The 57,671-nt window shown below is 56.8% G+C and carries 39 protein-coding genes and 1 tRNA gene (2 of these 40 cut by a window edge); 17 read left to right on the top strand and 23 right to left on the bottom strand.

Annotation, left to right across the window (positions count from 1 at the left end):
- The 6 genes from SH421x_RS26145 to SH421x_RS26120 all read right to left on the bottom strand — a co-directional run.
- Positions 1-340, bottom strand: partial view of a hypothetical protein gene (locus SH421x_RS26145; protein ID WP_488852969.1) — the 5' end (the start) only. It extends 617 nt beyond the left edge of the window; the window shows 340 of its 957 coding nt (coding positions 1-340); it begins with the start codon at positions 338-340; its stop codon lies beyond the left edge, outside the window.
- A gap of 79 nt (positions 341-419) precedes the next feature.
- On the bottom strand, positions 420-545 hold the full coding sequence (locus SH421x_RS26140) for a hypothetical protein (RefSeq protein WP_488852968.1): 126 nt from the start codon (positions 543-545) through the stop codon (positions 420-422).
- Between the two features lie 40 nt (positions 546-585).
- Positions 586-708, bottom strand: coding sequence for a hypothetical protein (locus SH421x_RS26135; RefSeq protein ID WP_488852967.1), 123 nt, complete (start codon positions 706-708; stop codon positions 586-588).
- Between the two features lie 27 nt (positions 709-735).
- Complete coding sequence (locus SH421x_RS26130) at positions 736-2,769, bottom strand: serine/threonine-protein kinase (RefSeq protein WP_488852966.1); 2,034 nt, start codon at positions 2,767-2,769, stop codon at positions 736-738.
- A gap of 64 nt (positions 2,770-2,833) precedes the next feature.
- Positions 2,834-3,463 (bottom strand): FHA domain-containing protein, encoded by a 630-nt coding sequence (locus SH421x_RS26125; protein WP_488852965.1) that lies wholly within the window; start codon positions 3,461-3,463, stop codon positions 2,834-2,836.
- Between the two features lie 358 nt (positions 3,464-3,821).
- Entirely contained in the window at positions 3,822-4,670 is an 849-nt protein-coding gene (locus tag SH421x_RS26120) for a hypothetical protein (protein ID WP_488852964.1), read from the bottom strand.
- 545 nt (positions 4,671-5,215) lie between these two features.
- Here SH421x_RS26120 and SH421x_RS26115 point away from each other — a divergent pair.
- Positions 5,216-5,416 (top strand): hypothetical protein, encoded by a 201-nt coding sequence (locus SH421x_RS26115; RefSeq protein WP_488852963.1) that lies wholly within the window; start codon positions 5,216-5,218, stop codon positions 5,414-5,416.
- 312 nt (positions 5,417-5,728) lie between these two features.
- Here SH421x_RS26115 and SH421x_RS26110 read toward each other — a convergent pair whose 3' ends face one another.
- A complete protein-coding gene (locus tag SH421x_RS26110) occupies positions 5,729-6,724 on the bottom strand; it encodes a DUF481 domain-containing protein (protein WP_488852962.1) in 996 nt (331 codons plus the stop codon).
- A 264-nt stretch (positions 6,725-6,988) separates the two neighbouring features.
- Between SH421x_RS26110 and SH421x_RS26105 the strand changes: the two genes are divergently transcribed.
- The 3 genes from SH421x_RS26105 to SH421x_RS26095 all read left to right on the top strand — a co-directional run bounded on the left by SH421x_RS26105 (position 6,989) and on the right by SH421x_RS26095 (position 15,970).
- Positions 6,989-9,610 carry an amidohydrolase family protein gene (locus tag SH421x_RS26105; protein ID WP_488852961.1) on the top strand — a complete coding sequence of 874 codons (2,622 nt, stop codon included), beginning with the start codon at positions 6,989-6,991 and terminating at the stop codon, positions 9,608-9,610.
- 1,145 nt (positions 9,611-10,755) lie between these two features.
- On the top strand, positions 10,756-12,357 hold the full coding sequence (locus tag SH421x_RS26100) for an AAA family ATPase (protein WP_488852960.1): 1,602 nt from the start codon (positions 10,756-10,758) through the stop codon (positions 12,355-12,357).
- Positions 12,358-13,456: 1,099 nt separating this feature from the next.
- Entirely contained in the window at positions 13,457-15,970 is a 2,514-nt protein-coding gene (locus SH421x_RS26095) for a heavy metal translocating P-type ATPase (protein ID WP_488852959.1), read from the top strand.
- Between the two features lie 526 nt (positions 15,971-16,496).
- Here SH421x_RS26095 and SH421x_RS26090 read toward each other — a convergent pair.
- Positions 16,497-17,180: an FHA domain-containing protein gene (locus tag SH421x_RS26090; RefSeq protein ID WP_488852957.1), complete on the bottom strand. Its 684-nt coding sequence runs from the start codon at positions 17,178-17,180 to the stop codon at positions 16,497-16,499.
- A 207-nt stretch (positions 17,181-17,387) separates the two neighbouring features.
- On the opposite strand from SH421x_RS26090, the gene SH421x_RS26085 reads away from it, so the two are divergent.
- Positions 17,388-17,461 (top strand) — tRNA-Arg (locus SH421x_RS26085).
- 239 nt (positions 17,462-17,700) lie between these two features.
- Here the strand turns inward: SH421x_RS26085 and SH421x_RS26080 are convergent.
- Complete coding sequence (locus SH421x_RS26080) at positions 17,701-19,251, bottom strand: GH3 family acyl-acid amido synthetase (RefSeq protein WP_488852956.1); 1,551 nt, start codon at positions 19,249-19,251, stop codon at positions 17,701-17,703.
- Positions 19,252-19,472: 221 nt separating this feature from the next.
- Here SH421x_RS26080 and SH421x_RS26075 point away from each other — a divergent pair, with 221 nt between their 5' ends.
- Positions 19,473-20,987 carry a cytochrome P450 gene (locus tag SH421x_RS26075; protein ID WP_488852954.1) on the top strand — a complete coding sequence of 505 codons (1,515 nt, stop codon included), beginning with the start codon at positions 19,473-19,475 and terminating at the stop codon, positions 20,985-20,987.
- A gap of 20 nt (positions 20,988-21,007) precedes the next feature.
- Here the strand turns inward: SH421x_RS26075 and SH421x_RS26070 are convergent, their stop codons facing one another.
- From SH421x_RS26070 to SH421x_RS26050, 5 genes are read right to left on the bottom strand one after another with little or no spacing between them, the layout of a single operon-like run.
- Positions 21,008-21,805 carry an SAM-dependent methyltransferase gene (locus SH421x_RS26070; RefSeq protein WP_488852953.1) on the bottom strand — a complete coding sequence of 266 codons (798 nt, stop codon included), beginning with the start codon at positions 21,803-21,805 and terminating at the stop codon, positions 21,008-21,010.
- On the bottom strand, positions 21,789-22,436 hold the full coding sequence (locus tag SH421x_RS26065; RefSeq protein ID WP_488852952.1) for a response regulator transcription factor: 648 nt from the start codon (positions 22,434-22,436) through the stop codon (positions 21,789-21,791). The genes SH421x_RS26070 and SH421x_RS26065 overlap by 17 nt, the downstream gene beginning before the upstream one ends.
- Positions 22,405-24,321, bottom strand: coding sequence for a PAS domain S-box protein (locus SH421x_RS26060; RefSeq protein WP_488852951.1), 1,917 nt, complete (start codon positions 24,319-24,321; stop codon positions 22,405-22,407). Before SH421x_RS26060 ends, SH421x_RS26065 begins: the two co-directional genes overlap by 32 nt.
- A 30-nt stretch (positions 24,322-24,351) precedes the next feature.
- Positions 24,352-24,792 (bottom strand): response regulator, encoded by a 441-nt coding sequence (locus SH421x_RS26055; protein WP_488852950.1) that lies wholly within the window; start codon positions 24,790-24,792, stop codon positions 24,352-24,354.
- A 7-nt stretch (positions 24,793-24,799) separates the two neighbouring features.
- The gene (locus SH421x_RS26050; RefSeq protein ID WP_488852949.1) at positions 24,800-28,069 is read right to left on the bottom strand and encodes a PAS domain S-box protein; all 3,270 of its coding nucleotides are present in this window, start codon (positions 28,067-28,069) and stop codon (positions 24,800-24,802) included.
- Between the two features lie 388 nt (positions 28,070-28,457).
- On the opposite strand from SH421x_RS26050, the gene SH421x_RS26045 reads away from it, so the two are divergent.
- Both SH421x_RS26045 and SH421x_RS26040 read left to right on the top strand, forming a co-directional pair.
- Positions 28,458-28,880 carry a DoxX family protein gene (locus SH421x_RS26045; protein ID WP_488852948.1) on the top strand — a complete coding sequence of 141 codons (423 nt, stop codon included), beginning with the start codon at positions 28,458-28,460 and terminating at the stop codon, positions 28,878-28,880.
- Positions 28,881-28,963: 83 nt separating this feature from the next.
- Entirely contained in the window at positions 28,964-30,655 is a 1,692-nt protein-coding gene (locus SH421x_RS26040; RefSeq protein WP_488852947.1) for an adenylate/guanylate cyclase domain-containing protein, read from the top strand.
- A 115-nt stretch (positions 30,656-30,770) separates the two neighbouring features.
- Here the strand turns inward: SH421x_RS26040 and SH421x_RS26035 are convergent, their stop codons facing one another.
- Positions 30,771-31,928 (bottom strand): hypothetical protein, encoded by a 1,158-nt coding sequence (locus SH421x_RS26035; RefSeq protein WP_488852946.1) that lies wholly within the window; start codon positions 31,926-31,928, stop codon positions 30,771-30,773.
- Positions 31,929-32,135: 207 nt separating this feature from the next.
- Between SH421x_RS26035 and SH421x_RS26030 the strand changes: the two genes are divergently transcribed.
- Together SH421x_RS26030 and SH421x_RS26025 are read left to right on the top strand one after the other, a co-directional pair.
- Positions 32,136-33,758 (top strand): phytoene desaturase family protein, encoded by a 1,623-nt coding sequence (locus SH421x_RS26030; RefSeq protein ID WP_488852945.1) that lies wholly within the window; start codon positions 32,136-32,138, stop codon positions 33,756-33,758.
- A 116-nt stretch (positions 33,759-33,874) separates the two neighbouring features.
- Entirely contained in the window at positions 33,875-35,551 is a 1,677-nt protein-coding gene (locus SH421x_RS26025) for a sulfatase-like hydrolase/transferase (RefSeq protein WP_488852944.1), read from the top strand.
- A 9-nt stretch (positions 35,552-35,560) separates the two neighbouring features.
- On the opposite strand, the gene SH421x_RS26020 is transcribed toward SH421x_RS26025, so the two are convergent.
- On the bottom strand, positions 35,561-36,352 hold the full coding sequence (locus SH421x_RS26020) for a PhzF family phenazine biosynthesis protein (protein WP_488852942.1): 792 nt from the start codon (positions 36,350-36,352) through the stop codon (positions 35,561-35,563).
- Positions 36,353-36,504: 152 nt separating this feature from the next.
- Here SH421x_RS26020 and pdxA point away from each other — a divergent pair, with 152 nt between their 5' ends.
- The 4 genes from pdxA to ppk2 all read left to right on the top strand — a co-directional run bounded on the left by pdxA (position 36,505) and on the right by ppk2 (position 40,854).
- Positions 36,505-37,524 carry a 4-hydroxythreonine-4-phosphate dehydrogenase PdxA gene (gene pdxA / locus SH421x_RS26015; protein WP_488852941.1) on the top strand — a complete coding sequence of 340 codons (1,020 nt, stop codon included), beginning with the start codon at positions 36,505-36,507 and terminating at the stop codon, positions 37,522-37,524.
- A gap of 111 nt (positions 37,525-37,635) precedes the next feature.
- Positions 37,636-38,850: a PQQ-dependent sugar dehydrogenase gene (locus tag SH421x_RS26010; RefSeq protein WP_488852940.1), complete on the top strand. Its 1,215-nt coding sequence runs from the start codon at positions 37,636-37,638 to the stop codon at positions 38,848-38,850.
- A 25-nt stretch (positions 38,851-38,875) separates the two neighbouring features.
- Positions 38,876-39,856 carry an NAD(P)/FAD-dependent oxidoreductase gene (locus SH421x_RS26005; RefSeq protein WP_488852939.1) on the top strand — a complete coding sequence of 327 codons (981 nt, stop codon included), beginning with the start codon at positions 38,876-38,878 and terminating at the stop codon, positions 39,854-39,856.
- A 143-nt stretch (positions 39,857-39,999) separates the two neighbouring features.
- Positions 40,000-40,854 carry a polyphosphate kinase 2 gene (gene ppk2, locus SH421x_RS26000; protein WP_488852938.1) on the top strand — a complete coding sequence of 285 codons (855 nt, stop codon included), beginning with the start codon at positions 40,000-40,002 and terminating at the stop codon, positions 40,852-40,854.
- On the opposite strand, the gene SH421x_RS25995 is transcribed toward ppk2, so the two are convergent.
- On the bottom strand, positions 40,851-41,069 hold the full coding sequence (locus SH421x_RS25995; RefSeq protein ID WP_488852937.1) for a hypothetical protein: 219 nt from the start codon (positions 41,067-41,069) through the stop codon (positions 40,851-40,853). The genes ppk2 and SH421x_RS25995 overlap by 4 nt on opposite strands.
- A 116-nt stretch (positions 41,070-41,185) precedes the next feature.
- Between SH421x_RS25995 and SH421x_RS25990 the strand changes: the two genes are divergently transcribed.
- On the top strand, positions 41,186-42,322 hold the full coding sequence (locus SH421x_RS25990; protein ID WP_488852936.1) for a glycoside hydrolase family 16 protein: 1,137 nt from the start codon (positions 41,186-41,188) through the stop codon (positions 42,320-42,322).
- 6 nt (positions 42,323-42,328) lie between these two features.
- On the opposite strand, the gene SH421x_RS25985 is transcribed toward SH421x_RS25990, so the two are convergent.
- The 3 genes from SH421x_RS25985 to SH421x_RS25975 are packed head-to-tail and all read right to left on the bottom strand — an operon-like array spanning position 42,329 to position 45,443.
- A complete protein-coding gene (locus tag SH421x_RS25985; RefSeq protein ID WP_488852935.1) occupies positions 42,329-43,153 on the bottom strand; it encodes a carbohydrate ABC transporter permease in 825 nt (274 codons plus the stop codon).
- The gene (locus tag SH421x_RS25980) at positions 43,150-44,508 is read right to left on the bottom strand and encodes an ABC transporter substrate-binding protein (protein ID WP_488852933.1); all 1,359 of its coding nucleotides are present in this window, start codon (positions 44,506-44,508) and stop codon (positions 43,150-43,152) included. Before SH421x_RS25980 ends, SH421x_RS25985 begins: the two co-directional genes overlap by 4 nt.
- A 2-nt stretch (positions 44,509-44,510) precedes the next feature.
- Positions 44,511-45,443 carry a carbohydrate ABC transporter permease gene (locus SH421x_RS25975; protein WP_488852932.1) on the bottom strand — a complete coding sequence of 311 codons (933 nt, stop codon included), beginning with the start codon at positions 45,441-45,443 and terminating at the stop codon, positions 44,511-44,513.
- Positions 45,444-45,624: 181 nt separating this feature from the next.
- Here SH421x_RS25975 and SH421x_RS25970 point away from each other — a divergent pair, with 181 nt between their 5' ends.
- A complete protein-coding gene (locus tag SH421x_RS25970; protein WP_488852931.1) occupies positions 45,625-47,826 on the top strand; it encodes a penicillin acylase family protein in 2,202 nt (733 codons plus the stop codon).
- Positions 47,827-48,399: 573 nt separating this feature from the next.
- Here SH421x_RS25970 and SH421x_RS25965 read toward each other — a convergent pair.
- The 3 genes from SH421x_RS25965 to SH421x_RS25955 form a co-directional block, all read right to left on the bottom strand.
- The gene (locus SH421x_RS25965; RefSeq protein WP_488852930.1) at positions 48,400-56,085 is read right to left on the bottom strand and encodes an aminotransferase class I/II-fold pyridoxal phosphate-dependent enzyme; all 7,686 of its coding nucleotides are present in this window, start codon (positions 56,083-56,085) and stop codon (positions 48,400-48,402) included.
- Positions 56,086-56,261: 176 nt separating this feature from the next.
- A complete protein-coding gene (locus tag SH421x_RS25960) occupies positions 56,262-56,531 on the bottom strand; it encodes an acyl carrier protein (RefSeq protein WP_488852929.1) in 270 nt (89 codons plus the stop codon).
- Between the two features lie 33 nt (positions 56,532-56,564).
- Complete coding sequence (locus SH421x_RS25955; protein ID WP_488852928.1) at positions 56,565-57,296, bottom strand: 4'-phosphopantetheinyl transferase family protein; 732 nt, start codon at positions 57,294-57,296, stop codon at positions 56,565-56,567.
- Between the two features lie 297 nt (positions 57,297-57,593).
- Here SH421x_RS25955 and mnmA point away from each other — a divergent pair, with 297 nt between their 5' ends.
- A protein-coding gene (gene mnmA, locus SH421x_RS25950) for a tRNA 2-thiouridine(34) synthase MnmA (protein WP_488852927.1) crosses the window boundary here: on the top strand, positions 57,594-57,671 show its 5' end (the start). 1,035 nt of this gene lie beyond the right edge of the window; the window shows 78 of its 1,113 coding nt (coding positions 1-78); its start codon is at positions 57,594-57,596; the stop codon falls past the right edge of the window.

The raw sequence follows: 57,671 nt of genomic DNA, 5'->3' as shown, positions 1-57,671 counted from the left end.
CAACCACTTTTAGGACGGTTGTCGGTTTTGTGGTCTGCGTTGCTGGCGAGCCGGGCAGTTCGATCGGTGGAGCCGGCAACGTTTTACGAGACGCTTCGATGGCGAGCTCAGAGTGGCTGGCGACTGAAAACCCCGTTCGACCTAAGTGGGACTCTTCGGCCCAGGGACGATGTTCGACCCGAACCGCAACAAAGCTGAGCAGCGCCAGCGCGATCAGCCCAAAGACACCGCAAAACATCATCGCCGCCAGTGCTTTCCAGCGGCCAAAGATCGCCGCTAGCAGCATCAGCACAAAGCCAATCGACACAACGCCTAAAAATAATAAAAGTGCCGGCGACATGATCCCATCCCATCCAAGAATATTGCGTCTCTAGCAAGTCTTCGTCACCTCGCGACAAATCTTGGAGTCGAGCGCAATTTTACTTCTCTTTTTTTTGTCCCGCTTTGACCGCTAGAAACACTATGGCGAACATAACGACGGCGCCCATCGCTAGGCCGGTCAGAATAAAGCCGATGATTAGTAGCTCTTGCCAGCCAATTCCCATGATTGCTTCCATGAATGTTTAGTTCATTGCATGCCTTATGCTACTGCCGACGTCGCGATACTGCGGCGATCAGCACCACGGCAATAATCGCGCCGACGGATAGCGCTCCGCCGACTGCTAGTAGTAAGAAGATGCTCATCGCCCAGTTTGGTTCTGCTACCATAGTTGGAGATTCTTGGTTGGGTTCGCTTTACGCCGAAGCCGACGTCTCGGCGTGGATCTGTTGTGCGTGACGTAATTCGTCGCGTTGTTGTGGGCTATACCAGGGCGCCGAGATCTGCACGACCAGCGAGATCGCGCCCGCCAAGATCATTCCCCACGGCTGAATGAACGGGCAAAAGTAATTGACCACGGCGGCGGTCAACACGGCAAAGCCTACCGTCCACAGGCTAAGTCGCGTCTTGCGTAGCGGATCGGCCTGCTTCCACCAACGGAGCAGTCCAAACTGCGACGCGAACACAATCGCAAACGTGCTGGCCGAGGGAGACTCTTTCAGCGATTGCAGCCAACCGCGTAAACTCAAGTTCTCGTGCCAGCCGCTGATCGCTACCGTGCCGGCGCGTTCAATTGGCATTTCTAGCAGCAGTGCGTTGCACGCCGTAAAACCAATCATCCCCAGCAACAGCCCCACGCCGACCAGTGCGAAGCGTCTTAACAACGGATCACCACTACTTGGTTCCCACAGTTTGCCCAGCAGCAGCACGCTCCACGAGCCGCAAATGGTCATGATGGTTAGCCAACCAAACAGCGGCGCCCAAGTCGAGGGCGGGCCTTCGATCGAGATCCCGCCCAGCACCAAGGCCAGCAGTGAGATCACCGCCGCCGAAATTGCGCTGACCAAAAACGAACCAATCAAGCTTTTCATGCGCAGGTCAAGCGGAATCGCCGCGAGCGCCTGACGCTCGCGATCGCGGCGGCTGTTTTTTTGGTGTCGCTTTTCACGCACACGTTCTTTGCGCGTCATCACGACCGGATGATAGGGGGAGTAGTCCGAGACCGGCGTCTTGGTCGGTGCGTCGCTCATATGCTGGAAAATGGTTCTTCCCAGCAGATAGACCATATAAACAGCGGCGGCCAGAAATCCAAGCGGCACCAACCAGCCCAGGTTGGTGACCAGCGCGATCGAGCAGCCGACTAGCAGCAGTACTTTCGGCAGTAGGCTGATGTTGTCGTTGTTCCACCAGTTGGAGAGCGAGCTGATCCCGCGCGAGATCGCACGAGCCACCGGCTCTTCCTGTTCATCCATTCCAACCGGCGTGACCAACAGATCAGCGTCTTGAGGTCGTCGTTGTGGTTGGAGCGGGATGTCAGCATGCAGCGAGTCGACCACCGATTCGTTTTTTGACAGACCAAGATTGGCCAGCATCTCTTCGACCGAGCCGGTTCGCTTGGTTGGGTCTTTGTGCAGCGCCTTGGCGATTGTGCTGCGGAACGGCTCTGGCACGCCGCGCAAATCAGGCTCGGCGGTCAGATGCTTCATAATGATCTCTTGACTGCTCTCCCCTTCAAAGGGAACGCGGCCCGTTAAGATCTCATGCAGCATGATGCCGAGCGCGTAGATGTCGATCTCTTTGCCGTAGACCCCTTTGCCGATCTCCGGCGCCATATAGTGGAAGGTGCCGACGCTTTCGGTCTGTCCGCTGCGGCGGCTGACCGAGATGAACTTCGAGAGTCCATAGTCGCCAATCTTGATCGTGCCGGCGTCGTTGAAAATATTACCCGGCTTCAAGTCGCGATGGACGATGCCGTGATCGTGCAGATAACCGACCGCCGACGCGATCGGACGAAACCAGCGAATCGCTTCTTCCGGCGGTAGCCCGCTGGGACGACGATCAAGGATCTCTTTCAGGTTTTCGCCGCGGACGTATTCCATCACGACCCAGCCTTCGCCGGCGCTGTCGTAGCGGATATCGAACAGCGCGACCAAGTGCGGGTGCTTCAGATTCAAGCAATGCTTGACGCCGCGCATCTCGATATCAAGATTGCGCTGGATATGTTTCAGCGCAACTTCTTTGCCAGAGTCCGAGAGCGCAAAGAAGACTTCTCCAAAGCCGCCGGCGCCGACGCCTCGTTTGATGGTGAACCCGTCTAACGGCTTCGATCCGCTGGCATACGTAAATTTCATCGTTCCCCCTCGCGGGCGATGCTTGGCCGAAGCAGAGTTGGGCGGCGTCTCGGGCTGCTCTTCCTCTTCCGACTCTAACGTCGCGGCTTGATCACGCATCGAATGTTTCCCCCCCGCTATCTGACCGTCAGAGATATTCCCCAACATCTCGCAGCGCTCTCGGTTAAGCGCTGGCGGTCAATCGTTCCAAATAAAACGAAAAATCTTCTCCCTGTACCGAGCAGTCGGCGCTCAGCGGCGATTTGTTTTTCACCGCGCGGCCGTTCACTTGAAAGGTGCTCGGAGAGCGGACGTGAAGCCCCTCTCCTTGCTTGTACAATACCACATCCTGTTTCCAACCGCCGCAAACCACATGGTTGCAGCTGCGGGGGCCCAGGATGCAGGTTTCGGCCATCAGCAAGATCGCATCGGTCGAAGGTTCGGTCCGCTGCGAGCTTTCGAGCCGCAGCACGGCGCTGGCGCTCAGCGGATGGCGTTTTTGGAAACTCAGCACCACGCTGCGCCCCAGTTGCACCAAGTCTCCATCTGATAAGACGGTTGGCTGCTCGATCAGTTTTCCGCGACGTCGCACTTCGGCCAACGGCTCGATCACATACTCGGAACCTCGCCGCCGGATCCAGGCATGCCGCCGGCTGACGTCAGCCAAGATCGGTACGTCCACACCGCTTTGCGGCGTCGCCTGGCCAATCAGGACGTCAGGCGAAGTCAGCAGCATAAAGCCCCCGACTCCGTCGACCCACAATTGTCGCCGTGACGGCGTTTCGGCCGATGGCTCTGCCGATGATCGATTCATGACCCATTCCCGTGCAGTCGGATCGCCGACCTGCGTCTCGAGGACAGCTGACGCGTAAGAGACGTCGCTCGTCGACAACCAAACTTGCCCGGGCCGCGTGCTTCGCGCGTCCGGGTGAGGCAAGTTGTGACCAGTGCGTCTCATTCTAATCTAGTTCTCTAATTAGGCCCCCAAACATCTGCTTTTCGCCGTCGATCCCCCTCGACAGCAGCAGACTTGCGTCCAACCATTTTCCCATGGTCAGATGCGACGCCGCGAAGCTGGCTTTCACCCTCCTCGCGGCGCGATCCCATCTTCATTGTTGTTCGCCGGCGACGGCCGTTGCTTGCTGTCGCCCGCAAAATCGTTCGCCTCGAACTTAGTTCAGGCTCGGTTCGGCTGACTTTTTGCTGGTCAGTTCGATGGCCGGAACACGTTGCTCGACCGCAATCTCTTGCTCTTGTCCAGGCGAGAAATAAGCGGCGACTTCATCCGAAACGTCCTTCACTTCGGCTTCATCCAACTGAATTTCGTCGGCAAAGTAGCCCTCTGACGAGACAAGCTTCTCGGCGACTTCGATTCGGGTTTGGATATCTTCCAGCAATTTCTCGGTGCGCGACAGTTGGCTGTCGTCAAACTTGAAACTGCTGGTCGTCTGGGCGACTTCAACCATCTTCAGCCGAGCTTCCAGATTCTCGACATCAACTTCTAGTTGGCGTTTGGCGACCAACATGCCGTCCAGCTTGGCCCGGGCGGCGTCCAGTCCCTTTTGACGCGCTCGCAAGATTCCTTCCAGCTTTTCACGGGTCGCATCTTGCGTTTTAAAGCGTTCAAAGCGACCGGCCAGGTCGGTCTTCACCTGATCGCGACTATACCGATGGCTGGCGTACTGATAGGTTTGCGACCCATCGTCCAGATCGGCCTTCAGCCGCAGAACTTCTCGCTTGTCTTGGGCGAGACCTTCGTTCAGTTGAGCGACCTGACGCTCTAGTTTGTCGACATCGACCTCTTCCTTGGCGATCAGATGCATATTGCTGCGAATTTCCGGAGTCAGATCCGTGATCATCCGGTGAGCGCGATCAAGTTCAAACTCAATCGGCACGTTTTGTTTCACTTGGTCGTGCAACCGACCATAGCTGGTGGTCACATAGCTCATCGCGTCGCGACCAAACAATAGCCCTAGCGCCATCGCAGAGCCGGCGCCCACAAGAATCATTTTCTTCAACATCGAAATACCCTTCCAGTGACTGCGTAGCTGCCGGCAGCAATCCTGCAAGCAAGCGTGGTTAATGGTTTCGCTCAATCCCTGCTCCGGAATAGAAACGCCCGACATAAAGAACTCTTCGCAGCGCTTGAGAAGATATTGGAAGAAACAAGCAGATCGGCAAAAAAATCTTCAAACTCACCCCGTTCCCGCCCTTTCCCCTCTGCGGGGTGTGATGGCGTCTGATTCACCCCCTATCTCCCTCGAATGGTAGAAATTGACCGTAGAACGATCACGCTGACGCCGAACTCGCCGCAAAACGCAGCGTTCGATGTTGACCAAAATGGCACATTGTTGTCTTTTAGGCACGGCGGATCCGCCACAGGATTCGTTGTCCCGCTTTCTTGAAAATGCAGAAGTGCTTATATATTCAAGAGTTGCAGTCCATTACTGGTCGCTTGCGGAAAATACCCGCGAACATGGCCCACCGGTTGCATTGTCAAAACCAGTGCTCTCAAAGAACAATGATCTAGCACCCATCGCGAATACCTATTCAGGAGGCCAGCGCCATGAAATCGTTCAGCAAGATCTATCCTGAAGTTCGCAATTCGACCACTTCGCTGGTCGCCGAAACCAAAATCGTCGCCGCACCTGCTACCATCCAACAGATCGATTTGTGGATGGATCAGCAGTTGACCGATTTAGAGGTGCAATTCGCCTCGTACGTAACCAAAAACTCGCTCGGCAAAGCGATGCGTCAGCAGCGCTAAACCGCCGGCTGTTTTCCGTCATCCAATCCCCGCGTCGACATATTCTTTTGTCTGCGCCCTCGTTCTAAGCTTGCTTTAAGCGCGTTCTACGTTTCGCCAGTTCGGGTTTGCTAGACAACCCAACAAGCGCTCTCTGGACTACTCCCACTCGTCGCGCATTTTGCGGCTGCGGCCAGAATGCCGCCCACCGAGGGAGTCTTACCAAAGCCCAAAAATTGGGCGCCAGATTAGTCTTAGCAGTCGGCAAAGCTTCGCCGATCCGCATGACGCCGAGTATCGGCAAGGTAAGGTGAAGCAGCTTCGTGCGCCAGCTTACAACTTCCAGATGATCAGAATCGAATAGTTGGTGTCGTTTTTCTGCTTGTTGATACCCGGCGTGCTATCAAAGCGATTGATCACCCCAAACTTCAGGCTGAGATTCGCATTGTCGTCGAGCAAAATCTTATACCCAAAGTCGGAAATACTGCGGTATTCGCCGAACGCAGACCAGTCGGGATAGTATTCGTACTTCCCTTCCAGCGAGTGCCGTTGGTTGAACGCATGGTCAATAAAGACAGTCATCGCACCTTCCGGCTTGTACTCGTCATCCGGGCTTCCCACCTCTTTCGAGAAACCAGAACCAAGCTCGACCGTCAGATCAGTGTCCGCGGTTTTCACCACCTCGTAACCCATACCGGCGCTGACCCACAGTCGCAGATCGAAGTCTTTAAACTCGTCATATTCCAAACCATTCTTCGCATACACGTGCCAGCGCTGATTGCTAAACGGCCACTCCACCTTCGCGTTCGACAATGCATTGTTTTGCGTTCGCTTGCCGTCATTGCTGGTTCGCGCGTACATGATGTCAAACAGCATCGTGGTCATTTCGCCTTCGCGTTTGATCTTGCCGCCAGACCGCACGCTCAGCGACTCGGTATTGCCGGTCTGGCCGTTGATCCCCAACTCGAACGAGCTATCCCACTTCGCCGGACCAAACCAGTAGTCGACATGCACATATTGCCCGCCGGGGACATAGCCCAAATAGCCATAGTCAGGATCGCCGATCGCTTCCGCTTCGATCATTCCATCCTCGGGGTCAATTGCCGGCATATCGGGAAGCGGAATCGGCTCATACTCAAAGTTGCAAAGCGATGCTGGCGCAAAATCGCCGTCGACAAACATCGCGTTCACGTCAACTTCTTCCGACTCAGCCGCAGCCGGCGAATCGGCAGCTTCGACATAGGCGTAGGACGCGTCCTGGGCAACCGCATAGGTCGCAATGCAGGTCAGGACAAGCCAGATCGAGATTTGCAAAAAACGAAAAATCATGGGTGTCAAATATCTCTGCCGGGGGTTCGCGTAGTAAAAGCAGAGAACTCAGGGGCCTACGGGCTAAGTGGACTTTGGGTCGCGATTTACAGCATTTCGCCGCATCTCGGCCGCCGCGCAAGGACGGCGGGGCGTCGGCTTATACAAAATTGCCGCAAACCCGACAACGTCGATGCATGTCCCCAATCGTCTGGGAGGCGCCGCGAGATAGCGTGAACTACAATTGACGGTTGCACTTAAGAATTACCATCGGGAGAGTAGATCATGCGGAATTGGGGCGTGATGCTGGCGCTAGCGTTGATGGCCGGAAACCTCTACGGCGGCGATTCGCCTGCGATTGTCTATCGCGGAGCCAAAATCGTGACCGCCGCCGGCCAAACCTACGATCCCGGCGCAATGGTCATTTCCAGCGGCAAGATCGTCGCCGTGGGTGATTCCAAGCAGATAAAAACTCCCCAGGACGCCACCGAGATCGATCTGAGCGGTCAGGTGATCATCCCCGGCCTGGTCGACTCGCATTCGCATATCGGCCTGTTTGGGCGTCCCGGCGGCGGCAATGACGCCAACGAAGTCAGCGGCCCCGTTCAGTCGATCGTTCGCGCCCTTGATTCGCTCAATCCGTTTGACCCCAGCATTCGGATCGCCCAATCGGGTGGAGTCACCACCGCCAACGTCATGCCTGGCAGCGCCAACGTGATCGGCGGCCAAACGATCTATCTCAAACTAAGCGGCCACAGTCCTACGGCGATGTCGCTCGCAACTCCCGAAAATCTCGGCGGCCTCAAAATGGCAAACGGCGACAATCCCAAAGGCGTGTACGGCGGTCGCGGACAATCGCCGGCGACCCGTATGAAAATCGCCGCAATGCAGCGCAGCGAATTTTTGAAAGCGCAACAATACCGAGACAAATGGACCGAGTACCGTAAAAAGCTGGCCGCCGGCGAGACCCCCGATCCGCCGAGCGTCGATCTGGCGATGGAACCGCTGGTAGAAGTGCTAGATGGCCGCCGCACCGTTCATTTTCATACGCATCGCGCCGATGACATTTTGGCGACGCTCCGCTTGAAAGCAGAATTTGGGTTTGAGCTTGTCATTCAGCACGGAACCGAAGCGTTCAAGGTTCTCGATCAGATCGCCAAGTCGGGCGCGATCGTGTCGCACACCATTGTCGATAGCCCCGGCGGCAAGCCCGAAACCGTCCAGTGGTATGACGAGACCGCCGCGCTGCTCAACGAAGCTGGCGTCAAAGTGGTGATCAATACCGACGATCCCGTGACCGACAGCCGGTTCTTGCTTCGCACCGCCGCCACCGCGGTTCGCGGTGGATTGCCTGAAGAAACCGCGCTGCGCGCTGTTACGCTGCACGCCGCCCAAGCGATGCACTTGGACAAGCAGATCGGCTCGCTAGAAGTGGGCAAAGACGCCGACTTCGTCGTGCTCAGCGGCGAACCGTTCAGCATTTATACCCGCGTGCTGCAAACCTATATCAACGGCGAGCGCGTCTTTGATCTGCAAAACGCAGAGCAACAGCGTTATCAGATCGGCGGTTTCGCCTTGCCGAGCTCAACCACGGTTCCCTTCTTCGAGCCAATCGCTCCGCCGCTGGCTGCGCAGCCAGCCTCCAAGTTGCCAAAAGGCGCCCAGCGACCAGATAACCAGGCCACCGAGTATGTGGTGGTCGCCGGCTTGGTCCATACCGTCTCTGGCGAGCCAATCAAAAATGGGGTGGTCCACGTCAAGGATGGCAAGCTGCAGCATGTCGGTCCTCGCAAGGGATTCAAATTTCCAAAAGATGTTGCGGTCATCGAAGCCGCGGCGATCACGCCAGGTTTGATTGACGCGTACAGTTCGGTGCCGTTGTCAGGCATGTACAACATCGACGCCGATCAAGAGGCCAACGAAAAAGGGGGAGCATCCCATCCCGATCTCCGCGCGACCGACGGCTTCAATCCCAGCGAACCGCTGCTGCGGCATCTGCTGGCCAACGGCATCACGCTAGTTCACTCTTGCCCAGGCCGCCGCAATGTGATCGCCGGCCAGTCAGGGCTCTTCCGCACGCACGGAACCGATGTCACCGAGATGACCGTCCGATTTCCTCAGGCAATGGTCTTTAATCTGGGCAACGACGCCAAAGGTCACGGAGGGGGCGATACTCGCATGGGCGTCACCGCCGGATTGCGCAAAACATTGTCAGACGCCGGCAACTATCGTCGCGAGCGACAAAAGAAGCTGGATAACAAAGAAGAAGTCGTGCCGGACATGTCCAAAGATCCACTGGCCGACGTGCTCGACAAAAAACTGCCGGCGCTATTTGTCGCCGATCGGGCCGACGATCTGCAAACGGCGCTGCGACTGGCCGATGAGTTTCATTTTGATCTGCAATTAGGCTTAGCGACCGAAGCATATCGCGTCGCCGCTGCCATCAAAGAAGCCGGCGTACCGATTTTAGTCCATCCCACGCAGCAAAAAAGCGGCGATCTCAGCACGATTAACACGTTGACCACCAACGCCGCGTATCTCGTCGAACAAGGAATTCCGGTGGCGATGGGAAGTGGTTTCGAAGGGTATGTCCCCAAGACATTCGTCGTGCGACTCGAAGCAGGACTCGCCGCTGCGCATGGTCTCGGCTTTGAGCGAGCCCTGCAAGCGTTAACGCTTGACGCCGCTAAAATCTTAAAAATCGACGATCGCTTCGGCAGCCTAGAAGCCGGCAAAGTGGCCGACATCGTGCTGTATGACGGCGATCCGTTGGAACAAACAACGCACGTAATCGCCGTGATCGTCGACGGCAAAGTGGTCTACGATCGCACTACCGCCCTCCAGATCCCACTAGCCGAACGCTTCTACGAAACCCTCATCTCACCCCCATGCTGCCTGTCGTTCTAAAGCAGAAAGCGGGGCGGCCACAACTCTCACGGCGTCTACGCCGAATGAGCCTACTCTTCAACGCGGTCAAAAAAAATTCCAGCGTAGGGTGGGTGAAGCAAAAACCGAAACCAACGCAACCATCCTTCAACCGCCTTGCCGGTTTGCGCAACCCACCGTTGCCACGGTTGAGCGCGCCCACAAAATCACTCGCCAAATCCAGGCCCAACGGGCCGACATAAAATAGCCCAGGGCGCTCGTCGTGCAGCGACGCAGCCCTGGGTGTGCGTCTTCACGTTGACGTTGGATCCAATCGCGGCAACCGCCCTCTCTCTCGCCGGCGCCGCATCCTGCCAGATTGCCCCAACTCTGCGTCTCGCTTCATGATGCGGCGATTCTAACGCGGCCACGTAGGATCTCGCTCCGGCAGGAAAAAGTGCAAAAACAAGCCTTGACAAAGTCTAAGACTTTATGTATTATGTATTCACGCAATCGGTGCTGGCGCCGGCACGGTTGGATGTATCCAAACAAAAATCCCTTCAATTCGCGCCAGGTAACGCGTCAAACAAACGTTGCAGAATAATCGATCACCGTAAACCATCACAACTCCCTTTTACCCACGGTATTTTCCGTGTTTTTCCGTCCTTCATCCGCGGTCTCCGTGTTCCATTTCTTACGAACCTGTTAAACAACGCAACTTCAAAAAGTACGAGCGAGTGAATCTGTCTGGTTGGTTCGATCCGGATTGGAATCGCCAAGCGTTTTCCCTCGCTGGCGCTGCGGGCTAGTGTGAACGTTTTTGACTTATTTCCTACCGCGTTTTCCGTTCTTCATCCGCGGTATCCGTGTTCCATTTCTTACGAACCTGTTAAACAGCGCAACTTCAAAAAGCACGAGCGAGTGAATCTGTCTGGTTAGTTCGAACCGGATTGGAATCGCCAAGCGTTTTCCCTCGCTGGCGCTGCGGGCTAGTGTCACGTTTTTGACTTAATTCCTACCGCGTTTTCCGTTCTTCATCCGCGGTCTCCGTGTTCTATTTCTTTTCCTCTCCCACAACTCAAAAAGCGCTGGAGGTTGCGCACTAATTTTGGATCGACTAGCTCCAAGATCGATTTGGCTGTTGTTAAGACTTTGACTTCACTCACCTTTTCACGGAGAAAAACTCGATGAACATCGAGAGTCTTCGGGGGCAGATCCAGCGGTTGCGGGCAGATCCGTTGGCGCTGCCGTTCGGCCCTCAAACTCGCGATCTTACGCGCGACGAAATCGTCGAAGCGCAGTGGCTCACCTCGGTTTTGATTCGGCCTGACTTGTTTTCCAAGACCAAGCTGAACCTTGAATATTTCCAATTTCAACACCACCAAGATATCTATGCCGCGATGCTCAAACTGCAACAGCGCGGGATTTGCTGTAGCGAACTTGCCTCGTTGATCGACCAAATGTGGCCCCTGGGTTATATGGAAAGTGGCGCGATCTCGGTGTTGGACAACGTCTTACAGTGCGGGGGCCAAGTCAAAAAATTTGAGCAGTACACCACAATCCTGGAGAAGCGATACGCCAAACGCCCCACGGCGACCGAACTGTTGTCGCACAACGGCGAAATCACGCCGATTGACTGCAGCGGCAGTCATCGTTTTCAATCACTAACGACGGAAGAATTGATCCAGCAGCAAGAGCCGCTGCGCTGGTTGGCGCCGCAGATGTTTGTGCAAAACGAACCGGCGGTCATCGTCGGCCCCAGCAAAAGTATGAAGTCTTCGATCGCCGTCGATCTCTGCGCGGCGCTGGCGAGCGGCGGCAAAATTTTGGGCCAATTCGCCGTTGAACGCGCGTTTCGCGCTGGCTTTGTCAGCAGCGGCGATGAGCGGCAAGCACTGATCAATCTGTCGCAGCGGTGGAGCGCTGCAAGCAACGTAGAACCCCGTAATTTGTCGAATATGATGTGGTCGTTGTCGATCGACGACGCCGCCGATCCGAAGAATATTAAGCCGATCGTCGATTGGATTCGAAGCAATCAATTGGAAGTTGTTGTGATTGATGCGATTCGTTTAAGCTCGACCGGCAAACGAAAACAAGGCGAGCAACTGCGCGCGCTGGCCCGCTGTTGCATCCAGGCCGGCGCAACGCCGATTTTGTGTTGTCAGTCGCGCAAAGCGATCCCGCGCGGGTGCAGCGCGGCGACCGATGTTGCCGAGAGTTTGGATTTTGCGCGGCAATGGATGTTGATTCAGCGGCGCGAAAATTATGAACCCGGCAGCGGCTTGCATCAGTTGCAACTGACCCTCAGCGGAACTGCCGGCCAAGGAGGAGTTTGGGGCGTTGATATCGAAGAAGGGCGCCTGCAAGATCCGGACGGCCGAAGTTGGCGCGTCACGCTGCGCGATCTCGATTCGTTGAAAGATGAAGCAGCGGCCTCGGCGGCGGAAGCTAGTGAACAACGGCGCGTAGAAAAAATTCAGGCCGCGATCCAGCGCGCCGCACCAGGCCAAGCAACCAAAACATACATCCGCAAGCAATGCGGGATGAACGGCACCCAACTCGCAGCCACCTGGGATCGACTACTCAAAGAGGGCTCCGTTCAGAAGAACGAACAAACCAAAAATCGTATCGCCACCTACCGCTGGAACGATCGCATCGACCCACCAGAAAAAAATGGAACCGTCCAGTCCGCTCCGGCGCAAATCCCGGCGCCTCGGCTCTTACGGCGTCTTCGCCGAATGAGGATGTCTTCAACGCGGCAGGAAAAACAATTCCCCCGTTGCAACTAGCGCCCCCAAATCCAGGCCCAACGGGCCGACATAAAATAGCCTAGGGTAAGTCGCTTCCGAGCGACGCAGCCCTAGGGCGACGTAATCCAATAAAATGCTGACGTTTGAGTCGGTAGTTTCGAAGATCATGTCCAACGTCAACGTCACATGAGGTGACAAAAACCCAGGGCTCCGTCGCTGCCGCGACGAGCGCCCAGGGCTATTTTATGTCGGCCCGTTGGGCCTGGAACGATCGAAACGACCAACAAGGTTGAAGCAACCGACCGATTCCAGCGCCAGGCGGCAAAAAAATCCGACGGTCCAGTCCGGCGCAAATCCCGGTGTCATGCTCTTACTTCGCCAAATGAGCATGTCTTCAATGCGGCAAGAAAAACAATTCCCCCGTTGCAACTAGCGACCCAAATCCAGGCCCAACGGGCCGACATAAAATAGCCTAGGGTAAGTCGCTTCCGAGCGACGCAGCCCTAGGGCGACGTAATCCAATAAAATGCTGACGTTTGAGTCGGTAGTTTCGAAGATCATGTCCAACGTCAACGTCACCTGAGGTGACAAAAACCCAGGGCTCCGTCGCTGCCGCGACGAGCGCCCAGGGCTATTTTATGTCGGCCCGTTGGGCCTGGAACGATCGAAACGACCAACAAGGTTGAAGCAACCGACCGATTCCAGCGCCAGGCGGCAAAAAAATCCGACGGTCCAGTCCGCCGCAAATCCCGGCGCCTCGGCTCTTACGGCGTCTTCGCCGAATGAGCATGTCTTCAACGCAGCAAGAAAAAAATTCGACGTAGGGTCCGCTATACAAACCACCGGTTTGCGCAATCCACCGTTGGGATGAATGTCTCAGAAGGAGGAAGTTAAAAAACATTGCGACCGCATGGCGCGGCATCTTGTTGCTGACGCAACCCAGCCAGGCTTGAACAGCCTGGCTGGGCCACCCAATTTTGTGATTTGTTGTGCGATAAAAAAAATGTGGCGGTCTGGTCCGGTCCGCGGACCCTCTTCCGCTGCTTGCATGCACACTTCCCTTGTTTGCGGCATCGGAAACAATAGATGCAGCAAACAAGCATTGATGTAGAGCAGTATTGCCGTAGGAGTTGCGAAAATGGCGAAAGATCCGATCTGTGGAATGGATGTCGATCCCGACAAGGCGCTTCGTCTCGAGCGGGATGGAGAGACTTTCTACTTTTGCTGCGAACACTGTCAAACCAAGTTTGCTGCGCAACACGCGAAGTCGGCTCCTGCGGCCGAAACGGCTGGCCACTCTTGTTGCCATGGGGCTGGCCAAGATGCAGCTGCCAGCAAACGGCCTGATGGTCATGCTGTAGAGCTGACGCAACTGTCGACCGCGGCTCCAAATAAATCACCGCAATCGGCGTCGACTGCGGCGTACATTTGTCCGATGTGCCCTGGCGTCGAAAGTGACAAGCCGGGGAGTTGTCCTAAGTGCGGGATGGCGCTAGAGCCGAATCGCTCGGCGGCCAAGGCCAAGCAGAAACCGATCTACACTTGTCCGATGCACCCCGAGATCGAGCAGGATCATCCCGGGTCGTGTCCGAAGTGCGGCATGGATCTCGAGAAAAAGCAGGTCGCCGTACAAGAGGAGGATCACGAAGACGATGAACTGAACGACATGACGTTGCGATTTTGGATCGCAACGGCCTTGGCGTTGCCGGTGTTTGTGCTGGCGATGGGGCCGATGGTCGGCGTCCCGTTTGATGCTTGGCTAGGATCGGGTTACGCCTGGGTGCAATTGGCGCTCAGCACGCCGGTGGTGTTATGGGCAGGCTGGCCGTTCTTCGTTCGCGGCGGGCGTTCTTTGGTGACCGGCCATTTGAACATGTTTACGCTGATCGCCGTCGGTACCGGCGCCGCTTATCTCTATAGTTTAATCGCGGTGTTGGCGCCTGATGTGATCCCTGCTGCTTTCAAACACGCTGGCCAAGTCGAAGTTTATTTTGAAGCGGCGGCGGTGATCACCGCGCTGGTGCTGTTGGGGCAAGTGTTGGAACTGAGGGCTCGCAAGAAAACAAGCGGCGCGATTCGCGCTTTGATCTCGCTGGCTCCGCCGACGGCGCATCGCGTGCGGGACGGCAAAGAAACGGACGTCGATCTAGACGAAGTGCAAACCGGCGATTTGCTGCGCGTACGCCCCGGCGAAAAGATCCCGGTCGACGGGCGCGTGACCGAAGGGGAGAGTAACGTGGACGAGTCGATGCTGACCGGCGAGCCCAGTCCAGTAAAGAAATCGGCCGGAGAGGAAGTAATCGGCGGCACGGTCAATGGAACCGGATCCTTTTTGATGGAAGCAGAAAAAGTGGGCGAGGAGACGATGTTGTCGCACATTGTCGACATGGTCGCCAACGCTCAGCGGAGCCGAGCGCCGATTCAGCGCGTCGCCGATCAGGTCGCCGGGTACTTTGTGCCGGCGGTCTTGGCGGTTGCGGTGATCACGTTTGTGGCGTGGACCATTTTGGGACCGCCTGAGGAAGCGTTGGCCTGGGCGTTGGTTAACGCGGTGGCGGTGCTAATTATCGCGTGCCCTTGTGCGCTGGGCCTGGCGACGCCGATGTCCATCATGGTCGGTGTCGGCCGGGGAGCGTCAGAAGGGGTGCTGGTAAAGGATGCCGAAGTTTTGGAGCGGATGGAAAAAGTCAATACGATCGTTGTTGATAAAACCGGCACCTTAACCGCCGGCAAGCCGCAGCTGACCGAGTTTGAGTCGCTCGAAAAGGTCTCGCCCAGCGGCATGCTGCGGATGGCGGCCGCCGTAGAGCAGCATAGTGAACATCCGCTGGCTCGCTCGATTGTCACCGGCGCGCAACAGCAAGGGATCGAACTGCCGAGCGTCGCCAACTTTGACTCTATTCCCGGCGGCGGCGTCAGCGGCGAAGTCGAACAGCGGCAAGTGCTGATCGGCAATGCGGCCTTGTTCGAAGAAAGAACCATCGAAAATGCTGCCGCATTGAACGAGCGAGCGGCTGAGCTGCAAACCCAGGGGCGGACGGTGATGTTTGTCGCGGTCGATGGAAAATTGGCCGGCTTGGTTGCGGTCGCCGATCCGATCAAAGAGTCGACGCCGGACGCAATTCGCCAACTGCATGACTTGGGTCTGAAGGTGATCATGCTGACCGGCGATAATCAGCGGACTGCGGCAGCAGTCGCCCAACAACTGGGCATCGACGACTATACGGCCGAGGTTCGACCTGCGGAGAAACAAGAACGAATCGCGAAGCTAAAAGCCGAAGGGGGGATCGTCGCGATGGCCGGTGACGGCGTGAACGATGCGCCGGCGCTGGCGGCGGCCGACGTGGGGATTGCGATGGGCGCCGGATCGGATGTGGCGATCCAATCGGCAGGAGTAACGCTGGTGCAAGGAGATTTGCGAGGCATCGTGCGCAGCGTGCAACTAAGTCGCCGCACGATGCAGAACATTCGCCAAAATCTGTTTTTTGCGTTCGCCTACAACGTGATCGGCATCCCGATCGCCGCTGGCGTCTTGTATCCGATATCAGAACATTTGCTGCTCAATCCGATGATCGCCGCCGCGGCGATGAGCTTTAGCTCGGTCTCGGTGATTGGCAACGCGCTGCGACTGCGGAGCGTTAAATTGGAATAAGAATGCGGTGCACGTTGGGCGAAGAGAGCATTGGTCAGCTTGCTGGGGGTTGCCATGTTGCGTTTGAGCCCACATGGAAAAATAGTAGCCCGCGGCGCAAGCCAAGGGAAAGCGGCTGGCAATTCGAACACGGCTAGAAGTAGCCAAACGTTTTCCCTCGAAAGCGCGCCTTTTAAGTTGCGCTATTCGCCCCAGCAAGAATGGAACGCGGCAAAGCCACGGATGAAGAACGGAAAAACGCGGTAGGAACGAAGTCGAAAACGTTCCCACTAGCCCGCAGCGCCAGCGAGGGAATCCGCTTGGCGACGCCAACTCGGCCTGAAGTAGCGACCGGATTCCCTCGCTGGCGCTGGCGGGCTAGTGTCCTAACGGTTCGAAATAGCGCAACCTCAAAAGGCGCGAGCCAAGGGGAAGCGGCTGGTAATTCGGACACGGCTAGAAGTAGCCAACCGCATTCCCTCGAAAGCGCGCCTCGGGCTACTATTTTCAGGGTTGGAGTCAGGATTCAAAGTGGCGCGAAGCGCAGTTACTCGCCGGGATCGCCGATGCGACGAAGCAGCACCGAGATGCGGGCTTGCAGGTCGAGCAGGTTTTGCCATTCGCGGGTATCGAGCGCGACTTTTTCGGCCGCGTCGTTAATTTCGACCGATAGCAGCAGATGACGAATCCGAATGTGAACGTACTCGAGCAGTTCGGCCAGTTGAGCGGCTTGGGCCGGGCTGAGGCGCTCGGGGAGTTCAGGTGGCTCAAGCGAGTAGATTGCGGCTTGGAGGTCTTCTTCGTGGTTGTTCCAGTTGAGCTCAAATTCAAGCGACGAGGCGCTGTCGCCGGGGCCCATTGGTCCTTGCGTCGGATCTTCTTCGCCCCGTTCTTTTTGTCGCTGGACGCGCAGCTGGGCAAGTCGATCTGCGATTTCGTCTTCAGAACCATACAGAATGACCGAGCGACCGACATGGATCATGTCACCATAGCGCAAGATGCGCAGATGGATATCCTCGCCGTTGACGCGCGTGCCGTTGGTGCTTTCGAGGTCGGCCAGGACAATTTTGCCATGATCTTCCTGGATTTTGATATGAAACCGGCTGACTCGCTCGTCTTTGAGTTGAAGGGTATTCCCCTCTTCGCGGCCAATGGTTACCGGAGTTTCAAGATGATCAAACACCGAGCCGCGATCTGCGCCGTCGATGATGCGTAATGTAACCAGCGCCATGATAAGAATTTGCTGCGCGCGTGAACCCAATTGCAGGAAAGTCTTCTATTATTGCGCAAGCCGGCCGTCAAGGCGAGTATAGCGCTGATTCGGGCATTTCGTGGTGTTGGCGCCATTTGCTGCGAGCGAACAAGATGGTATTATTTGCGGTTCTGTCGAGCGGGATCTCTCGCCTAGGCAGCGTTATGTGGGCGAGAAGCCCAATTTGCGGATGTAGCTCAATTGGATAGAGCATCGGTCTTCGAAACCGAGGGTTGGGGGTTCGAGCCCCTCCATCCGCACTGCGATGAAGCCGTTAGCTTGTAAGAGCTTGCGGCTTTTCTTTGGACGCTGATGAGACTTCCGTAAACATACAAAATGCAACGGATTGGTCAGATCGGATCCCGTGAGTGCACACCGTCCGCACTCACTTTTAGCGATAAATTGCAGAAATCGCAGCGGTGGAAATCGATCGACCTGGTAGCTGCCGTCGCCGATGGTGGTCTTCTGGGTGATGTTTCCTGCCGTGTTCTGACCGCGGCTAGTCGACGAAGCTGGGAAGCAACAATTTGGGTTTGGCCTGGGCGTGAGTTGGCTGGTCCCAGATTTCGTGCTCGGCAGGAATCATTTCCAGAACCGGCGGCTTCATCCAGTCCACTTGGCGGTCATGGTTGTAGACCGGCAGCAGGTCGCGAAGTTTTTGGTCAAGCCGACCCAACAGCTGCTTTAGGCTCTCCGCCTGCGAAGTTGCCGTGTCGTGCGTCCGTCCTTCCCCTGCTCCCTTCACGATCAAACGCAAGCCGTCTCCTGTCCGGTTACTGACCACGCACCAAGTTGGTGCAGGCTCTTGCCCGAGTTCAGCTAGGACCGTCGTCAAATCGCTCTCGGCAATTCCCACTTGCCCTAAGCGCAGCGTAAATGCCGTCTTGTGGCGGAACTCAAGAACCGGAGAACGCTCGACAAATCCGGTGCAGCGAACCACATCGTGAACGCGATAGCGGATCAACCCCATGCTGGTCGTCAGTAGTAGTTCATAGTCCTGATTTTCTGTGAGATCCCATGGCTGGAGAATGTCACGCACCTCGTTTGAGCCGACCGGCAGCATTTCTACGATGTTGGCGTCTGTGTGCAGCGGACCTCCAATGCGATCATCCCACAGTGGAACCGTCAGCCAGGCTTCGGTGCACGCCAGCGGTGCGTCGCGGAGCGGCACATCGCCCACCCAAGGCTTGATCGTCGGAATCTGCAAGCCGCTTACTCCGGCACGCCAACAACTGATATTTCGCAGCGCCGGCCAAATTTCAGCGAAGGCGAATTGAGGCTGGTTGAGCACCTGATTCAGCAAGCGCCGACGGCGTGCATTGACTTGAAGCGGCGGAAGTCCCTTTGGTAAGGATTTGCCGTTGAGGTAGTCGCTCCAAGGATCAAGTCGTTGCTGGATGTGCTCGACAAACGCGCGAAGCTTGGCCGCATTTACCGCCGCAATTTGTCCAAGGTCACGGGATAATGCGTAAAGGGGACCCCATTCTTGATACAGCTCGTCGTCGGCAAGTACTGCGGTCGGGATCGGAGAGATCCTGCGCCCCACAGCGCCTTGCAAGTGCAACGCATACCAGCTCGCATAGCCAATCGGGATCCCATGGGGAGAGAGCTCTTGAGGCGCCGAGCTCGTTAAAGTCAGGCTTCCGGCTAGTTGCAGGTCGCGTACTCGCCGCAGCACGCTCCAAGCGTAACTCGATCCTACCGCTTTCATCTGTCGCGCATACGAACGTGTATAAGGGAACCGCTTCGGACGTTTCGACGTGGTGGCGCCGGTCGTCGCATAGTAGAGCACCGGCAGAGTAGAAAGCTGGCTCGTGCCTGATTCGAAGCCTATTTCGATGCTCGGCTGAAACTCCTCATATTCGCGAATGGGAAAATCATCCAAGTTGTCAGAGTGACCATGCTGACGCCAGAAAGGGCTGGCGCCAACCTCACTCCAGATCGAACGCCAGAGGGTGCTTTTGGCTTGCTCTGGATTGCGAATTGCGTGCTGAAACTGACGCCCGGCAGGCGCCAACGCCCATCGCATCACGTGGTCGAGAACTGTCATGGCAAGTGCGAATAAGAGGCGTATTAGGAAGCGGATGCCAAAATTACCACATACATTCTAGCTCAAATCGAGGTCGAATCCGCGTTCATTGATTAGCCAGCATCATTAAACGACAATAGGTCCTCGGATGCGGATTGGCGATTGGGTTCCGTTTCTCCTCATGTGTTGGCGAAACGGTGTGCGTCATCTCTTGATTCAGCTTGTTATTGCGGAAGTTATCTATGGGCAAAAATCCTTTCGGCGGCGACTGCCAACCAAGCCGCGTTCCACTTCTTTGGCACGCAGGGCGACCCACCCTGCCCTTCCCGCATCCTGGAAATTATCAGCGTCCCATCGAGATTCTCGAAACCTTCTTTTGGCGTGCTGACGAAGAAACGGGATCTGGGCGACACAATCGATATCTCCAAGTACCGGGCTGGGATCCGGTGCTCGTGACCCGCGATCCAGGGATTATTAGGGCGATTCTTACCGCCACCGGCGACCGCGAAGGAGAGTTCGATCGTGACACGCTGCCATCAACGGGAATTGCTCGAGCGACGGGAGAGGATACGCTGCTGTTTGGCAACGGCGTGATGTGGCGGCGTCAGCGCAAAGTATCCGCAGCACCTTTCGGCAAGACGGCGTTATTTCAGGTTGAGATTTTCCAAGACTTCTCAGAGACGCTTCGGCAAACGGCGCAACAGCGGCTCGTACTGCTGAGGAAGCGACTGAAAGAAACAGGCTCCCAGCAGCTGCAGCTTGCCATCGAACCAGAGATCAAGGCGCTCATGCTTGAGATGCTGGTGAAGTGCTTCTTTGGCGCTTCGTTCGACTACCAGGAGTTGCGAGAGCACTATGTGCCTGCACTGGAACGAGTGATCGATCATATCGTGCGAGACACGGTGACAAACCGCTTGGGATTGTCGCGAAAGCTGCTCGCACGCTTCAGCCGTCGCTACGCTCAGGCCGATCGAGATTTTCAGGCGTTTGATGAGTTAACCGATCGTGTCCTAGCCGCTCGCTCAAGCGGTCACGGCTTGTGGAGTAAGCTACGCAGCGAGGCGCCAAACGATGCGCTGCGAAGTAACATCAAGGTATTCTTGGCAGGAGCGTTGGAAGCGACGACTTCTTATGCAACCTGGGCGATCTCTCACTTGGCGAGGAACGAAGTATGGCAAGAAAAAATATATGCAGAAGTGGCTCCTATCGCCGACTTCTCGCCTGACCAACTCGCGTCGGCGCGTTGCCTTGGCGCCGCGCTTGAAGAAACGCTACGCCTCACTCCGTCGCTCTATTTTCTTCCACGAAAAGCGACCGCGAACACTCGCGTCACAACGGCGGATGGACGAGTGATGGAGATTCCGCAAGGGACACATATCTTGCTGGACGTATGGCATGCCAATCGGCATGCCGATCATTGGGGCGAAGCGGTTACCGGCTATGCAGCGTCCGCTTTTGCCCCAGAGCGATGGGAGAAGCTTGCAGAGGATAAATCACGCTCCAAAGAACGACTGCACTTCGGCTTTGGATACGGATCACGCGTCTGCCCTGGCAAGCATTTAGGTCAATTGGAAGTTGCTTTGCTCGTGGGCGTATTTGTAAAACTGTTTCGTTTCAGCGCCGAAAACGCGGAGAATCCAGTGAAAGCAGGCGTATCCACCAAGCCAGCGAATGGAACGCTAGTCAACCTCCAGTTGCGCCCGCCCTCTGCCGGAATGGCGACGGAAGAAGAGCGGGCGTCAGTCGTGGAAGCTTAGTGCTGCAATCCAACAAGCACCTAACGATCCCGTTTCCGCAGCACGAACACCGCATCGGATAACTGGTTATCGAGCGGGACGGGATCGTCGATGTCGTAGTTGAAATCGAACGTTTCGCACAACTCTAGCTGGGGAACCTTGGCCAGGAGGCTGAGAAACTGGGTGTGCGTATAGAGACGATAGTCGTACTCGGATTGCAGCTTGAGATCGCGTTGACCGCTTTTGACGCGCAGGTTGAAGCGAATGCGCTCGAGACGTTTCCGGCGGTTGAAGTCGATGACGCGGAGGGTCAGCGTCACTTTGGTCTTGCCATGCTTGGCGGTTGAGCGCTCGGTGCAGTCAGGATCAGCGTCGAGCGGAATCAAGTGAAAGCCGAGCAGGAAGATTCCGCCTGGTTTGAGCACGGCGGCCACTTGCTGCAGATGGGCCAGCGCCGTTTGCTCGGTCGTCAGATGGCGAAACGTATTGACCAAATTAACGACGCAATCGACCGGATTGGCCAGCGTGAAATTAGTCATGTCGCCGACAAAGACTTCGCCGGGCAATTTACGACGGCGTAAACGATGTTGCACGTAGCGAACCGATGGCTGACTGAGATCAAACCCAATGACGTGGTGACCCCGGTTGGCAAGTTCGACCATCAAGCGACCTCCGCCACAGCCGGGCTCCAGGACCGAATGCACGGGTATCAGCGCGTACTTCTCGGCTGCCGACTCGACAAAGTCGGCTTCGAACAACGTTTCGTCGCGAAAGGCGAGGTCCCAATACTGGGGAAAGTCGTAGCACTCGACCGAGGATCGACTAGTCGTCTTCTTCATCCTCACCGCTGCTCGGTTCGATGTTTTGCTCAAGGCGGATCGCTGTGCGAACCAGATCCGGAACGTTATCGACTCCCATTTTTTTGAAGACGTTATGGCGACGCGCTTCGACAGTTCGGAGGCTGACGTCTAGTCGGCGCGCGATCACTTTGTTCGCTTTGCCTTGGACCATCAGCTTCATGACGTCCTTTTCCCCTTCGGTGCAGGTCTCGAAGAGTCGCTCAGCTTCTTCTTTGTTGATATCCTCGGCCCGCCATTTGGCGTCCAAACTGATTGCTTCGTTGACGGCGTCAACGATTTCCTGCTCTTTGCAGGGTTTTTCGAGGAAGGTCACGGCGCCGTTGCGCATGGCCCGGACCGTAGTTTGCGTATTGGCGTGTGCCGTGATCAAAATAACAGGAATCCGATAGCCGATCGAAATCAAGCGTTCCTGCAGTTCGACTCCGCTCAGACCGAGCATCCGTACGTCGGTAATGACGCAGCCGCAGTGATCGGCGGAGAAGGTTGCGAGAAACTCTTCGGCTGACGAAAACTGCTCGGTTTTTAGTCCGAGCGAATCGATCAGCATTCCAATCGATTCGCGTGCGGCTGGATCGTCATCAATGATGAACACGGTTGGTGTCGGTGGCATTTTCTATTTCCGTACCTTCAGTTGCGATCGGCAATGTAAAACGGAACTCGGCCCCTGCGTCAGTCGGCTGGCACCAAATCTTACCGCCATGAAGCTCGATGATCGAGCGCGAAATTGCTAAACCCATTCCCATTCCGCCAGTTTTTGTGGTGCGGAATGCTTCAAATATATCAACGCCGGCAGGAAGTCCTGGGCCTAAATCATGCACGCTGAGCTCAACCATCTCTGCTTTTACTTCGGCACTGATCGTGACAATCCGATGACCAGGAACCGATTTCATCGCTTCACATGCATTGGTGATCAGATTGATCAGAACCTGCTGGATCTGAATCGCATCAACGTTGACCTGCGGCAAATGATCGGGCATATCATACCGCACGAATACGTCATTGTCGCGAATCATGGGCGCAATTAATTCGACCGAATCATGAATCAATTCAGGAATTTCACGGATTTCCAGCTTGGGATCGGTGCGACTGGCGAAATTGCGCAACCGCCGAATGATTTCACCGGCGCGCGTCGCCTGGTCGACAATCCGGCCGATGCAGTGCGCGATGTTCTCTTCGCGATCTTCCCGCTGCGATTTCAGCAAGTTGACGCAGGTACTGCCGTAGTTCGAGATCGCATAGAGAGGCTGATTCACTTCATGCGCAATGCCGGCGACGATTTCACCCAGCGTGCTTAAGCGGGCGACATGCGCCAGTTCCATATTGCGTCGTCGTAATTCGTCATCCGCGCGGATTTTCTCAGAGATGTCATTGACGACGCCGACTACATGGGTCGCGTTGCCACGTTCATCGCGCACCGGCGCGATTGAGATTTCGCACCAGCCGAATTCACCAGAACCGCGAGCCAGACGCAGCGTCTCTTGCATCGCGAGTCCCTGCCGGATACCGTTTTGCAACGCTTGCAACTGCTCACTTTCTCGCGGATCGGCACAGAAGAACTCTAGACTCTCCCCTTCCAGCTTTCCGGTCGTAACGCCTAGCATGGCTTCGAGCGCCGGATTGCCGTAGACGATTTTGGGCTGGTCTTCGGTCAGGCCGACGATAAAGACTCCATTGGTCGCCGAAGCAATCGCGCGATCGCGAATTCGCAGCGCAAGTTCGGCACGCTTGCGCTCAGTAATATCAAGAAAGACAATTTGACATGCGGGATTACCATGATAGTCGATAGGAGTTCCGGCGACCGAAACGTCGATGATCCGACCATCGACACGCAGCATGTGCTGTTCCGCCGCTGCGGTCGACTCGCCGGAGTACATCTTCTCAACGCGCTTACGAACTATTTCACGCTCGCCCGGCACGATAAAGTCTTCAATCGACCGGCCAATGAGATCGGTGTCGGAGGCGGCCCCCAGGCATTCGACCGCTTTCTCGTTGGCCATGACGATTTTCTCTAAGGTATGCACCAGGATCGGCACCGGCGAGTTATCAACCAGCGCTCGATAGCGGCGTTCACTGTTGCGCAGGGCCAGCTCGGCGTCTCGTTTGTCGCAGATCAACTGCCATTGGCGAATAGCGCGTTCGGCGATGCGAGGAAGTTCAGAGAAGAAATGGTCCGTCTTCACAACATAATCAATTGCACCGCGCTTCAGCGCTTCGACCGCAGTGCGCTCGTCGCCGTAGCTGGTCATCACAATCATCGGAAACTGCTGGTCCTCTGGGTGGCGATGCGACAGCATCTCGACGCCCCGGCCATCCGGCAGCATATTATCGACCAGCGCTAGATCAGGAGGGTGTTGCGCGATTTCGTTCCGCGCTTCTTCCAGCGAAGCGGCGATAACGACTTCAAATTGCGTCGAGAATGTGTTGAATGCCCGGCTCATCAACACCGCGTGAGAGCGTTCGTCTTCGATGATCAAGATGCGATATTCTTCGGCCACAGGCAACAACCTTTAACAACGAGACTTTGTCTATCGCCGTTTGGGCGCTTCGTTCCAAACTAACCAGTAGAAACCGAGATCGCTCAGCATCTTTGAGAACTCGACAAAATCGATCGGCTTTACCAGGTAACTGTTCACGTGATGACTGTACGCCTGATTCACATCCGCTTCTGCGTCACTGGTCGTCAAGACAACCACCGGAATGCTGGCGGTGGAAGGATTTTTTTTGATCTCATTCAAGACGTGCAGGCCATCATATTTCGGCAGTCGCAAATCGAGCAGCACCAAGTCAGGCGACGTCTCGACGTGTTGATATTGGCCGATTTGAAAGATGTACTCCAGCGCCGATTCGCCGTTATCTACATGGACGATTTCGTTAGCGACGGCATGTTCGCGGAAGCTGCGCATGACAAGTTTCGCGTGAGCCGCGTTGTCTTCCACTAACAAAACTTTTATGGGGCGCCCTTGCATTATTTTCTTAACCTAACGTGGCAGTCGGATTCAGCACAGAACTGGGATCGCAAGGAATGCGGAAGCAAAAACAGGAACCCTTGTCTGGATTGGGCTCCATCCAGATTTCTCCCTGATGAAACTCAATGATTCGTTTGGCGATTGCAAGTCCAATCCCGGTACCATCGGAATGGGGATCGAGTTTTTCAAACAGTCCGAAGATCTTTTCCCGAAACTTGGTTGGCACCCCGGGACCATTGTCTTGGACCCGACAAGTTGCAAACTGTTGATCGGAGGATAACTGAATTGTGACGCGCGGATCCTTTTCATTCGAATACTTTATCGCATTTTCGACAAGATTCTGCAGGACTTCCTGTAGTCGGACCCGATCCCCAAAAAATTGGCAATCATCGCACGAGACTGAAATTTGGACCTGCTTTTCGGCAATTCGGCCGGCCAAAAATGTCAAAACAGCGTCGACGATCATCCGCCCTTCCACATATCCACTAGGATTGCAGACGCGCCCGATCCGCGAAAGTTCCAACAGATCGTCTAATAGGTCTTTCATCTTTTCGGCTGCATCACTGATGATCTGCATATCTTCCTGGATCGCTGGCCGATCGTCTCGATCAATATCTTGACTCAGCGCCCCTAAAAATCCTTTGATCGTTATGAGCGGGGACTTAAGATCGTGCGACACGGTATAGGTAAATCTTTCTAATTCCGTGTTTTTCGCTTCCAAAGTTGCGATTAGCGTTTCGCGTTCTTTGACTGCCAGCCGCGCCTCGGTGACGTCGACCGCCGTTCCTAGCGCCAAGTTGCGTCCGCCGGCGAAGTACGGAACTCCGATCACATCGGCAAAGAAGACGCCCCCTCCCTTGCGCAGCCCGATGGCCGCCGCTTCAAAGCGTTCGCCTTTCGCGATGGTTCGGAAGAATTCCTCGAAAACCGGATGGCTGTCAGGATGAATCAGGTCAAGCGGATTCATCTCCAACATTTCTTCACGCGAGTATCCATGCAGGCGGCAGGCTGTTGGATTGACGTCCACCAATTGGCCATCCAGTGAGTAGATAAAAAAGCCGTTCACCGCGGCTTCAAAGATCGCTCGATAGCGCTCTTCATTTTCGCGTACGAATTGTTCTGTCTGCTTACGCTGCGTGATATCGGTCATCGCTCCGGCCATTCGCACCGCCTGCCCTTGGTCATTCCATTCGCCATCTCCTGACATGCGGAACCAGCGATACTCGCCTGAAGCGACCCGAAAACGGCATTCACAGTCAAATGATCTCTCTTTGGCGAGGAACTTGGCGAACATTGCATTCACATGCGGCAGATCATCAGGGTGAAGCCAGGACCGCAAGGTCTCCCGAGATGGGGGCTCGCCGCCGGGGGGCAACTGAAACAGTTCAAACATCCGATCTGACCAGAAGAAGCGATTTTCTAGGATTTCCCATTCCCAGATCCCTTGTTGCGCCCCGCGCACCGCTAATTGAAAACGATCTTCGCTGGCTTTGAGGGCGCGCTCGGCGTGGTAGGCGTCGGTCGCATCGTCAATGACTAGCACCGCGCCGTCAAAATTCCCTAGTTCATCTTGTAAGGGAGCTCCGTTGATATGCAGTACGCGGCGATCGCTGGGCTCTCGTTCCAGAATGTAGCGGACCCCATAGATCGGCGCGTTAGTTCGTTTGACGATCGCATAGGCGGTTTCTTTCTCGATATCGAGTGGTTTGCCGTGGAGATCGAAACGGCGCCAATTCGGCTCTTCAAAAATGTCCCCTGTCCGCCTGAGGTCTAACAGTTCGATGGCCCGCGGATTCGCGTAACGCGTGACATCCTGAGCGTCAATGATCATGATTGCGGCGACGCTTGCCTGCATAACGCGTTCGAGAGTCGCCTTTTCGCGTCGGATCATTTCCTCGTGCAGCAAACGCTGCTCGACGTTTCGAACGATTGCGATAAAGAGGGATTGACCGTTTTCGATAAACCGACCAATGCGCACTTCCACCGGAAATTCAGTCCCATCTTTGCGACGATGTCGTCCTACCAACGGCGCAGTCGAACTGTTGTCTTGAATCGTCGAGTGCAGATCCACCAGCTGGTCTCGCTGCCATTTGACTTCGATATCATCCGAATGCAGTTGCAGTAGTTCTTCGCGGGTATAGCCAAGACTGCGACAAGCCTCTTCGTTGATGTTGAGGATGCGGGCGCTGGTGTCAACGAGAAATAACGCATCTGCGGCCGATTCAAACAGCGCACGAAATCGCGTTTCGCTCGCTTCGACCGCGGCCAGATGCTGCTCCTGCCTCCGCTCTGCGTCCGCTAGTTGACTTGCCAAGTAATTAAACGACTGGGCGAGCGGCGCAAACTCACTTAATTCCTCTTCCGGCAGACGAATGGTTTTGTCTCCCTGAGCGTAGCGCGAATGGGCGCTGGCAATTTTCCGGAGCGGCGCCAACGCAGACTTGGTAAACAGCACTCCCAGCACGATTGCGACCGTTAGACCGATCAGCGCGCCACCTAATTGCGCCCAAAGAAGTCGGCGAATGATCGGCAAAAAAGTGGTGTCATCGGGATAAATGAGCGCCAGGGACCAGTCGGTGTTGGGCACTTCTCCCAAGACCACGGTTTGGTGATTGCCCTTTTCGTCCGTAATCAAACTGCGATGCTTGATCGGCAGCGACTGGGGCTTTCTCTCGCCGGCGATCAAGTTCCCCTCTTGATCAATCAGCAGCAAGCTCGCTTGGTGGGAGACATTTGCGGCTTCGATATACTGCACCAGCTGCTTTTCTAAGATCGTCAAACCGACAGCCCCAATTTGCTGGCCTGTCGGATCAAAGGTGGGGAGGAGGATCAAGACAATGTTCTCGCCAGATCCGCGGCTTTGCAGCAAGCGCGAGATCACCGTTTCGCCTGCGAGCAAACGTGAGAAATAGTCGCGATCACGGACATTAAACTGGGAGCCGTCGACACCATAGACGTCGCCGTTCAGTTCGTCGTAATACATCCCTTCAATCTTGTCGCCCATCGATTGGCGCTGCGTCAGCAAGTAAGAGAGAATCTCTTGCCGATTCCCGGTGCGTAGTTCGGTGGCTGCGGCAATTGCTTCCAATCGAGCGACGTAGCCTTGAAAGAAACTCTCCACCCGCTCGATCTGGAGACTCAGCTCCGTTTGCTGAACCTGCTCGATCTCTTCCATGATCAGGCCGCGGGTCGTCCCATAGTTCAGCAGCATCGCCAGCCCCACCGCGGCGAGCGCAGGGACGATCCCTAACAGAAGATATTTACGTAGCAGCGGCATTACTTCCGTGCAGATAGATGGGTGAGTGATAGGAGGGAAGTGCGAGCTGCACCGATTATTGGCGAAATAGAGCAACGCGTCAAAATCTTGCTCCAAGTTTCCCCGTTTCTGAAGAGGCCAATTTCCGAAGGTCGGGTATCGGGTAGTCGTAGCGTCGTCTTTCGAAGGGGGGCCAATCCAGCGGAAGTAAGCAAGTTCCCCCATTCGGCAGAGGTTGAATAACCGCGATCAAAGCGACAACCTGTTGGTCAGCAGGGATCGATGGCTGCCGGCGGCCAAAGTCACAGGAGCGGCGGAAATATCGCGCAAGATCGGTTATCGATAGCTTCGCTGGACGGTTTTCAGCAGAACGAAGAAGATCGTCGTCTGGCTGGCCGGAAAGATAGTAATGCACCATTTTTATCCATCTATCGGGCTGTTGATCCTGCGCCTGACCTTCGGACTATCGATGCTGCTATTGCATGGCTTAGGGAAGTACCAAAGCTATGAAAAATTGACCAACAATTTCTGCGATCCGATCGGAATCGGGGGGAATAATACGTTAAATTTGACGATCTTCATCGAGATTCTCCTCCCATTGCTGCTGATGATTGGGTGCTTCACGCGACTTGCCTCGCTGCAACTCGCGGTCACCATGTTGGTCGCTTTATTCTTGGTGCATTCCGCAGATTCTTGGGACCTGTGCGAGCGAGCGATTATTTACTGGGGCGCCTTTGCAACGCTGCTGTGCACCGGTCCGGGGCTCTATTCCGTCGACGCGATCCTCTGTCGAAGGATCTGGCCTTTCGTGAGATCGGAGCCTGGCGGTTGATTCTCGCGCGGCGGATTGTCTTGGCATTTGGTATCTTTGAAGTTGCCGTCCGCCTATTGCACCTTTTCGGCGTCTGGGAACTCATGTTTGACTTATTGGTCCGTGATACGCAATCAAATCGACGTGTGCGTCGTCCTTTGGAAGTGGGGCGAACCTTTTTGATTGGCCGCAAAACGGACCCGCTCGCGGCCTCGTGGGATAGTAAAATCTCGGCGCAACATGCGGAAGCGACTTGGGATGGCCGCGTCCTGCATGTTCGTCGATTGGCGGCGGCCGCGAATCCCCTCTTTTTTCAAGGGCGTACGACAGACTCGGTGCATATTGCGCCGCGGCAATATTTTGTGATCGGGCGAACGGAATTCCATGTGGTGTCGCACGAGATCGACCCCACGCTTGAGTCTCCCAGTCCGCAAGCCGAAGTCACCCTGGCGCCATCTCGTTTGCAAGCGGCCCCGTTTCGCGTCGCTGGAGAGCGAATCGATGCGATCTCAAAATTAGCCAGCGAAGTTTCAGCCGCCGCCACCGACGAGCAACTTGCGGCGCGCACGCTGGAAGTCCTGTTGAAAGGAATTCCGCATGCCAAAGGAGCCGCGATCTTTGAAAAACGGGGCGATCCCATCATCGCCAAGGCGATTCACTTACGTGATGACGCGATGCCGATGACCCCCAGCGCCAAGCTGATTTTACAAACGTTGAAAAGTCGAGAGTGCACGATCCACGTTTGGGAAAAGGGGGACGAGCAATCAAGCGGAATCACCGTTGATCCTCATGCCGAATGGGCGCTAGGCGCACCGATCGGTTCGCTGCCCGCCATGTTGTATGTCTCGGGGGTTAGCCCGCGTCTGATCGGTCAAGCGACCGAAGTTGCAACCTTGCAGGACGATCTGAAGTTCACCCTGCTGGCGGCCGCGACCTACGGGAACTTGCTGAACGCGCGCGAACTGCAAAAACGGCAAGCTTCGTTTGCCCAATTCTTTTCTCCTGGTCTGCAGCAACTGTTAGAGCAGGATGATTGGGAAAGCTTGTTGCAGCCGCGAATTGCCGACGTGACGGTCTTGTTTTGCGACCTGCGAGGCTTCAGTCGTCGAGCCGAGCTGCAGCGAGATCGCCTGTTGCAACTGTTGGCCGAAGTAAGCGACGCGATCGGCGTGATGACCGCGGCGATTCTCGACCACGGCGGCGTGATCGGCGACTTTCATGGAGACGCCGTGATGGGGTTTTGGGGCTGGCCAGTCGCCAAAGAGGATGATGCAGCGGCCGCGTGTCGCGCAGCGCTGCAAATCTTGGAGGCGGCCGATCGTGATGGTCGCTATCGCGTCGGCGTCGGGCTCGCATCCGGCAGCGCGGTCGCCGGTAAAATCGGGAGTCAGGATCAAGTAAAGGTCACGACCTTGGGGCCGCCGGTGAATCTGGCCGCGCGACTGGAAAGTCTCACCAAACAATTTGCCTCGGCAGTGCTGGTCGATGAGGCGACCGCGGAAGCGGCAGGCTGCGCGGATCTTCGATTTGAGCGGTTGTTGAAAGTCCAGCCAGCCGGAATGGACCAAGCGACCGCGGTTTACGCGCTCTCCTCGGTCGACGCACCTGCCAAATTCGCCGAACTAGAACCGGCGCTAGAAGCGTTTGAACGCGGCGAATGGCTCGTAGCGCTCGAAGCGTTCCGGCGCACCGGCGCAGGTCACCCGCTGCGGCAGTTGATCGAAAGCTACATCGCACAAACCGGCGAATCACCGGGCGAAGACTGGAACGGCGCGCTGCCGATCGATCGCAAATAAGAATAAATGACGAATGCCGAAATCAGAATGACGAATGAAGCCCGAATGATGATCCACGGGATTGCGAATCATCATTCGAAATTCTGGTTACGACCTTCGTCATTCCTGCTGCGCCCTACTTGGATTTCGCCTGCAAAAGGCTAGTGATAAAGCCCAGCATGTCGTTGCGGGTTTCGCAGAACGTAGCTAGCTTTTCGTAATCGCCGGAAGCGTTCGAAAGCTCAACCAGGGAGGGGGCGATTCCCATGGTGTGGACTCCTTCTGGGATCATCTGCAGCGCCGCATCGAGCGCGGCGCTTGCTTTGCCGGTGCGGGCCAGCAGCGAGATGTAGGTCTCGATCGCCAGCGAGCCTTCACGGCGGATGTCGCTAGCTTCCGCTTTTTCGCGAAAGTGCGTGATTGCGGCGTCATAGTTTTCGCCCAGCAACGCTTGAAAGAAGAGTGCGTTGTGCGGGTACGTATTGGTGAATGGAACAGGTTGCTCGTATTGCAACTGCGGATCCAACTGTTCGCCGTAGGCCGTCAGATCGAGCGCCATGCGAATCAAAGCCGGATCGTCCAGCACGCGGGCAAATCGCACGACCGCCGCTAGATGACTCGCGTCGACATGATAGCCGCCGCTGCTAAACAGATAATCGCGCGGCGCGATGATTTCGGCCAGCGTCGGTTCGGTTGGTTCGGTCCCTTCCTGGTGCGCGATGTCGGCCTTGAGGGTCGCCGTCAACTCACCGTGCAGGTATTTCAGCAGCTGCGCAGCAAGCGGCTGTTGGCGTGCCGGCGGGAGCCCGGCGAACTGTTGCTCGTAGGTGGTGATCGCGTTGCAAGCGCCATGATGTTCCAGCAGCAAGCCAAAGCCGAGCTCGGGATCGATCCCTTCGTGCAGCGCCACTTCGATCACATCGTCGAGCGTGTCTTCTTCGTCAAAGTCGGCGTCGCGGATGGCGCGCAGCACCGGCTCTTTGTCGCCGACCGGGCGTAGATAGTACCAACCCTCGCGAATTCGTCCTTCGTCCAGCAATAGCGTGCCGACCTCGCGGCAGATCTCGATCAACGCATCTTCCAGGGCGTCGCGCTGCTCTTCCGAGAGTTCTTCGCCGGCGTCGGCATACAGCAGCGGCAGACCGAGCCGCAAGCGAGCCAGCATCTTGAGCGACTCGAACAGCTCGTAATGCTTTTTCTCACGTCGCAATTGGTCAGAGAGTCGCTGTAGCGCCGCCTCGGCGCCTTGTTGGTCGAGGGCGCTCCGAATCTCGTCGTAGGGGCTGGCGGACAAAGCGAATTCTCCTGTAAGCGGGTCAAACGGGAACCAAGCGGGTTGTTCTATCGTATCAAGCCGAGCCGCGCGAGTGAAGAAAGCCGCACCTGCTGGTCGTGACGATTCTGACGACCAGCAAAACTGCGCTCGACTTGCAGGCTTCATCCGGGCGATGCTAGCCGGTATCAAAAACTGCACGATTTCTCTTCTCTCGGCGGAGCGGCGATGGCTGGCGGCAAATATTACGACTGCGTGATTATCGGCGGCGGACACAATGGTCTGGTCACTGCCGCCTACCTGGCCAAAGCGGGCAAAAAAGTCTGCGTGCTGGAGCGTCGTCACGTTCTGGGGGGATGCAGCACCACCGAAGAGCTTTGGCCCGGCTTTAAGGTGTCGACTGCCGCCTACGTCATTAGCCTGTTTCTGCCAGAGATCATCCGCGACCTGCAATTGAAGTCGCACGGTTTGGCGATTTTGCCGCGTGACCCGTCGTCATTTACCCCCACGCCTGACGGTCAGTCGCTGCTGTTGCGGCATGACGAGCTGGCGACGCAAAAGGAAATCAGCAAGTTCAGTCAGCGCGACGCCGAGCGGTATCCCCAATACAACGCGCTGCTAGAACGCGTGGCGAAAGTCATCGAGCCCCTGTTGTCACGTACTGCCCCTGATCCGCTGCCGATGCCCAAAACATGGCGCAAAATCGGCGTCACCAAACGACTGCGCGACGCGAGCCGGTTGTGGGATATGTATAGCGAGCTGGGCAAACTGGGGACCGATCTGCCGGCCGCGCTCGAGTTGTTAACCGGCGCCGCACGCCCGATTGTCGAGCGTTGGTTTGAGAGCGAACCGCTGCGTGCGACGCTTGCAACCGACGCGATCATCGGCGCTTTCGCATCGATCTCGGCGCCGGGCACCGCTTATGTGCTGATGCACCACGTGATGGGCGAAGCCGGCGGCAAACGGGGAGTCTGGGGTTATGTGCGCGGCGGCATGGGCGGTCTGGCGACGGCGCTCGAAAAAGCCTGCCAACAATATCGCGTCGATATTCGCCGCGAAACGTCGGTCTCGCGCATTCTGGTCGACAAAGGAAAAGTCCGCGGCGTGCAAATGACCGACGGCGAGATGATTGAAGCCGAGATGGTTGGCTCGAGCATCGACGCGCACTGGACGTTTGAGAAGTTCCTGGATCCCGATCAATTACCGCCTGAGTTTTTGGCGGCGATCAAAAATATCGACTACGCGTCGGCGTCGGCCAAGATCAATCTGGCGTTGTCAGAGCCGCCAAACTTTACGGCGGTTCCTTCGACCGGAGTGGCCGAGCATCACCATGGGACGATGCATATTTCGCCCGATATCGACTATCTAGAGCTGGCCTACGATGACGCCAAGTATGGGCGACCGAGCACCAATCCAATTTTGGAAATGACGATGCCGACGTCGGTCGACGATTCGATCGCTCCAGACGGGAAGCATATTTTGTCGATGTTCGTGCAGTACGCGCCTTACAAGCTGCGTGAAGGTTCGTGGGACGACATAAAAGAGAAGTTCGCCGATCGCTGTATCGATGTCCTGGCCCAGTACGCGCCGAATGTTCCTAGCTCGATCTTGCATCGGCAGGTCCTGTCGCCGTTGGATCTTGAGCGGACGTTTGGCATCACCGGCGGCAACATCATGCAAGGCGCGATGAACTTCAATCAGTTGTTTGTCACGCGTCCCGTGCCGGGCTGGGCCGATCATCGCACGCCGGTCGCCGGGCTCTATTTGTGCGGCGCCGCCAGCCATCCCGGCGGAGGAGTGATGGGCGCCGCCGGCCGCAACGCCGCGACCGAAATGCTGCGGGATTATTAAGCGATTGCAAAGATTTTTGCGGAACTGCTGATTCGGCGTACATTTTCGGCAATAATGCAAGCTCCTGGCGCATCCTTGCGTCAAGTTGTGATATCCGTGCCCCCGGAGCTTGACCGATGTTTCGAATTCTCGCCTGTACAGTCGCTCTACTACCGATGCTGGCCTGTGGGGCCGCTGCGGCGGAGCGGCCGAACGTGCTGTTTATCGCCGTCGACGATTTGAATGACTGGGTCGGCTGCCTGGGCGGACATCCGCAAACCAAGTCGCCTAACATCGATCGCCTGGCGGCGAAGGGAGTATTGTTCGAGCGGGCCTATTGTTCGGCGCCGGCTTGCAATCCCTCGCGAGCCTCGCTGTTGACCGGCATCGCCCCATCGACTTCTGGCGTCTATCACAACAATCAACCCTGGCGCACGGCGATGCCTGACGCGGTGACGTTGCCGCAGTTCTATCATGAGAACGGCTATTATGTCGCCGGCTGCGGCAAGCTTTTCCATGGTGGTTATGTAGAAACGAAAGGTTTTGACGAATACCTCAAGCAAACTGGCGATCCGAAACCAAAACAGCTGCCTGCTAATGGGATCCCCAAAACAGGGCACTTTGACTGGGGACCCATCGACGCGCAAGACGCCGAGATGAGCGACTATCAAATGGTCGACTGGGCGATCGATCAGTTGGGAAAGAAGCATGACAAGCCGCTCTTTTTGGCGTGCGGCCTCTACCGCCCTCACCTGCCCTGGTTCGTGCCGCAAGAATACTTCGACCACTTCCCGCTCGATCAAATTCAGCTGCCGCAGATCAAAGAAGACGACCTAGCCGATGTGCCGGAGGCAGGCGTAAAGGTCGCAAAGCCCAACGGCGATCACAAGAAGGTCACGTCGACCGACAACTACGCCAAAGCGGTGCAAGGCTATCTGGCCAGCATCGAGTTTACCGATGCCCAAGTAGGACGCTTGATTGCGGCCTTGGAAGCAAGTCCCTACGCCGACAACACGATCGTCGTCCTGTGGGGCGATCATGGTTGGCACCTGGGCGAGAAGCAACACTGGCGCAAGTTTTCGCTGTGGGAAGAAGCGGCTCGCGTGCCACTTTTGATTATCGCCCCCGGCATGACCAAGCCCCAGCAACATTGCGAACGCACGGTGACGCTGCTGGATCTCTATCCGACTTTGGCCGAACTGTGCGGGCTAACCCCGCCGCAAGCATTGGAAGGAAAGAGTTTGGCGCCGCTGCTGAAAGATCCTGCCGCTGCATGGGACCGACCGGCGATCACCACGCATGGCAAAGATAATCACGCCGCTCGTGACGAGCGCTGGCGATACATTCGCTATGCGGATGGAAGCGAAGAACTGTACGATCATCAGGAAGATCCCATGGAATGGACCAACGTTGCGGACGTGCCGGAAAACGATGCGGTAAAAAAACGATTGGCCGAATCGTTTCCGGGAGTAAATGCGAAAGATGCGAAGACTGAAAAGTCAGCGGCCGCCAAAAAGCAGAAGCTGAGTCCTGTAAGCGGAACGGTTATGGTCAATGGCAAGCCACTCGTTGGCGCGGTGGTGACGTTCCACGGGAAGCAGGGAGGTTCCAGAGCCAGCGGCGTGACCAACGAGGACGGGAAGTACGTGATGTCGACGCCTGACAAGCGTATTGGTTCGCCAATGGGCGAGTTCAAGGTTACGATCCGCGGCGAAAATTTGCCGGCGAAATATTCCACGTTCAAGCATTCTTCGCTGATGATTACGATTGTCAAAGCATCGAATCAATTTGATTTCGAATTGTCGTCCAAGTAACACGGTTGCCTAAGCATTCAACTCACCACGCAACACTGTGACCGCGGCGCCGCGCAGCTTGGCCCGGTCGCCGTCGAGCGTCACTTCTAACTCACCTCCGCGCTGCGAGCATTGAAACGCGCGCAGCGTTTCTTTTTTCCACTTCGGCGCCCAGTAGGTGACCAGTGCGCAGTGGGCCGATCCGGTCACCGGGTCTTCGTCGATCCCGCAAGCCGGCGCAAAGAAGCGCGAGAGAAATTCGTACTGCTCTCCATCACCACGGCAGGTAACGATCACGCCGCGGGCGCGCAGCTCGGCCAAGCGGCGAAAGTCGGGCGCGACGCTGCGCAGCTCGGCTTCCGTGGCGACTTCGACCAGTACGTCACGCCGATTGCGGCCGGTTGCGATCGGCGTACATCCTAGCGCGGCGAGCAAGCCGGTCGGCGGATCGCAAACTTCGATTTCGTCGATCGGAAAATCAAGCTCGATCCGATCATCCACTTTAACCGCGGTCAGAACGCCGCTGCGCGTGTTGAACTCGATCATCGCGTCCGACGAGGCTCGGCCGGTTTCCCATAAAAAGTGAGCCGCCGCCAGCGTCGCGTGCCCGCACAGATCGACTTCGACCGTTGGGGTGAACCAGCGCAAGCGAAAACGGCTTTCCTCTTGCCAGAGAAAAGCCGTTTCGGAGAGATTCATTTCGGCCGCAATTGCTTGTAGCCAGCTATCTTCGCAGGATTGCTGCAGCCAACAAACGGCGGCTGGATTACCGGCGAGCGGCTTGGCCGTAAAGGCGTCAATTTGATAAATGGGGATTTGCATGGGACGACTCGTTAAGCCAGACGTTGCGGATGGGGAGTTCCTGAGAGAAGGACAAGCCAGCTCGGCGGCGGGTTCACCTTCCTAGCGGTCGAGCGGCGATCTGATTCTAATAGCAGTACGTTGCCGCTTGTTGCATTTTGCTTGTTGGACCCATGAAACCAAGAATCGCTGTCACGATGGGGGATCCGGCCGGGGTTGGCCCCGAGATCACTCTTCGTCTGTTGGCCAATCCCGAAGTCGCCGCCTACTGCACGCCGATCGTCTTTGGCGACGCGCTCTTACTGCGCCGCGTGGCCAATCAGCTCGACTTGCCGATGTGTGAAACGATTGTCGATGCTCGGCAAAGCGCGGATGCATTGCGATCGCTCACACAGCCGGCGATCTATGATCTGCAAGCGATCGACGCCGCTGCCGTTGTGCCGGGACAGATTTCGGCCGCATGTGGCCAAGCCTGTTACGTCTATATTTTAGCGGCGATCCGCGCGGCCGAAGCAGGCCAAGTCGATGCGATCAGCACCGGTCCGATCAACAAAGAGGCGCTGCGCGCCGCCGGCGTTAACTATCCTGGCCATACTGAGATCTTCGCGGATGAGACCGACTCGGCCCGCATCTGCATGATGCTGACGTCCGAAGAGATCACTTGCGGCTTTGTCACCACGCATGTCGGCTATGCCGAAGTCCCCGCACTGCTGACCCGCGAGCGCATTATCGAAGTGATCGAGCTAAGTCACGAAGCGATGCGGCGGATTCGCGGCCGAGCACCCAGGATGCTGGTCTGCGGGCTCAATCCGCATGCCGGTGAACATGGCCTGTTTGGCGATTCGGAAGAAGAACGAATCATCGCGCCGGCTGTCGAGGCGGCACAAGCGCTGGGAATGGATATCGCTGGGCCCTTTCCGCCGGACACGGTTTTCTTACGCGAGCGCCGCGCCACGACCGATTGCGTGATCTGCATGTATCACGACCAAGGGCACATTCCGCTGAAGGCGCTGGCGTTTGATGTGGCGGTCAATATTACTTTGGGGCTGCCGATTATCCGCACTTCGGTCGATCACGGCACGGCGTTTGATATTGCTTGGCAAGGAAAAGCCGGCGTGTCGAGCTTGAACGAAGCGGTTCGCCTGGCGGCGCGTTTGGCGACCGAGCCGGCGGAGATTTTGGCCCCCGAATAGGGCGGATCGACCTGATTTTGGTCGATTTAAGCACGTGGAAAGCGGCGTCCGCGGAGGCTAGAATGGTTGGGTGCCAAAATCTCCACTTTTCCAACCACACGAGTCGCATCCATGCTGCTTCGCCGAACCCTATCCCTGTTTGTCTTACTGGCCTTGTCGGTCGCCGCGCTGAAAGCCGAACCAGCGGCGCCGGTTGAATTCTCTGAAACGCCGCTCGACACCGTCGAGATGGTTCGCACGTTCAAGAACCTGCGGATCCGACGCCCGTTGATTATCACGCATGCCAACGACGGCAGCGGACGCCTGTTCATCGCCGAGCAGCAAGGGGTGATTCGCATCCTGCCCAAGGACGAAGTCGAAGGAGATACGACCGAAGTCTTTTTGGACATCGAGAAAAATGTCCACTTCAACCCGCGTCAAAATGAAGAAGGTTTTCTCGGCTTCGCGTTTCATCCCGACTACAAAACAAACGGCAAGTTTTACGCTTACTACACGACCGAGAAAGAAAAGCAGCTGTCGGTGATTTCGGAATTCACCGTTTCAAAGGACGATCCGAATAAGGCGGATCCCGCTTCTGAAAAAGTGCTGATGACGATCAAGCAGCCGTTTTGGAATCACAACGGCGGCACGATTGGTTTCGGCCCCGACGGTTACTTGTACATTGGTCTGGGAGACGGCGGCAGCGGCGGCGATCCGATGGGCAATGGACAAAACCTTTCGACCCTGCTCGGCTCGATCCTGCGGATTGACGTCGATCATCAAGCCGACGGCAAGAACTATGCGATTCCGGCCGACAATCCGTTTGTCGGCGTGAAGGACGCCCAGCCAGAGATTTATGCTTATGGACTGCGTAACGTTTGGCGCTTTAGCTTTGATCCCAAGACCGGCGTCATGTGGTGCGGCGATGTAGGGCAGGACGTTTGGGAAGAGATTGACTTGATTGTCAAAGGTGGAAACTACGGCTGGAACAAACGGGAAGGCTTCCATGAATTTAAAGGAAGCGGCGTCGCAGCCAACGAGAAAATGATCGAACCGATTTGGGAATACAATCACGATATCGGCAAGTCGATCACCGGCGGCCTGGTCTATCGCGGGACCGCTGTTCCAGAATTGGTCGGAAAATATCTCTATGCCGACTACGTGACCGGCAAGGTTTGGGCGCTCGACTACGACCTGGAAGCGAAGAAAGTTCGCGCCAATTATCGCATCGCCAATCCATCGAACCCGCCGGTCGTTACTTTTGGTGAAGATGAATCTGGTGACGTCATTGTCAGCGCCATCTTTGGCGAATACGGCACGTTGTACCGTTTTAAGTCGAAGAAATAGGCGCTCGCCAACAAGGGATTAGAGCTTGAAAGTTGCAATCATCGGCGCTGGGCTGTCGGGGCTGGTTTGTGCTCGAGAGCTCTCTTCCCAACATGATGTCCAGCTGTTCGACAAGGCCCGCGGTCCCGCGGGCCGGATGTCGACGCGTCGCGCCGGTGATTTGCGATTCGATCATGGCGCCCAGTACTTCACCGCGCGCGATCCTCGTTTCCAGCAACAAGTGGACGCGTGGATCGCAGCCGGCGTCGTCGCGCCCTGGACTGGTCCAATTGGCGTGCTGCAAGGAGGCGTAACCTCGATCCCAGAAAACGCTCCGGTTCGTTATGTTGGCGCGCCGGCGATGAACGCGCCAGCAAAGTGGTTGGCGGATGGCTTAAGCATCCGGCTCTCGCAACGCGTGCAAACCGTCTCGCGATCGGTTGCCGGGTGGTTGTTGACCGATGAAAACGGTGAGACCTGCGGGCCGTTTGACACCCTCGTTTGTACAACACCCCCGGTGCAAGCCGCCGATTTACTGCGTGAAGTCGCTCCAGCATCCATCGCGCAGGTTGAGCAAGTCACGCTCAACCCCTGTTGGGCGACGCTCGTTCAATTCAGCCAACGCATGCCGCTGCCGCTGGATGGTGCGTTTGTGCATGACTCGCCGTTGTCGTGGATTGCGCGGGATAGCAGCAAGCCAGGCCGCGACAACTCGCGTGACTGTTGGGTACTGCATGCGACGCAATCCTGGAGCATGCGTCAGCTAGAGCAATCGCCAGAAGAAATCGCGCCGCAAATGTTAGCTGCGCTCGCGTCCGCAACGGGGTTATCGCTTCCTGGCATTGTTTATATGACGTCGCATCGTTGGCGGTATTCGATTCCACCCCAACCGCTAAGCGTTGGCTGTATCGTGGAAGATTCTCTGCGGCTCGCGATCGGCGGCGATTGGTGTCAACAAGCGAAAGTAGAAGGCGCTTACTTGAGTGGGATCGCGCTGGCGGAAAAAGTAGATCAATGGAAGTCTTAAAACAGGGGGACGGTTCATAAAGGGAGCGAATTGCAGGCACGATTCGCACCGCAGTCGGCATGCGAGTATGCTACTATTTCTGAAACAGATCTCGGCCAGCCGCACCGTGTCCCCTGCTCCTCTACTGTAGATAAGCCCCTGCGATGAATAAAAACTCCAAGTCAAAAGCAGATCATGACAAGCATGTGACCGATGAATTTGACGCTGAACGCGATCCCCATGATCGATTGAAGAAGAAGGACTACGAGAAAGAACTAGAGAGGTTGCAGGTCGAGTTGGTCAAAGCGCAAGAGTGGGTGAAGCATCAAGGAACGCGCCTGGTCGTGTTGTTTGAAGGTCGCGACGGCGCCGGCAAGGGGAGCACGATCAAGCGGATCTCAGAACGGCTCAATCCCCGCGGTTGTCGGATTGTTGCGCTCAGTAAGCCGTCTGACATCGAACAGACGCAGTGGTACTTTCAACGTTATGTCGCACACCTGCCTTCGGCCGGCGAGATTGTGTTGATGGATCGTAGTTGGTACAACCGCGCCGGCGTTGAGCGCGTGATGGGATTTTGCACCGACGAGCAATATCAAGAGTTTCTCCGCAGCGCGCCAGAGTTTGAACGAATGCTGATTCGCAGCGGCATTCATTTGCTCAAGTACTGGTTTTCGGTCAGCTACGAAGAACAAGGACGCCGCTTTCAAAAGCGACTCGATCAGCCCGACAAGCGTTGGAAGTTCAGCCCGATGGATATCGAGGCTCGCAAGCATTGGTTCGACTACTCCAAGGCACGCGACGCAATGATGGCGGCGACCGATATTCCGGAAGCTCCGTGGTACGTCGTCCCCTCAGATGACAAGCGCCGTGCGCATCTCAACTGCATTTCGCATCTGCTAAGTGTGGGCGATTATCAGGACGTGCCGCACAAGAAGGTCAAGCTGCCGCAGCGTGACGAGAAGGCTGCGTATGTGAATAACCTGCGGGGCGAACGACGATTTATTCCAGAGCCGTACTAGAACAGATTTTTCGGGTTGAGGATTTGCTTTAGAACTCGCACTTTTTCGGCGACAGCATCGGCGATCGCCGCTTCGATTTCTTCGCGCTCAGCGTCGTTGATCGCTGCTTCTAGACAGATCTGCAGGTCTTCGACAACCGCCTGATGGGCTTCTTCGATCGCGCGCCGCGCGTTCTCCGGGCCGGCAGAGCAAAAGCCGCTAAAGTCTTCTTTCATAGGGAATGCGCTCGGCCGCAGAGAAATATCTATCGTTTGCAAGTAACCTTCATCGTAAGAAATATCATAACAAAGTAACCCGTCCGCCGCTTTCTTTTCTTGCGAGAGTCCTTGTCATGCGTCGCCTACTGCCGTTATTTGCCCTCCTTTTGCTTTGCAGGATGACACGAGAGCTGGCGGCCGCTGATTTGCCAACCAGTTTGCCGGCGCCGCCGCCGCAAGCTCGCTTGGTCTTTACCGAGGATTGGTCTACCGGAAAAATTGACCCGAAAAAGTGGTACGTGCTGCGGAAAAAGTGGGGCGGCGGCAATCACGGCGTCGTGCCAGAGAATGTTGGTATCGAATCGGATCTGCTCAACGGCGAGATGAAAAACGTCTTGGTTTGCACAGCGCACGGCGATCAGTACGACGGCGAAGTGGTCGGTATGTGGGGACGCAAAGATCGAGTGGGCGGCGTGATCGTCAGTAAGCCGTTCTTTGCTTCGGGCCGCATCGAGATCATTGCTAAAGTGGGCGCGGACAAACCGCACGACGGCGGTCCGGCAAATCCTCGCGAACCCTGCGGCGCGATCCCTGCAATGTGGACTTATGGCTATCGCTGGGTGCATGCAAGCGATCAGCCGCTCGAACAGTTTCAAGCCGACAAGCCGATGTATAACCCGCACATGAAAGCGTACGGTCTGGGCGCCAACGAGTATTGGTCGGAGCTTGACTTTCCCGAGTTCGGCAAGGGAGGCGACTTCTCCCAAGCGATGTACAACACCTTCTGTCAAAACCGGCACGAGCCGCTTTTGTTTGATGTGTCGCAGGCCATTGATGGTCAATACCACACCTATGTCACCGAGTGGCGAACCAAGCTGCAAGAGTTGCCAAACGTGACCGACAAAATGGTCGCACAGCAGGATGGCTTTTATTGGATTCAGGAGAAGTCAATTCCGTTTGACGACTATCTGGGCAATCCGCTCAAGCGGCTTGGTCCCGATCGTTACGCGGTTTACGCCGGCGACTACGCGGTCCATTATCTCGATGGCAAAAAGATCGCCGAGAATCATCGCTTCGTGCCGGCGATGGCAGCGCAGTTGAACCTGGGCGTTTGGCTTCCCGATTGGGCAGGCCCAGCGCCTTGGAAAACAGCGTCAATCAAATTTGCCTCGGTCAAAGTTTGGCAGTACGACGATCCGGGCGACGTCCGCGGCGTGATTGTGGACGATCTGAAAAACAACATGGATAAACAGGGACGCGAGATTCGATAGCTTGATTTACTTCAATCCAGTCGTCGCGATCCCTTGCAAAAAAGTTCGCTGCGTCAAAAAGAAGAGAATCACAATTGGCAGCGTAAACAACGTCGCCGCCGCCAACAGTAGATGCGTTTGATCGCTGTAAGAACTGACAAATTGTTCTAGCCCATACGCGAGTGGAAACTTTTGCTTGTCGCTTAACAGCAGCAGCGGCCCACTAAAATCGTTCCAGGCGGCGATAAACTGAAATAGCGCGACCGTCGCGACTGCCGGCTTCGAGAGCGGCAAGATGATCCGCCAAAAGATCCCCCATTCTCCGAGACCATCAATTCGCGCCGCTTCACTGAGATCTTCGGGGATCGTGCGAAAAAACTGTCGCAGCAAAAAGATCGAAAACGCGTCCCCCAAAAAAGTCGGTACGATCAATGCGCCCAGCGTGTTGTAGAGACCCGCTTCGCGCAGCAACAAAAACCGCGGAATCATTGTCACGTGCCACGGCAGCAGCATCGTGCCGATTAGCACGCCAAACAATAGATTGCGACCCGGCCACTTCAGCTTGGAGAACGCATACGCGGCCATCGAGCACGAGATCACGGTCCCGATCACCGAGCCCAAGCAGATCAACAGCGTGTTACGCAGGTACAAAAAGAAAGGCATCGCGGTGACGGCGTCACTGTAGTTGGCCCATCGCCAAGCTTGCGGCAACAGCGCATGCGGATTCGATTGAATCTCGGCCGGCGTCTTCAGTGATGAGAACAACATGATCGCCAGCGGGCCCGCCAACAGCACCGTCGCCAACAGCAATGCCGCATACGCCAACACTTTTTCGGCCAGGTTCAGTTTCACTCGTCGGCCTCCTGAGCAGCGTCGATCTGCCGTTGAATATCGCGAGTCGCTGTTAGCAGCAGTTGTGAGCAGTCAGGCTCTGCGGCTCTAAGCATGGCGCGCTCGGCGACGCTTTTGATCTGGTTGTTAAAAAAGGCGCCGGCCGGCACAACGGGAATTGGGTATTGGTTGTCGCTGCCGGCCAGATCGACAAACTGGGCGAACATCGGCTCGGCTTGCAGAAACGCCTGAAACTGGGGCTGCTGCACTACTTGGGCCGAGACCGGAATCCAGCCGCCGGCGACGCAGGTCTTGGCCGCTTCCGCTTCTTGTCCGAGCCCGCTCCAGAACTTCATAAACTCCCAAGCCCCCGCGGTATTCTTCGCACCGCGCGGCACCACAAAGTTATTGCCGTTCACCCACCCAGCACGCGGCAGTCCATCTCTAGGCGGAGGCAACGGGCAAACGCCAAACTGCGTAATTGGCTCTCCGCGTGCTTGCTGTGCTGCTTGATAGGCCTGGATGTCGCGCACGCGCCACTGTCCATCCATCACCACAGCGTATCGGCCTGCTAATAAGGGAAATGCTTTGCCCGGCAGCGATTGATCCCCCAGGCGAAACGCGGCGATCTCGGCCGGTCCATAGCGCTGTCGATAGCCAACCATCCATTGCAAAGCCGCAACCACGTGCGGATCATCGGCCGTGACTTGCTGGGTCTGCTCGTTGTAAAACTGTCCCCCAAAGACATAGCCCCACGCCCATAGCCGGCGCGAATCGGGGAGAAACCCATGTCGCTCGTAGGGGCCTTTACCCGGTGGGGCGATCGTCGCTTCGATCTGATCCAGTTGGGCCAATGTCTGCGGCGGCTGTAGGCCATATTGCTCGAGCATCGTCTGGTGGTAGTACAGCGCGCGTACGTCAAGACCGTTGGGCAATGCGAAAAGTCGACCGTCATAGCTGGCCAAACGTCGCGCAGCGGGAAAGAGCCACTGTTCGGCCTTCGCAACTTCATCAGCCGGAGCAAACGCGTCGAGCGGCTGGATCGCGCCGCGAACGCCCCAATCGGCGATCACTGGATCGTCAATGTTCAACAAGTCAGGCGGATCACCGCCGGCCACCGCCAAGAAGAATTTCAGATCCAGATTGTTGCCCGGCATCGCAACGGCGCGCACGTAATGCTTGTCTTGCGACGCGTTAAAACGGCGGACGATTTCCTCCACCGTGACGCGATCGGCGCCTCCCCAGAAATGCCAGAACAAAATTTCTTCACGGTCCGCCGGAGTGGGCGGTTGCCGGTTGTCGCCGCGCGACGCCGCATAGGCGACGACGGCCAACAGCAACAAGATCGCGGTGATTTGCAGCGTGCTGCGGTTCATGGTCAGCCTCCGTAATAGACCCAGCGACGCGACGTACGAAACAACAGCAACGTTGCAACCAGCAACAAGACAAACAGCAACCAAGCGACCGCCGACGCGTAGCCCATATCCAAATGTTGGAACGCACTCAAAAAAAGTTGTAAGCTGATCATCATGGTTGATCCGGCCGGCGAGCCGCGTCCTTCACTGACGATGTAGATCTGCGTGAAGGCCTGCACCGATTGAATCAGTCCCATTACCAGGTTGAAAAAAATGATCGGAGTTAGCAGCGGGAGCGTGACGTGAATGAACCGTCGCGCCGGACCGGCGCCATCCAGTTGGGCCGCTTCGTACAGTGACTTCGGCACGTCTCCCAGGGCTGCCAGATAGATCACCATAAAGTTGCCGACTCCCCACAAGCTCATCAGCACCAGCGCGTCTTTCGAGCCTGGTGAAAAGGTTCCGGTTCGCCAGAAGGTCGAAAACAAATTCCCCTCGGATTGCAGCCACCCGGGAGTCCCCAAGCCGAGGTTGGAGAGCCCAAAATTGACGATCCCCTCTTTGGGATCCAGCAACCACATCCACAAAATGCTGGCGGCGACCACCGGAATGACCGACGGCAAAAAAAAGAGGGTCCGAAAGATCGCTTGCCCCCGCACCGGCAGCGATAATAGCACCGCCAGCGTGATCCCAAGGATGATCGACAGCGGAACGCCGACTGCGGCGTAATAGGTGGTATTCCAGAGGGCTTGGCCAAATCCGGTTCCCGTGGCGATTTCGTCCGCCAAGCGAGCGTAATTTTCGCCCCCAATCCACTGCGGCGGATTGATCAGGTCATACCGACAAAAGCTCCAGTACAGCGACGCCGCGAATGGAAACAGGTATAACAGCACCAATCCGCACAGCCAGGGGCTCGCGAAAGCGTAACCAGCGATTTGATTGCGAGTCGAACTCACGCGGCCTCACCGTTGGGTGTTCCCAGGAAGAGTGGCTAACAAAAGCAGGGGTCGAACCGAAATTGCCGATTCGTTTTGATCTGGCACACGATTGTACTGCCGCTGACGGTGAACAGGGACACGCCCAGCGGTCGATAACACGACTAACCTCCTATCCATCCCCGATCTAGCTTCGCCAGCGATGACATTAACTCCTCTTTCGACGCCGAACTGCCAACGAAAGTTACGCATTGCCCGAGACGAAGCGGGGGTTCCGCACGTTTTTGCCGAATCGCGTCACGATGCGCTGTATGGCCTTGGTTATATGCATGCGACGGACCGCATCACGCAAATCATGTTTGCCCGAGCAGTTTCGGCCGGTCGCGCATCCGAATTGATCGCCGACAAGGAAGAACTGCGCGAAACCGATCGTTTTTTTCGTCGCATGGGGCTCCACCGCAACCACCAACGCGAGGTCGGTCTGCTGCGGCCCCGGATTCGTGAACAGATCGCGCATTACTCGGCCGGGGTCAACGACGGCGCGATCGCCGTCGGACAGTCGTGGCCGATGTGGGCGACCGGATTTGAGTCGGAGCCGTGGGATCCGGTCAGCGTGCTGTTGATCGGCAATTTGCTCAGCTTTGGCGGGCTCGCAGTCAGCCAGCTCGAAAATGAGCGAATCATCGTCGAACTGATTCAGTCGGGGGCCAGCGAGGCGGCGCTGCGCGAAATGTTTGAAGGCCGATTGGAGCATGTCGATTTTGATTTGATTCGCCAAGTTGCATCGATGCCCCGGATGTCGGACGAAGCGCTCGAAGTGTTGGCTGATCTGCCGCGTTTGGCAGGCAGTAACGCGTGGGCCGTTGCGCCTTCGCGCACCGCTTCTGGCGGCGCGATTCTCTGTTCTGATCCGCATCTTGAGATCAATCGTTTGCCGGCGATCTGGTACGAAGCAGTCTTGAATTGGGATGACGATTACGTGATGGGCGCTACGCTGCCAGGGTGCCCGCTGGTCGCAGTCGGTCGCACTTCGAAGCTTGCCTGGGGCGTCACCTACATGAAAGGAGACACGATTGACATCTTTGTCGAAGATTGCCGCCAAGCGCCGACCGGCCAATGGCAATATCGCCGCGGCGATCACCAATGGCACGACTTTCAAATCCGACTGGAAGAGATCGGCAGCAAAGGGGGAGAGAGCGAAACGCTGACCATCCTGGAAAATCCACAAGGGACGCTCGACGCCGATCCGCTGACAGAAGGCTATCAATTTTCGCTGGCTTGGTCGGGCACCTCGCCCGGCAGCGGCGCCGCGATTGGATCATGGTTAGACGTGATCGCAGCGCCGGATGTTGCGTCGGCGATGGAAGTCGCCGAGCAATGTCCGCAGCCGACCCTCTGCTGGGTCTTTGCCGATACTGACGGCAACATCGGGATGCAAGGGAACGGACGCTTTCCGGTCCGGCGCAACGGCGCATCGGGACTGGCGCCGCTGGCCGCTTGGGATGAGCAGAATCATTGGGACGGCTTCTTGCCGCCAGAGTATTTGCCTAGCATCTACAATCCCGAGTGTGGGTTTGTCGCGACCGCCAATGAAGAACAACCCGAAGTGGACGGCGTGCGCATCACTAGTCAAACGTTGCCCGACTATCGCAAGCGGCGTATCGTTGAGCAACTGAGCTATGCCGATGAAGTCACCGTCGAAGAAATGCAGGCTTTGCAGTACGATTTGGTAAGCCTCCAAGCTCGCGACTTGTTGCCCCATTTGCTGCCGCACATCGCCGACAAAAAAGTGGTGCAACGGCTGGAAAATTGGAATCTGGACTACTCGCAGGATAGTCACGAGGCCGTCTTATTCCAGCGGCTTTATCGTAACACGCTGCTGGAAATCTTCGGCCAGGCCGAGGGACTTGGTCGCCGTCGCGTCTTGTATGTTGCGACGCGGGTTGGTTTTTCGAGCATGGTGATTGCGGCCGTGGACCGGATCTTAAAGAAAGAAGATTCGCTCTGGTGGAAAGGTCGCAACAAGAGCGATTTGATTCGCGCGGCGGCCGAAAAACTGGCGCTCGAAGTCGACAAACCTTGGTCCGACGTCAATAACTTTCAATTCTCGGATCGCTTCTTTGGCGGCATCAGCGTCGGACGACTCCTCGGCTTTGAAAGCCGGCCCTACCCGATGCCGGGCAACTTTGCGACGATCTTTCAAGGGCACGTCCTACAAACGGCTAAACGCTCGTCGACCTTCGCCCCCAGTTATCACTTTGTCGCCGACATGGCGACCACCGAAGCATGGAGCAACTTGCCTGGCGGACCCAGCGAAAGCCGCTTTTCGGCCTATTACAAAAGCGATGTCCCGCGGTGGTTTGATGGGCAATACAAGCGGTTGGGTTTGGAGGAGAATGTCTAATTTCTAATGACGAATGTCTAGTTGAAGACGCTGCTCAAGTGGACTAGCGCCACACGATTTTTCTGACCGGTCGGGTGGACTGGAGCACCGCACTTTTTTCTGATCAGCCGGGTGGACTGGCCGCGTTTTTTTCTCTCGTAATTCCCTATTTTGCCTTTGTGTTAAATTGGGAGATATGGCAGTGGTGGTGACGCTTGAGATTGGACAGGAAAGGACTCCGATTTTTTTGCCGCGGTTGTGGACTGGACCGCTCACATATTTTTTTGACAAATCGCCCATTTTGCCAAAAGGGCAATTTGGGTGGTATAGCCGAGACAATGACCATCGGCCCCCCTGTTGGATTAGCGGACGGGTATAGCGCCGCCCGATCCCAATGCGAGCGACCCGAGCTTGGTCGCACGACTGGTTTCAGCAAGTCCAGCGCTCTATGCGCTGGAGTGCTCTTTAAGAATATGTGTTATTAAATAATATCGAAAGACTTAGACTTTGTCAAGGCTTTCTGTCGATCCAAAATAAGCACAATCGCTTCCTCGTCCTGTCCGCTGTCTGCTTAGACCTAGCAGATCGCGGAGGCTACTTCTCCTGCGCTTCTAGCTTGGCCAGCTCTTCCGCCGTCGCGTCGACCGTTTCGCGGATTTGCTTTTCCTTGTGCTCTGACGTGATGAAGAAGCGTAAGCGAGTCGCTTTTTCTTCGACGGCCGGGTACAGGATCGGCTGGACGTTGATGCCGCGGGCATACAAGTTGCGCGACAGCTTTAGTGCTCGCATGGAGTTGCCGGTGATGACCGGCACGACCGGCGTGTTGCGGCCGAGGCCGGTGTTCAGCCCTTTTTCTTTCGCCAGTTTCAGGAAGAGCGCCGAGTTAGCGGCGCACTGGGCGACGATCTCGGGATGGGCTTCCAAACGCTCAAGGGAGGCTAATGCCGCCGCTGCATTGGCCGGCGGAATGCCGACGCTAAAGACAAAGCCGGGCGCGGTGTACTTCAAATACTGCACCAACTGCTTGCGGCCGGCGATGTAGCCCCCGCAGCTGCCAAAGGTTTTGCTGAGGGTCGCCATTAGCATGTCGACGCGGTTGGGATCGACATCAAAATGTTCGCAGATGCCGCGTCCCGTTTTGCCCATCGTGCCGATCGAGTGGGCCTCGTCGACAAAGAGCATCGCTTTGTACTTTTCTTTCAGCTCAATGAATTTGGGCAGATCGGGATAATCGCCGTCCATGCTGTAGACCCCTTCGACCACGATCAGCACGCGGCGATAGTTACCGCGTGATTCGGCCAGCATGCGCTCGGCCGCTTCGTGATCGTTGTGGCGAAACGAACGTCGTTGGGCGCCAGAGAGGATGCACCCTTGGATCAAACTGTTGTGCGACAGCTCATCATGCAGGATCAAGTCGCCGGGGTTCATCAGGTGACCGATCGTCGTTTCGTTAGTCGAGTGACCACCGACAAACACGACCGAATCTTCGACACCCAAGAACTTCGCGATTCCTCGTTCTAGCTGACCATGGACTGTCTTCTCGCCGCTCACCACGCGACTGGCCGAGACGCTGGTCCCGTATTGGTCGATCGCCGCTTTGGCGGCCGCATCCACTTCCGGCGCGCCGCTGCTGCCGATGTAGTTGTAGCTAGAGAAGTTGATCATCGTACGACCCTGGATCACCGTCGTATCCTTGGTCACGCTCTCATGCACGTCAAAGTAAGGATTTTCGACTCCATTACGGGCAAACGTTTCCAGCCGCGCTTCCAATTCGCGGATCTCAGGAAACTCACGCACGTCAAAATCGCCGGGACCAATTTCGTCGATCGAACGTTTTTGCTGGGCTTTGGCTTGCGGTGAGGCGGTTTCGCTTGACCCGGCGCCCTCCGAAGCATCCCCTTCAACGCCGAGGATCGCTTGTACAACAGTCGCGAGAGAGTTGACTGTCGTTTCGGCCGAGAAGCTTTCGAGCGGAATTTCGATATCAAGTTCTGACTCAAGACCATTCTTCAGCTCGATACCCATCAGCGAGTCGAGACCCATGTCGGCCAGCGGCTTGCTGCGATCAAGCTGGGCGGCGGCGACGCCCAGCGTTTTGCCGACCGCTTCGGCGACAAAGTCACCGACCAGTCGAGCCCGTTTGTCATCGTTGGCGGCGGCAAGTTGACCTTTCAAACCGCCTGCGACAGCGCCAGCAGCAGCGACCGTCTCACGGCGATGCAGCGTCGCCAACTGATCCAGCAATCGAGGATGCTTGTTGCGAGAGAATTGCTTAAGGAATTTGCTCCAGTCGATCGGAAAGACGCCGACGTTAGAGCTGAGTCGATCGCTGACGATCTGCTCCAGCGCAAACAAGCCTTCCGGCGGCGAGATGACGCCGACCCCCAGCTTGGCCCACTTTGAATGATCTTGATCGGCCGCCATGCCACCGCCGGACCAGGGGCCCCAGTTGATGCTCAGACCGGCTAGGCCTTGACCGCGACGATACTTGGCCAAGCCATCTAAAAATGCATTCGCGGCCGCATAGTTAGACTGGCCCGGCGAACCAATCACCGCCGCAAGCGATGAGAAGGTGACGAATAGTGAGAGCGGCAGATCAGCGGTCGCAAGGTGCAAGTTCCATGCGCCATCAACCTTGGCCGAGAGGACGGTTTCAAATCGCTCCCACGATTGTTGTGAGAGCGTTGCATCATCCAGCACGCCTGCAGCATGAATCACACCGACTAACGAGTTTTGCTTGTTTAGCTTGGCGATTGTTTGCTGTACGCTTTTGCGATCGGCGACGTCCAGCGCAACAGAGTTGACTGTGACTCCTTCGGCCTCCCACCCAGCAATCCGCTGAGCGACTGCTTCACTCGCTTTGCCGCTGCGGCTGGCGAGGGCCAACTGTTTGGCGCCGCGACTGACCAGCCAACCCGCGACTTCCAATCCGAGCGCGCCGAGACCACCGGTGATCAGGTAGGTTCCGCTGGTGCTGATCAGCGACGTTTCTCCCAGCGGACGCGCCATGTCGATCACAACTTTGCCGCGATGCTTGGCCTGCTGCATGTGGCGGAAGGCTTCGACCGATTTCTCAACCGGGAAGACTTCCATCGGCAGCGGACGGAGCGCGCCGGAGTCAAACTGCGGTCCTAGCTCGGTCAACAGCTGGGCGATCAGGCCCGGCGCGTTGCGCTCTTCCTGACCGAGATCGAACGGAAAGTATTGGGCATCGGGACGAACTTCGGCAAACTGCTCCGGCGTCCAGATGCCGATCTTGCCGATCTCGACAAAGCGGCCTTTATCGGCCAGAACGTCGACACTTTTCGAGATGAAATCTTGGTTCAAGCTGTTCAGCACCACATCCACGCCGCGGCCGTCGGTATCGGCGGAAAGCTTGTCGGCGAAGCTGGTCGTGCGCGAGTCGTACACATGCTGGATGCCGAGCGAGCGGAGGAAATCCCACTTGCTGCGGCTCGCGGTCGCGTAGATATCGGCGCCGGCCGCTTGGGCGATTGCGACTGCCGCTTGTCCCACGCCGCCCGCCGCCGCGTGAATCAAAACGCGGTCTCCCTTTTTGAGCTTGGCCAGTTTGATTAGACCGTAGTAGGCGGTCAGGTAGGCCAGCGGTAAGGTTGCGGCTGCGTCGTGCGACATGCCGGTGGGACGTGGAGCGACGTAGTTTTGATCGATCGTCAGATGGCTTCCCATGCTGGCGGTCGCCAGTGCGATCACCGTGTCGCCGGGTTTGTGCGACTTCACCTGACTACCGACGCGAGTCACCACGCCAGAGCATTCAAAGCCGAACGTGACGTCCGCTTCGCTGAGGATGCCGATCTCTTTTTCGTACTCTTGCAACATGCCTAGGGCCCGCAGCACATCGCGGAAGTTGAGCCCAGCGGCGCTGACGGCGATTTCGACTTCGGTCGCTTTCGGTTCGGTGAGTGCAACTTCGCGCAGCGTCAGTTGATCGATCAGGCCAAACTTTTGCAGGCCGAGTCGATACGGGACGTAAGGAATCGCGAGTTGACTTTTTTTGGCGTCAGCCGCTGAGACAAGTCGTGACGAGTACCGCTTTTCACCACGCAGCGCGATCTCGACTTCTTTGTCAGGCACCCACAACTCGCCAAACAGTTTGGCCGCATTCTCGCCGCCGGCTGGATCGAGATCGATGCGCGTGCAGGCGAGCTTCGGCGCTTCGGCGGCGATGACGCGCGCCATGCCCCACAGCGACGTGCTAAGCGGTTGCGCCACGCCGGCATCAGCAGCAACTTGCTGCGCACCGCTGGTGACGATTGTTAACTGCGGCGATTGTTCGTCGAGCTTTAGCAGCGATTGCGTCAAGTGTAACGTCGCTTGTACGGTTTGCAGATCCGCGGCGACCAGCGACTTGGAGTCCGCCGCGGTGAGCGTGTTGGCCAGGACGACGACTCCGCGCAAGGGCGCGTCAGCCGATAGATTGAGCTTGGCCAACAGCTCTTCAAATTGAGCCGCATCGCCGGGGTGGACGGCGGCAGAGTCGGCTGTCATCTTCAGCTTTTTGCCGGGCGAGACGATCACGCACTTTTGTTTGCGATCGGTCAGTTCTGTGTGCAGCGCTGCGGCGAGTGGGCTTTTCGCGTCAGCGGACCAGACCAGCCAAACCGGATGTTGCGTCTCGTCGACCGACAACGGCGAACCAATTCGCGGCGTCTCGCGCCAGATCACCTCGTACAGCCAACTGTCGACATGGTGATGCAGACGCTGTTGCAAGTCTTTGCGAGAGACACGCATCAGGCGGAGCCCGCGGATCTCGGCGAGTTGCTCGCCTTCTTCATTGGCCAAAATCACATCGGCGACCACTTGCGGTGAGCGACCACTCTTACGCTCGGTGATCTGGCTATGACAGATCACATGCGACGGAGAGTGGGCTGCGAAGGTCTGAACCGCCGCAGCGCCAATCGGCACAAAGGTAGAGTCGGCGTCAACCTGATCGGCGACCAGAGCGCCTACTGTCTGCAGGCAGGCGTCGAGCAGCGCCGGATGGAGTGCATAGTGGGAAGCTTCGCTCTTTTGCTGAGCAGCGAGTGCGACTTCGGCGAGGGCGTCATCGCCGCCGGTCCCCAGCTTTTTAATACCACGGAAGGCGCGGCCATAATCGAGACCGCTGGCGCGACACGCAGCGTAGAACGCTTCGACGTCGAGCTCCCCTTCCATCTTGTAGTAGACGTCTTGCAGTTGCAGTTCAGCCGGTGCGGCGGCCGAGAGGGCGATCTTACCGGAAGCGTGCAGCTTCCAGACCGAGTCCGATTCGCCGGACGTTTCGCGGCTGAGAATGCGGAAGTCGCAGACCGTATCGCCAGGCGAAATCAACGTTTGCACTCTACGCAGCGACTCGTCCAGTACCAGCGGTTGATGAATGTTTAGCCCTTCGATCGCGACGTTGGCGGCGGCGAAATGCTCGCGGCCTGCGGCGAGCGCAATTTCGATGTATCCGGTTGCTGGGAAAACCGGCTGGCCAAACAGTTGATGGTCGCGCAAGTATGCAGGGCGCGATGCGGAGAGGGTTGCCTCGTACAGCGTTTCTTCAAATGCCGTCGGGTGTAGCACGCCTAGCAGCGGATGTCCGCCGACGATCGGAGTCGCCGCCGTGCTTTGATAGGCGCCGGTTTCCGCAATGCCGGAGAGGCTGTCTGGCGCCCAAAACCGTGACCGCTGAAACGGATAGGTTGGCAGGTCTAGCTTGGTGCGGGCATATCCGGCTTCAAAGCCTTGCCAGTCGATCTTGCCGCCAAGCTCGAACAATTGAGCGAGCGAGCCGAGCAGCGTTTGCCATTCGTCTCGTTTGGCACGCAGTGACGGCAGCCAGTTCAGGTCTTTGCTGTCGAGCGTCGCTCTGCCTAATCCGGTCAGGATAGGATTGGGGCCGATTTCGACAAAGAGCTTGGCGCCCTTCTTACCAACCAGCGCCATCCCGTCGCCAAAGCGTACCGCTTCGCGAAGATGACGTCGCCAATAGGCAGGGGTGGTAATGTCGTCGCCGGCCCATGCGCCCGTCAGGTTGGCGGCCAGCGGAATCGCCGCGGGGCGGAGCTGGATTTGGCCGACGGTTTTTTCGAACTCGTCGAGAATCGGATCCATCAACGACGAATGGAATGCATGCGAGACGGTCAGGCGCGTCGCGCGAACTCCTTGTTGTTCGCAAGCCGTAATCGCTGTTTCGAGCGCGGCCAGTTCGCCTGAAATAACCGTTTGCTGCGGGCTGTTGTAGGCGGCGACCGATAGTTTGCCACCGCCAGCAGCAACCAGCGGATCGACGACACCCGGACCTGCAGCGATCGCGACCATGCCGCCGCCGACAGGCAGCGAGTTCATCAGTTTGCCACGCAGCGCGATTAGCTTTAGTCCATCTTCAAGCGAGAAAACTTGAGCGGCGCAGGCGGCGACGTATTCGCCCACGCTGTGCCCGATGACCATGTCAGGCTCGACGCCCCATGATTTCCAGAGCTCGAACAGCGCGTACTCGACGGCAAACAGGGCGGGTTGCGTATAGATAGTTTGATTGACGGCATCGGCGTCGGCGCCAAACAAGATTTCGATCAGCGGCACATCGTATTGCGCCAAGATTGTCGCACAGCGATCAAGGACCGCCCGATAGATTGGCTGTGAATCGTAAAGCGAGCGGCTCATGCCGAAATATTGCGAGCCTTGCCCTGTAAACAGGAAGGCGGTCTTGAGCTTGCGGCGTTTGGGGCTTGTTTCTTCGCTGGGGGCCGCTTGGGCGATTTTGTGCAGTTGCTTGATAGCCGCTTCGCGCGAATCGACGACCAGGCCGCGGCGAACTTCTAGCTTGGATCGGCCAACATTTACCGAGTAGGCGAAGTCGGCGATATCGAGCTCGCTTTGCTCGGCCAGCAGGTCGGCGTATTGCGTCGCAACTTCGGCCAGACCCATCGCGCTGGCCGCCGACAATGTCACAAGATGTTGCGGACGCACCAGCTTGGTATCAGGCTGAGTCGAAGCAGGACCAGTGTAGTCGCCGACAATCACGTGGCAGTTGGTGCCACCAAATCCGAAGGCGCTGACGCCTGCATTGCGCTGACCGACTGGCGCATTCCAAGGGGTCGCGACTAGCGGGATCTCGATCGGCGCGTCGGAGAGATCGATGTACGGATTGAGCTCGTTAAAGTGCAGATGCGGCGGAATCTGCTGATGGGTCAGCGCCAGGATACACTTGACGAGACCGGCGACGCCGGCGGCTGATTCTAGGTGACCAATGTTGGTTTTGACCGAAGCGATCCGTAGCGGTTTGTTGGCCGGCCGATCAACCGCTAACACGCTCTTCAATGAGCGAACTTCAATCGGATCGCCCAAGGAAGTGCCGGTGCCGTGCGCTTCGATATATTCGATGTCGTGCGGGTTGAGCTGGGCAGCATCCAGAGCAGCGCGCAGGACGTCTTGTTGCGAGGGACCATTGGGCGCGGTCAGTCCGTTGGTCAGACCATCTTGATTGATGGCCGATCCGCGGATGACGGCCAAAATACGATTACCGTCGCGCTCGGCGTCTTCCAGTCGTTTGAGGACGACAAAGCCGCAACCTTCGCCGCGAACATAGCCATCGGCTTTGGCGTCGAACGTCTTGCAACGGCCGTCAGGCGCCATCATGCGCGCCTGAGAAAAGGTGATAGTCCCTTCTGGAGTCAGCATCATGTTGACGCCGCCGGCCAGGCCGAGATTGGACTCGCCGCTACGCAAGCTTTGGCAGGCCAAGTGCACAGCGACCAGTGACGAACTGCAAGCGGTGTCGACCGCAACGCTGGGACCGCGCAGATTGAACAGATAGCTGATGCGATTGGCGGCGATCGAGAGACTGGTGCCGGTGGCGCTGTAGGCGGTTAGTGATTCGAGCCCGCGAAACATTAGCCGTTGATAGTCGCAATTGCTAATCCCGACAAAGACGCCGGTTGCGGAATCTGCTAGCGTGTCGACCGGAATGCCGGCTTGCTCCAGCGATTCCCAAGCGACTTCTAACAGCAATCGCTGCTGCGGGTCCATCTTTTCGGCTTCACGGCCTGAGATCCCAAAGAAGGCGGGATCAAAGTCAGCGACGTCATCAAGAAAGCCGCCCCAACGCGTGGTGGTTTTGCCAGGCGTGGCCGGGTCGGCGCTGTAGAGCGCATCGACATCCCAGCGATCGCGCGGAGTTTCACGAATCGCGTCGACTCCGTTGGCGAGAAGTTCCCAATAGGCGGCGATATCGGCCGCGCCAGGAAATCGGCAACCGACGCCGACCACGGCGATCGGCGAGTGAGGTAGATGCATCTCGGTAATCTATCTACGTCGTGGCTTGTGAATGACGGCTCTACGAAGCTCGTCCTGGGGGAAGGTAGGCAAAGCGAGCGGCGCAAGCCATTACGACGTGGCGCAAGCCTTAACGACATTGTAGCGATATTGCCAGATTTGACCTGCGCCGCTTGCGTCTGAGCCCAGACGCGCGATTATCGATGTTCGGCAAGGTATTCCGAGAATTCTTCGATCGTCGGATAATCGTAGACGACGGTCGGATCGATTCGGCGTCCGAGCCATTGTTCAAGATCTCCTGTCATGCCGATCGCGGCTGCAGAATCGAGGGCAAAGTTTTCGAACGGCGCAGTCACATCGATTGACTGAGGCGCCGTATCTAGCTCACGCGCAAGATAGGCGACCATCCACTCTTGGATTTCTTCCGTCGAGGCAGTTGCGCCCGCGGCCGATTTGTCGCTGGTCATGTAGGTCCTCTCAACCGGCGTTACTTAATCGACTTATCCTACACGTTGCGCTTGAAATCGACCACCAACCCACGCCTGGGCGGCAATTTCGCCGGGAAGCGATCCGCAGACCGAAATCGCGCCGACATATCCCTCGGCTGGGCAGAATTCGGTGATCGAAGCGGCCGGTTCTTCTGGAAAATGGCCGAAATGGTTCATCACGCGACGTGATGGCTTCGCCGTCAGGTCCATCTCGATTTTTTCTAGTGGACGTCGAATTCCGACACCAAAAGTCTTCAAATAAGCTTCCTTGTGCGTCCAATATCGCAGAAATTGACGATCTTGTTCGGCTTGTGGCAGACGCAGCACATCAGGACGTTCGCCGCTGGCCAAGCAGCGATCGACCATCCGCGGTAGGCCGCGAACCTTGCGAACTTGCTCGATATCAACACCCACTTCGCCAATCGACGATACCGCCAAGACGGCTAGATCGCCCGAATGGGTGATGTTAAACCAGAGCGAATCTTGATTTTCGAGCTGCGGCTTGCCGTACTTTCCGTTGGCCAGGGTGAGCTGTTGGGGAATTGTTTCGAGATACCCGGCCAAGATCTGACGGACCGCGCCGCGGCAGACGATATACCGCTCGGTCTGATCTGCTAGCAAAAAGTTGTCCGCTTTCTCGCGCTCGGCAGCCGATAGCACTTCGCGCAGTTGCGCCACTTGCGACTTGCTCGTATGAAGCGGAATGCTCCACAGATGCAGCGCGTCGGCAGCAATACCGGTCAATGGTGCGAGGCGTGCGCCTCTGGCTTCCGGAAGACGTATCATTTTTGCTAGGGGGTTAAGTGTCGTGATCGCACATTGTCCGTTGAGCGGCTCATGGTGGAGGGACTGCCGCTACTGGGAGGATTGCGCTCTTCTTAAAAAGTCGGACAAAAGACAATCTCGACGGGAGGGTTATCGGCTCGCTGTGATCGGCCGCATTATTCGTAATAGTCTGTATAATTCAAAGGCTTACTCATAATACGCAGTCTCGCTGGCATTGTCGGTAGTCTGCGGGCTTTTTGTGGAGTTTTCGGGCGGATGGCGCGAGTTGTACTAGCTATGTCGGGGGGGGTTGATAGCAGCGTTGCTGCCCATCTCCTTCTAGAAGAGGGGCAT

Source organism: Blastopirellula sp. SH421, from assembly GCF_057808535.1.
Note: the sequence above shows the minus strand (reverse complement) of the source record. Positions and strands in the feature narration are given on the sequence as shown.

Excerpts from the sequence above, each read along its gene's own strand:
- SH421x_RS25965 (WP_488852930.1), bottom strand. The coding sequence starts at position 56,085 with ATGCATCTACCTCACTCGCCGATCGCCGTGGTCGGCGTCGGTTGCCGA.
- SH421x_RS26045 (WP_488852948.1), top strand. The coding sequence starts at position 28,458 with ATGCACCATTTTTATCCATCTATCGGGCTGTTGATCCTGCGCCTGACC.
- SH421x_RS26025 (WP_488852944.1), top strand. The coding sequence starts at position 33,875 with ATGTTTCGAATTCTCGCCTGTACAGTCGCTCTACTACCGATGCTGGCC.
- SH421x_RS26080 (WP_488852956.1), bottom strand. The coding sequence starts at position 19,251 with ATGACAGTTCTCGACCACGTGATGCGATGGGCGTTGGCGCCTGCCGGG.
- SH421x_RS25990 (WP_488852936.1), top strand. The coding sequence starts at position 41,186 with ATGCGTCGCCTACTGCCGTTATTTGCCCTCCTTTTGCTTTGCAGGATG.
- SH421x_RS26120 (WP_488852964.1), bottom strand. The coding sequence starts at position 4,670 with ATGTTGAAGAAAATGATTCTTGTGGGCGCCGGCTCTGCGATGGCGCTA.
- SH421x_RS26055 (WP_488852950.1), bottom strand. The coding sequence starts at position 24,792 with ATGCAAGGGCGCCCCATAAAAGTTTTGTTAGTGGAAGACAACGCGGCT.
- SH421x_RS26040 (WP_488852947.1), top strand. The coding sequence starts at position 28,964 with ATGTTTGACTTATTGGTCCGTGATACGCAATCAAATCGACGTGTGCGT.
- SH421x_RS25970 (WP_488852931.1), top strand. The coding sequence starts at position 45,625 with ATGACATTAACTCCTCTTTCGACGCCGAACTGCCAACGAAAGTTACGC.
- pdxA (WP_488852941.1), top strand. The coding sequence starts at position 36,505 with ATGAAACCAAGAATCGCTGTCACGATGGGGGATCCGGCCGGGGTTGGC.
- SH421x_RS25960 (WP_488852929.1), bottom strand. The coding sequence starts at position 56,531 with ATGACCAGCGACAAATCGGCCGCGGGCGCAACTGCCTCGACGGAAGAA.
- SH421x_RS25980 (WP_488852933.1), bottom strand. The coding sequence starts at position 44,508 with ATGAACCGCAGCACGCTGCAAATCACCGCGATCTTGTTGCTGTTGGCC.
- SH421x_RS26030 (WP_488852945.1), top strand. The coding sequence starts at position 32,136 with ATGGCTGGCGGCAAATATTACGACTGCGTGATTATCGGCGGCGGACAC.
- SH421x_RS26110 (WP_488852962.1), bottom strand. The coding sequence starts at position 6,724 with ATGATTTTTCGTTTTTTGCAAATCTCGATCTGGCTTGTCCTGACCTGC.
- SH421x_RS26115 (WP_488852963.1), top strand. The coding sequence starts at position 5,216 with ATGAAATCGTTCAGCAAGATCTATCCTGAAGTTCGCAATTCGACCACT.
- SH421x_RS26100 (WP_488852960.1), top strand. The coding sequence starts at position 10,756 with ATGAACATCGAGAGTCTTCGGGGGCAGATCCAGCGGTTGCGGGCAGAT.
- SH421x_RS26050 (WP_488852949.1), bottom strand. The coding sequence starts at position 28,069 with ATGCCGCTGCTACGTAAATATCTTCTGTTAGGGATCGTCCCTGCGCTC.
- SH421x_RS26010 (WP_488852940.1), top strand. The coding sequence starts at position 37,636 with ATGCTGCTTCGCCGAACCCTATCCCTGTTTGTCTTACTGGCCTTGTCG.
- SH421x_RS26065 (WP_488852952.1), bottom strand. The coding sequence starts at position 22,436 with ATGCCACCGACACCAACCGTGTTCATCATTGATGACGATCCAGCCGCA.
- SH421x_RS26135 (WP_488852967.1), bottom strand. The coding sequence starts at position 708 with ATGGTAGCAGAACCAAACTGGGCGATGAGCATCTTCTTACTACTAGCA.
- SH421x_RS26070 (WP_488852953.1), bottom strand. The coding sequence starts at position 21,805 with ATGAAGAAGACGACTAGTCGATCCTCGGTCGAGTGCTACGACTTTCCC.
- SH421x_RS26090 (WP_488852957.1), bottom strand. The coding sequence starts at position 17,180 with ATGGCGCTGGTTACATTACGCATCATCGACGGCGCAGATCGCGGCTCG.
- SH421x_RS26125 (WP_488852965.1), bottom strand. The coding sequence starts at position 3,463 with ATGAATCGATCATCGGCAGAGCCATCGGCCGAAACGCCGTCACGGCGA.
- ppk2 (WP_488852938.1), top strand. The coding sequence starts at position 40,000 with ATGAATAAAAACTCCAAGTCAAAAGCAGATCATGACAAGCATGTGACC.
- SH421x_RS26140 (WP_488852968.1), bottom strand. The coding sequence starts at position 545 with ATGGGAATTGGCTGGCAAGAGCTACTAATCATCGGCTTTATTCTGACC.
- SH421x_RS25995 (WP_488852937.1), bottom strand. The coding sequence starts at position 41,069 with ATGAAAGAAGACTTTAGCGGCTTTTGCTCTGCCGGCCCGGAGAACGCG.
- SH421x_RS26130 (WP_488852966.1), bottom strand. The coding sequence starts at position 2,769 with ATGCGTGATCAAGCCGCGACGTTAGAGTCGGAAGAGGAAGAGCAGCCC.
- SH421x_RS26095 (WP_488852959.1), top strand. The coding sequence starts at position 13,457 with ATGGCGAAAGATCCGATCTGTGGAATGGATGTCGATCCCGACAAGGCG.
- SH421x_RS26020 (WP_488852942.1), bottom strand. The coding sequence starts at position 36,352 with ATGCAAATCCCCATTTATCAAATTGACGCCTTTACGGCCAAGCCGCTC.
- SH421x_RS26105 (WP_488852961.1), top strand. The coding sequence starts at position 6,989 with ATGCGGAATTGGGGCGTGATGCTGGCGCTAGCGTTGATGGCCGGAAAC.
- SH421x_RS26075 (WP_488852954.1), top strand. The coding sequence starts at position 19,473 with ATGGGCAAAAATCCTTTCGGCGGCGACTGCCAACCAAGCCGCGTTCCA.